This window comes from Spirochaetota bacterium, assembly GCA_034190085.1.
Taxonomy (GTDB): Bacteria; Spirochaetota; UBA4802; order UBA4802; family JAFGDQ01; genus JAXHTS01.
Genome location: JAXHTS010000063.1, coordinates 1 through 53,847, shown reverse-complemented (window position 1 = coordinate 53,847; position 53,847 = coordinate 1). Strand labels below are relative to the sequence as shown.

The 53,847-nt window shown below is 38.6% G+C and carries 22 protein-coding genes; 16 read left to right on the top strand and 6 right to left on the bottom strand.

Annotation, left to right across the window (positions count from 1 at the left end; genetic code table 11):
* From SVZ03_12315 to SVZ03_12260, 12 genes are all read left to right on the top strand, one after another.
* Positions 1-3,182 (top strand): amino acid adenylation domain-containing protein (locus SVZ03_12315; protein MDY6934989.1); only part of this gene is annotated, 3,182 nt, incomplete at its 5' end.
* An 88-nt stretch (positions 3,183-3,270) separates the two neighbouring features.
* The gene (locus SVZ03_12310) at positions 3,271-24,714 is read left to right on the top strand and encodes a non-ribosomal peptide synthase/polyketide synthase (protein MDY6934988.1); all 21,444 of its coding nucleotides are present in this window, start codon (positions 3,271-3,273) and stop codon (positions 24,712-24,714) included.
* A 621-nt stretch (positions 24,715-25,335) separates the two neighbouring features.
* A complete protein-coding gene (locus SVZ03_12305; protein ID MDY6934987.1) occupies positions 25,336-25,485 on the top strand; it encodes a hypothetical protein in 150 nt (49 codons plus the stop codon).
* A gap of 225 nt (positions 25,486-25,710) precedes the next feature.
* Positions 25,711-26,460 carry an SDR family NAD(P)-dependent oxidoreductase gene (locus SVZ03_12300; GenBank protein MDY6934986.1) on the top strand — a complete coding sequence of 250 codons (750 nt, stop codon included), beginning with the start codon at positions 25,711-25,713 and terminating at the stop codon, positions 26,458-26,460.
* Positions 26,461-26,473: 13 nt separating this feature from the next.
* Positions 26,474-27,223: a thioesterase domain-containing protein gene (locus tag SVZ03_12295; protein MDY6934985.1), complete on the top strand. Its 750-nt coding sequence runs from the start codon at positions 26,474-26,476 to the stop codon at positions 27,221-27,223.
* A gap of 368 nt (positions 27,224-27,591) precedes the next feature.
* The gene (locus SVZ03_12290) at positions 27,592-27,858 is read left to right on the top strand and encodes a hypothetical protein (GenBank protein ID MDY6934984.1); all 267 of its coding nucleotides are present in this window, start codon (positions 27,592-27,594) and stop codon (positions 27,856-27,858) included.
* A 79-nt stretch (positions 27,859-27,937) separates the two neighbouring features.
* Entirely contained in the window at positions 27,938-28,120 is a 183-nt protein-coding gene (locus SVZ03_12285; GenBank protein ID MDY6934983.1) for a hypothetical protein, read from the top strand.
* Between the two features lie 1,038 nt (positions 28,121-29,158).
* On the top strand, positions 29,159-30,433 hold the full coding sequence (locus SVZ03_12280) for a glycosyltransferase family 4 protein (GenBank protein MDY6934982.1): 1,275 nt from the start codon (positions 29,159-29,161) through the stop codon (positions 30,431-30,433).
* Between the two features lie 142 nt (positions 30,434-30,575).
* Positions 30,576-31,844: a glycoside hydrolase family 57 protein gene (locus tag SVZ03_12275; GenBank protein MDY6934981.1), complete on the top strand. Its 1,269-nt coding sequence runs from the start codon at positions 30,576-30,578 to the stop codon at positions 31,842-31,844.
* Positions 31,845-31,946: 102 nt separating this feature from the next.
* A complete protein-coding gene (glgP, locus tag SVZ03_12270; GenBank protein MDY6934980.1) occupies positions 31,947-36,224 on the top strand; it encodes an alpha-glucan family phosphorylase in 4,278 nt (1,425 codons plus the stop codon).
* Between the two features lie 96 nt (positions 36,225-36,320).
* Positions 36,321-36,581: a Smr/MutS family protein gene (locus tag SVZ03_12265; protein MDY6934979.1), complete on the top strand. Its 261-nt coding sequence runs from the start codon at positions 36,321-36,323 to the stop codon at positions 36,579-36,581.
* 46 nt (positions 36,582-36,627) lie between these two features.
* Positions 36,628-39,045, top strand: coding sequence for a Smr/MutS family protein (locus tag SVZ03_12260; GenBank protein ID MDY6934978.1), 2,418 nt, complete (start codon positions 36,628-36,630; stop codon positions 39,043-39,045).
* A gap of 14 nt (positions 39,046-39,059) precedes the next feature.
* On the opposite strand, the gene SVZ03_12255 is transcribed toward SVZ03_12260, so the two are convergent.
* Entirely contained in the window at positions 39,060-40,298 is a 1,239-nt protein-coding gene (locus tag SVZ03_12255) for a response regulator (GenBank protein MDY6934977.1), read from the bottom strand.
* A gap of 74 nt (positions 40,299-40,372) precedes the next feature.
* Positions 40,373-42,271: a PAS domain S-box protein gene (locus tag SVZ03_12250; GenBank protein ID MDY6934976.1), complete on the bottom strand. Its 1,899-nt coding sequence runs from the start codon at positions 42,269-42,271 to the stop codon at positions 40,373-40,375.
* Between the two features lie 425 nt (positions 42,272-42,696).
* Here SVZ03_12250 and SVZ03_12245 point away from each other — a divergent pair, with 425 nt between their 5' ends.
* Entirely contained in the window at positions 42,697-44,196 is a 1,500-nt protein-coding gene (locus SVZ03_12245; GenBank protein MDY6934975.1) for a hypothetical protein, read from the top strand.
* A 264-nt stretch (positions 44,197-44,460) separates the two neighbouring features.
* Entirely contained in the window at positions 44,461-44,673 is a 213-nt protein-coding gene (locus SVZ03_12240; protein MDY6934974.1) for an acetyl-CoA carboxylase biotin carboxyl carrier protein subunit, read from the top strand.
* A 162-nt stretch (positions 44,674-44,835) separates the two neighbouring features.
* Here SVZ03_12240 and SVZ03_12235 read toward each other — a convergent pair whose 3' ends face one another.
* On the bottom strand, positions 44,836-47,379 hold the full coding sequence (locus SVZ03_12235; protein MDY6934973.1) for a PBP1A family penicillin-binding protein: 2,544 nt from the start codon (positions 47,377-47,379) through the stop codon (positions 44,836-44,838).
* Between the two features lie 396 nt (positions 47,380-47,775).
* Here SVZ03_12235 and SVZ03_12230 point away from each other — a divergent pair, with 396 nt between their 5' ends.
* Both SVZ03_12230 and SVZ03_12225 read left to right on the top strand, forming a co-directional pair.
* Positions 47,776-48,624: a flagellin gene (locus tag SVZ03_12230; GenBank protein MDY6934972.1), complete on the top strand. Its 849-nt coding sequence runs from the start codon at positions 47,776-47,778 to the stop codon at positions 48,622-48,624.
* Positions 48,625-48,865: 241 nt separating this feature from the next.
* A complete protein-coding gene (locus SVZ03_12225; GenBank protein ID MDY6934971.1) occupies positions 48,866-49,855 on the top strand; it encodes a potassium channel protein in 990 nt (329 codons plus the stop codon).
* 122 nt (positions 49,856-49,977) lie between these two features.
* Here the strand turns inward: SVZ03_12225 and SVZ03_12220 are convergent, their stop codons facing one another.
* From SVZ03_12220 to SVZ03_12210, 3 genes are read right to left on the bottom strand one after another with little or no spacing between them, the layout of a single operon-like run.
* Positions 49,978-51,819 carry a PAS domain-containing protein gene (locus SVZ03_12220; protein ID MDY6934970.1) on the bottom strand — a complete coding sequence of 614 codons (1,842 nt, stop codon included), beginning with the start codon at positions 51,817-51,819 and terminating at the stop codon, positions 49,978-49,980.
* Positions 51,820-51,829: 10 nt separating this feature from the next.
* Positions 51,830-53,230 (bottom strand): hypothetical protein, encoded by a 1,401-nt coding sequence (locus SVZ03_12215; GenBank protein ID MDY6934969.1) that lies wholly within the window; start codon positions 53,228-53,230, stop codon positions 51,830-51,832.
* Between the two features lie 24 nt (positions 53,231-53,254).
* A complete protein-coding gene (locus tag SVZ03_12210; GenBank protein ID MDY6934968.1) occupies positions 53,255-53,821 on the bottom strand; it encodes a hypothetical protein in 567 nt (188 codons plus the stop codon).
* Positions 53,822-53,847: the final 26 nt, after the last annotated feature.

Here is a 53,847-nt window from a genome sequence, read left to right as displayed (position 1 = left end):
CCCCTGGCTCTCGCATGAGCATAAGCCTTCACTATTACAGGTCGCTTTTTGATTCAGCTATGATAAGCCGGGTACTTTTTCACCTTGAGCAGATATTGCGGGTGTTAGTTTCTGATCCTGGTTTAAGTGTTAGCGATGTTGATATGCTGACTTCTGATGAGCGGGAGAGGATACTGGTTTCTTTCAATAATACTGCTAAGCCATATCCTTTGGAAAGATGCGTATTTCAAATGATTGAAGATCAGGCAACCAGAGCTCCTGATTCAATAGCAGTGACATTTGAAGATAAGTCTCTTACGTATAATGAATTAAATGGGAAGGCGAATCAACTGGCTCGTTATCTGAGGAAACTGGGCGTTGGCAGAGAGACAATGGTAGGCATGATGCTTGATCGTTCTCTTGAAATGATGATAGCCCTTTTGGGTATTATGAAATCAGGCGGGGCCTATGTGCCAATTGGCACAGAATATCCTGATTCGAGGGTAGATTATATACTTGAGGATACCCTATCCCCAATAGTGCTTACACAGGAGAGGCATGTCCACAGGTTATCCGATAGAAATGTGATGTCCCTTTGCTTGGATAGTCAATGGGAAGATATTGCAAAAGAGGAAGCTTCTAATTTATCCTATCTAAGCGGCCCTGAAGACGTTGTCTATGTCCTCTACACATCAGGCTCCACTGGAATACCGAAGGGAGTTGCATGCATACACCAGGGATTATGTAACCGTCTATTTTGGATGCAGGAGGAGTATCCCCTTTTAGGGGATGATTGTATACTGCAGAAGACTCCATATACATTTGATGTATCGGGATGGGAGTTTTTTTGGGCATTGATGTTTGGAGCAAGGGTTCACTTCTTGAATCCTGGAATGGAGAAGGATCCGCTTAATATCATTAATGTTATAAGCGATAGGGAGATAACCACCATCCATTTTGTTCCATCTATGTTGAGTGGATTCTTAAGGATAATGGATGATGAGAATAGATCATGTTTGAAATCATTGAGGAGGGTATTCTGTTCAGGTGAGGCGCTTTTAGCAGAGCATAGGGATGTATTCTTTAAATACATTGATTGCGAGTTGCATAACCTCTATGGTCCTACCGAGGCATCCATTGACGTGACCTATTATGAATGTAGTCCCAGAGATAAATCCAGCGCTATTCCTATTGGCAGACCCATTGCAAATATGGAGGTATATATACTGGATAGAAATATGAATCCAGTGCCTATTGGCATAGCAGGTGAGATATATCTTGCTGGTCTAGGTCTTGCAGAGGGGTATATAAATAAGCCTGAGAAGACGGATGAGGTCTTTATACCCAGCGCTCAATCGAGATATGGCAGGCTATATAGAACTGGCGATCTTGGCAGGTGGCTCTATGATGGAAGTATCGAATATTTGGGTAGGATTGATAACCAGGTTAAGATCAGGGGTAACCGCGTAGAGTTGGGAGAGATCGAGGCGTGCTTACTCTCTTATGATGGCATAGTGGATGTGGTTGTGGTAGCCAGGGATGATCCGGAAGGGAATAAGTACTTGGCAACCTTTTATGTTTCGGATGTTGAGTTTTCCACGAGCTCACTTCGTTCACATATAGGCGAGAATTTGCCTGATTATATGATTCCATCCCGCTTTATGCTTATGGAGAGTCTGCCGTTGACGCCTAATGGCAAGATTGACCGTAAGGCTCTCCCAGATATAAATGGTTTACGGCCTGTGATGGAGAGGGTGTATGCTGCGCCCAGAGATGATTTAGAGCGGGTATTGGCTTTAGCTTGGCAGGAGGTCTTGGGTATTGATAAGGTAGGCATATATGATAATTTTTTTGATTTGGGTGGGCACTCATTGTTAATCCTGAAGGCGATTGCGAAATTAAAGTTGTCCTATCCCATTACGATCCAGGATTTTTTCGATTATCAGACAATAGCGGATCTTGCACAGAAAGCCCGTGAACGAATGGAAACTGAGGGAAAGGAGTCTGATATTTCTATGACTGAGGATGATACTACTATAGAAATTGAAAAAAACAGGATCATACCAATCTCAGGGCAAAAGGAAAATCTTAAGGCAGTACTCCTTACCGGAGTGACCGGTTATCTTGGTGCCCATCTCCTCTATGAACTCTTGAATAAAACCAATGCGCATGTCTATTGTCTCATCCGTGGAGAGAGTAAAGAACATATTATACAACGTGTTTTATCTACCATGGATTTTTATTTTAATCTGATTGAGGTGGATTGTTCAAGAATAACACCAATCCTAGGCGATCTGGAGATTGATGGGATATGTTTAGATGTTGATGATATGTGGATGCTGCTTGAGAAAGTGGACACAATCGTGCATTCTGCTGCTGATGTCAGGCACTATGGCGAGTATTCTCATTTTGAAAAAATAAATGTAATGGGCACAAAGAGATTGCTTGATCTAGCAAGGATAGGAAATTGTAAGAGATTCCATCATATATCAACATTAAGCATTTCAGGGGATTATATCCCCAATATGTCTCAAATCGTATTCAGTGAATTGGACTATAATAGGGGACAGGTGCTCAATAATGTTTATGGAAGGAGCAAATTCGAGGCTGAGTCTTTAGTGAGGGATGCGACGGGCAATGGATTTAACGCTACTATTTATAGGATTGGTGCATTGGTGGGAGACTCCACAACCGGGAAGTTCCAACGCTCCATAGATACCAATGCATTCTATGGACTAATTAAGGCAATAATTCAGATGGGTGTTGTGCCAGGTGATAGCGACGGACAATTGGATATGACCCCCGTTGATTCTTGCAGAGATGCAATAGTTAATCTTATGTTGCTTCCAGAGACATCAGGTCATACCTTTCACCTGTACAATCCCAACCTGATTACCATAAACAATCTAAGAGAACAATTATCATCCTTTGGATATAATATTCAGTCCCTAAGTGTAGAAGATTATGCTACTGCTATACAAAATGCCTTAGAGAACAAGGAGTTGGAGGAGGTTGTTCAAAAGCTTATCCCCTATATTACAGCTTCCTTTACACCTAAGACTAGGGTGAAATACGATAATCGTATTTCAAGCCATTTCTTAGATTCAGTAGGATTTAGATGGCCCTCTCTGGACAGAGAATTACTAAAAAGGCTGATTAAATATTGTGTGACAACAGGATTTGTAAAATCATCAGAAATATAAGAATATAGATGATGAGATGTGATTTCATGGTGATCTGTGAATTCCGTCATTTGAATGTTATGGAATTTTTGGGAAGATTATGCACTATTTGTCAAAGAAGAATATAGCTGACATTTACCCCCTGTCCCCTATGCAACAGGGGATGCTCTTTCATACCCTGTATGAGCCGCAGCAATCGGTTTATTTTGAACAGTTCTGTTGCATAATAGAAGGGACTCTATACCTGAAACACCTTGAAGACGCATGGAATTATCTCATAGATCAGTATCCGGTATTTAGAACCGTCTTCAATTGGAAGGATGCAGGCCAGCCAGTTCAACTCGTATTGAAGAAACGACCCATAAGCATCAAGGTGCATCATCTTAATGATCTGGATAATAAGGGGCAGAAAGAGAGAATAGAAGAGATTTTACGTTTAGATAGGCAAGACCCCTTTGATATGGCAAAGGGTCCGCTAATGCGTTTGCAGGTAATTGAACTGGAGTCGAATAGGAATTATTTTATATGGAGCTATCATCATATCCTCTTGGATGGATGGTGCCTCTCTCATATTATTACAGATCTCTTTGCTGCATACACCTCTTTAAGAAATGATCAGCCCCTGCCAGTACTTTTACGACCACCCTACAAGAATTATATATCTTGGCTTGCCAAGCAGGATATGGAGAGGGCTAAACAATTTTGGAGTGAATATCTCCATGGATTTGACACACCAACAGAATTACTGTGGGATTATAAGTCACTAAAGTGCGAGCGTAGGATTGAGAAGAGGGAGATAAGGCTATCTGAAGATATCACAGATTCGCTCGAGTCATTCGCCCGTAATCAGAGGATTACCTCTAGTACATTGATTCAGGCCGCCTGGGGAATCCTGCTTGGTCGCTACAGTAATAGTGATGATGTTGTTTTCGGCATTACGGTTTCCGGCAGACCAGCCTCGCTCACCGGTTCAGAGGAGATGATAGGGCTATTTATCAATACACTTCCTATGAGGGTTGGTCTCACCTCCACAGTTGCTGAGATGCTCGAAAATATTCAAGAGGGATTTTCAGAGATGCAGGGATTTGAGTATTCATTCCTCCCTGAAATCAAGGCATGCAGTCAGGTTCCTGCTGGGGAGGACCTCTTTAATAGCATTGTTGTATTCGAGAACTATCCCCTTGATCCCAATTCCCTCTCTATTGATGAGGATCTGATTTTATCTGACATGAAGATGTTGGAGGAGACAAATTTTGATTTGTGCCTGGTCGTTATGCCTGGAAATCAGATGGAGATCTCTCTCTCCTATGCAGGGGATCGATTTAAGGAAAAAACCATAGAATGTATGCTGGAGCATTTGCGCAATATACTTGTTCACATGATTCAGAATCCTTTATGTAACGCAAATTGCATTGAGATCATGGGAACTGGAGAGAAAAGGATGCTTCAGGAATTCAATATCACAGATACCCTTTACCCTGATCACAGTTGCATTCACGAACTTATTGAGGAGCGGGTGGATGAGAATTCTGATGGGATAGCCATTGTGGATGGTGATGAATGCTTAACCTATGTAGATATGGATGAGAGGGTTAATAGGTTGGCGCATTATCTCAGAACAAGAGGGATTCGGCCTGATATGTGTGTGGGCGTATTTTTGGATCGCTCTACAGATCTGGTTGTTGGGTTGCTTGGAATAATAAAAGCTGGTGGCGCTTATGTGCCATTGGACCCGGAATATCCCAAGGCAAGGCTTGAATACATGATTGATGATTGTGATGCCGGGATGATCTTAACCCATTCATCAATGTTGAAGGAATTGCCACCCTATCAAGGCGAGATAATCTGTTTGGATAGGGACTGGAGGGATATCAGCAGGATGCCAAGTTTTAGGCCGGAGGTGATAAATACTAATGTGGATCTAGTCTATGTAATTTATACATCCGGATCAACTGGTAGTCCCAAGGGTATTGAGGTTGAACATAGGGGATTGGTAAATTACATCTCCTGGGCTCTCACCTACTATGATATTAAAGCACATGAAGGTTTTCCCTTATATACGTCCATCTCCTTTGACCTTACTGTAACCAGCATCTTTGCGCCCTTAGTTGCAGGGGGATGCATTGAGATCCAACCACAGGGTCTTGATCCAAATACGCTTATCGAGCAAATGCTCATAAGCGAAAGATGCGATATTGCTAAGCTTACCCCTGCTCATCTGGATATTGTCGATCGGCTTACAGATGAAGGTCTTGAGAAATCTGAGAAATTGAATAGGTTTATCATTGGAGGCGAGGCTCTATCAGCAAATGTCTCCAGGTCAATGTTGAATAAATACGCGGATTTGATCATCTATAATGAGTACGGGCCTGCGGAGACTGTTGTCGGATGTATAGTATATAGGTTTTCCAGGCTGAATCCCGAATGCTCTAATGTCCCCATAGGGAAGCCTATAGCTAACACTAGGATATATATACTGGATAAGAATTTAAACCTGATGCCAATAGGCGTTCCTGGTGAGATATATATTTCCAGCCCGGGTGTGGCGAGGGGGTACTTGAACAAGGCTGATCCCACTGCCCAAGCCTTTGTGTCAAATCCATTTATTGATGGGGAGAGGATGTATCGCACTGGCGACATAGGCAGGTGGCTCTCGGACGGTAACATCGAGTTCCTTGGTAGGGTTGACCATCAGGTTAAGATCAGGGGTTATCGCATAGAGCTTGGCGAGGTGGAGGCGGCATTATGCAAGTATGATGGCATTCAGGATTGTGTTGTGCTGGACATGGAGGAGGCCTCAGGCAGCAGACACCTTGTCGGATATTATGTGAGTGATGATGAGATATCTTCAAGCGAGATAAAGGCCTTTTTGAGGGAGAGGTTGCCTGAATATATGATTCCGTTGCGTTTTGTATCTCTGAATGAATTACCCTTGACACCCAATGGCAAGGTAGACAGGGATGCGTTGCTCGATATGAGGAGGGCTGGAGATGTAGTGAAAAGTGAATATATTGCGCCTCGAAGTGAAGTGGAGTGTGTCCTGGTCGAAATATGGACAGAGATATTTGGCCTAGAGAGGATCGGAATATATGATAATTTTTTTGATATGGGAGGCGATTCCATCACTAGCCTTCAGGTTGTTGGTAGACTGAAGAAGAGGGGTTATGTAATTCGTCCAAAGGACATATTTGAACGCCAAAACATAGTCGAGCTTGCCGCTGTAGCGGTGATAAGCGATGGCGTAAGGACTGAGCAAGGGCCTGTAATCGGTGAGGCATCTCTAACACCGATACAGAAGTGGTTTTTTGAACTGGGATTGGCAAACGAGAATCACTTCAATCAATTCTTAATATTTAAGTGTGGCGCGAGCATTGACGAGGATGCATTGAGGAGGAGCTTGCAGCTCTTAATAGAGCATCACGATGCACTGAGGATGCGTTTTTATGATGGCAAGCAGGTGAATCAGCCTCTTGGTGAGAAGGTTTCTCTAGTTGTAAGGGATATTGATAACCGCGTTGCACTAAAGGATGGAATTAACAGCCTCTTAACATCCCTTAACATAGCGGATGGGCCTCTCTTTCGGGCCGGTCTATTCCGAATCGATGGCGTTGATTACTTGGCATTAGTGTGTCACCATCTTGTTGTTGACGGCGTTTCATGGAGGATACTGCTGGAGGATATAGTCAGTGCATATGAATCTCTGTTAAGCGGAAAGGAGATCGAGCTTCCGGATAAGACAACATCCTTCAGGGAATGGGCGCAATGCATTTCAGAATATGCTTCAAGGTCCGATCTCATGAATGAACTCTCCTACTGGAGGGGAAGGACGTCAGATTCTGTACACCGGCTTGTGATAGATCATGATTATGGCGCTAATGATGTTGCGTCATCAGATGTTGTGCGTGTAGTGATCAGCGGGGGGTGTGCAAATAATCTGCTGCGAGATGCGAACAGGGCATACCATACTGAGGTGAATGAACTCCTGATCACCTCCCTGATGCGAGCGGTGCAGGGTTGGTCTTCCCTTGATGAGGTGATATTCGATCTTGAGGGGCATGGCCGGGAGGAGATAATAGATGGCATTGATGTATCACGAACCGTTGGGTGGTTCACAACCATCTGCCCTGTCACACTCGGGGTTAGCCCTGAGGAGGATATTGGATATCATATCAGATATGTTAAGGAAAACCTGCGCGCTATGCCGCATAAGGGTTTAAATTATGGTGTGCTCAAGTATATGAGAGATGCTGATCTCATCCCTTGCGGCGAATCGGAGATCCTGTTTAATTACCTTGGGCAGATAAACAATATTGGATTCGAAGGACTTTTAGAGCCCGTATATGAGATGAATTTTCTACGTGGTGATCCTATAAATAACCGAAGTCACCTCATAGATATCAATTGTATTGTTCAGGATTTAAAGCTATTTATAGATGTTGGTTACAGCAGAAACAAATACAGGGATGATACCTTACACGCTCTAGCACAAGGACTAGTTCGAGAGATCGAGAATGTGGTTCAACACTGCATGCTAGTTGAGTGTTCGCGTTATACGCCCTCGGATTTTTCGCTTGTAGATGTCTCTCAAGAGTTTTTGGATGAGTACAGGGATGAGATAGATGATATCTATCCCTTATCACCCGCTCAGGATGGGATGTTGTTCCATTCTATATTGGAGCATGAAGACCCAGTATACTTTGAGCAGCGTTCCTTAAAAATTAAGGGGCCTTTGGATATAGAGTCCTTTAGGTCTGCCTGGAACCATTTGATTTCCATTAACCCAATATTTAGAACCGTATTCAGATGGTCTGGTGTTAAGTATCCAGTCCAGATTGTCTTAAAAAATCTACATGTGAGCCTTGATGTGCATGATATTGCTGGGCTTGACAAAGAAGGCCAGGAGGAGAGGATTCATGCATTTCTGAAGAGCGATAGAGACAACCCCTTTGATATGGAAAAGGGCCCTCTCATAAGATTGAACCTATTCATACTAGGGGAGAAGCTGCATCGTTTTGTGTGGAGTTTCCATCACATCCTGCTGGATGGATGGTCTTTGCCTATTATCCTAAAGGACTTTTTTGATACCTACCTCTCTTCTGTTAGGGGCAATGCCCCACCCAGACCTCAGAGACGATCCTTTAGGGATTACATCTCATGGTATTTGGAACAGGACAGCAAGGCTGCCCTTGAGTTTTGGAAATCGCACTTGGGAGATCTCGAAGCCATTACTCCCCTGCCTATGGACAGACCTTTTAATGAAACCTATGTGACGGATATGGGAGAGGAGAGACTCCTCCTCACGGAGGAATTCTCAGCCCATTTGAGGGATTTATCCAAGAAGGAACGCATCACCCTGAGTACCCTGATTCAGGCGGTATGGGCTATCCTCCTATCTCGATACAGCGGACAAGAGGATGTGGTCTTTGGAAGCGTTGTATCCGGCAGGCCTGCTGAGCTTAGTGGTTCTGAGGATATGGTCGGACTCTTCATTAACACCCTGCCAGTGAGGATCACTCTTGCCGAGGATATGACCCTTACTGAGCTTTTCCAATCACTTCAGGACTTGTTGCTCCGTATAAGGGATTATGAATACTCGTTATTGCCGGATGTTAAGGATGTGAGCGCTATTCCCAGGTCTCAGAATCTCTTTGACAGTATAGTGGTATTTGAAAACTATCCATTAGAATCTCTTTCAGAAATAGAGAATCATAGCTTAGAAATTTCAGACATTTACGGCTTTGAGATGACCAATTTTCCATTGACCCTGGTTATTGTGCCTGGTGCGCGCATGAGTTTAAATATGCAATACTACAGATCACTATTTGATCAAGGGACAATCAGCCGCATGATGGGTCATATGCATCAGATTTTATGCGCTGTTATTGAGAATCCCTCTAGGAGGATATCAGAGCTGGATATCCTCACACCTATAGAGAGACAAAATGTTCTGGTTTCCTTTAATACTACATATGTTAATTATCCTAAGGATAAGTGTTTGCATCAGCTGTTTGAGGAGCAGGCGGATCTCACTCCGGAAAGGCCCGCTGTAGTCTTTTATGATGGATTCTATACTTATGGCGAGTTGAATGCAAGGTCCAATCAATTGGCAAGGCATCTCAGGGAACAGGGGGTAGACTCAGGCGCTATTATCAGCATGATGATTTCTGAGCCCTTGGATGCCATCGTAGCCATTCTCGGTATCCTGAAATCAGGGTGCGCCTATCTTTATATGGATGTTGATTATCCTAAAATTCGTATAGATCATATGATAGATGAGAGCGATGCGCCTGTGGTTCTTACAATGGAGGCTCATTTAGACAAGCTATCAGGCTATCAGGGGGGAATAGTATGCCTTGATAGGGATTGGGATTATATTTCGTATTATGATGTGTCAAATCTTCAGTGTGATATCTTGCCTGAAGATGCGGCCTATGCCCTCTACACCTCAGGGTCAACCGGAAAGCCAAAGGGGGCGCTCATCCCTCATCGCGGGGTAGTGAACCTTGTGTACGCCCTTCAGAAAGGCATCTACTCCAATTATTCTGATCCTCTTCACGTTGCCCAGCTTGCATCCTTTTCATTTGACGCATCGGTTCAGCAGATTTTTGCCAGTCTCATTTTGGGCCATACCCTTTATCCAATCCCTAATACCATAAAGAGGGATGTTTCTCTGCTGATAGACTATATTCTGGATAATAAAATAGAGATCATAGATGGCACGCCATCCTTATGGGAATTATTTATAGATGGTGGGATTTCTGATAGATCGGGTCTTGAGTTGAAACATATCATTGTTGGCGGTGAGGCCTTGCCAAAAAAGCTTATAGAGCGTTTTTATGATGGATCTTATGGTAAAGGGACAAAGTGGACAAATGTATACGGAGTTACTGAGAGTTCGGTTGATTCCACCGTTTGTCTGGTTGAACTTGATGCCATTGGCGGTAGCCTATATGTCCCAATCGGCAAGCCAATCGCAAACACGTGGATATATATATTTGATGAACACATGAGACTTGTGCCTGTGGGTGTGCCAGGGGAGATGTACATTGGAGGCGATGGCCTTGCATTGGGATATTTGAATAATCCTGAGGAGACGAGGCAAAGGTTTATAGACGATTCCATAAATAAAGGTAAAAGGCTCTACAGGACTGGCGACCTGGGCAAATGGCTTCCTGATGGCAATATATTATTTTTGGGGAGAATTGATCAACAGGTTAAGATCAGGGGCTTCCGTATTGAACCTGGTGAAATAGAGGCCGTTCTCTCAGCTTATCCGGATGTGAGCGAATGCGTGATTGTTGATAAACTTGACAATTCTGGCAACAGGTTTCTTGTGGCCTACTATGTTTCAAGGAGAGAACTCTCTGCGTCCAGTCTGAGAGATTTTCTTGGGAAATCCCTGCCAGACTATATGATCCCCCTAAGATTCGTAGGCTTAGATTCGTTTCCAATGAATCGAAGCGGCAAGCTGAACAGGAATGCTTTACCGGATATTGATGACATGCGTCCTGTCCTGGAGACAGAATATGTGGCTCCCAGAAATAATATTGAGCGGACATTGACTGAGATATGGCAGGATCTATTAGGGATTGAAGGGGTTGGTGTGAGGGATAACTTCTTTGACCTTGGCGGACACTCTCTAAAGGCAATGCGTGTCGTATCCAGGATAAAGAAGGAACTCAATGTTGAGATCCCATTGAGGGCGATATTTGAAGATCCCAGCATAGAGGGCATAAGCAGGGTCATATCAATGTGGAATCACAGAGTTCTTGGCAATATTGAGCCCTTGCCGAAGATGACTTCCTATCCCTTATCCCATGCTCAGAAGAGACTATGGTTTTTAGATCAACTGATTCCTAATTCAATAGCCTATAATATACCCACCGCTTTTATTGTCAACGGTGATCTTGATATCGTTGCCATGAACCAGGCTCTCCAGTTTGTCGTTGAAAGACATGATATATTAAGAACCACCTTTACAGATGAGGATGGAAGGCCTGTGCAGGTAGTGGCTGATGAAATGCCGATTGAGGTGAATATTATTGATAGTGGCAATGTTAAAGAGCTTGCGGCGAGTGAGGCCTCCAGACCCTTTGATCTTAGCAGTCTTCCTCTATTCAGGGTGAGTCTGTTTAGTATAGGTGATGAGAGGCATCTGGTTCTCTTTACTATGCACCACATCATCTCGGATGGGTGGTCAATGCAGATATTGATAAAGGAATTGTTATTGAGTTACTCCTCTATCAAGAGGTGTGAGAATCCCCGTCTTCCTGAGTTGCCTGTGCAATATAGGGATTATGCCGCTTGGCAGAATAGTATGCTATTGATGAGCGAATTAAAGGAGCAGGAGGAATATTGGTTAGGGAAGCTGGGAGGGGATTTGCCTGTGTTGGATCTGCCGACTGATCGTGCAAGACCTTCAATGCTGACACAAAATGGATCCACATACAGATTTATAATAGGGTCTGATCTGGCAATAGGGATAAGGAACCTAACTAAACAGAGAGATTTAACACTCTTCATGGTTTTGCTCGCTGTTTTCGATATCCTGTTGTTGAGATTGAGCAATCAGGATGATATCATCGTTGGTTCTCCAGTGGCGGCTAGGAATCATTCAGATGTTCACGATTTAATAGGCTTTTTTGTAAATACTTTGGCCTTGCGTGTCGATCTGGGAGGTAATCCCAAATTTGAGGAACTTATGCAGCGCGTAAGGGAGACATGCCTAGATGCATATTCGAATCAGGATTACCCCTTTGATCGTTTCATAGATATCCTGAATCCACCCCGGGATGCAAGCAGGAGCCCAATATTCAGCGTAATGTTTATACTTCAAAATGAGATGGATATCCTCACCTCCTTAAGCGTGGAGGGGCTCACCATAGAGGAGATCATAGATGAACAGACGAGTGCGAAGTTTGATCTTACATTGCTGATATTCGAGTTCAATGACAGATTCGAGGCCCAATTTGAATACAACACAGACCTCTTTGATGAAGCTACAATTGAGAGGTTTTCCCATTACTTCATAACGCTTTTATTCGATGTGACGAAATATCCCTCTAATAGGTTGTCTGAATATAAAATTTTGAATGATGTAGAAAGAAATAAACTCTTGATTGAGTTTAATGACACCCAGGCATTATATCCTGAGGCTTTGTGTTATCATCAGATCTTTGAGGATCAGATTGCTAATATGCCGGATAATGTAGCTTTGATATTTGGGGATACTCAGCTTACCTATAGCGAGTTAAATGAGAGGGCTAACAGGTTAGCCTGGTTGTTGAGGTCAAAGGGGGTTAGGCCGGACAGTATAGTTGGGATAATGGTTAATCGATCAACTGAGATGATAGTAGGGCTACTGGCAATATTGAAGGCTGGCGGTGCCTATCTTCCAATAGATCCTGAATATCCGGAAGAGAGGGTGCGATATATGCTTGAGGATAGCGATGTAGGGATTATGTTGACTCAGGGTGGATTGATATCCAAGGTTTTGGGGTGTGGTTTTAGTAGCGAAATCATTGATATATTTGATGAGGGATCCTATGGGGCAAATAGCACTAATTTGAGTAATATCGCTTGCCATGGTGATCTGGCATATGTGATCTACACCTCTGGCTCAACAGGAAAACCCAAGGGCGTGATGATAGAGCATAGGAATGTGGTTAATTTTATTGCGGGGATGGCGTCAACAATAGACTTCTCATCGAATAAGACAATATTGGCATTAACCACAGTTTCCTTCGATATATTTGTTTTGGAGACCCTCTTAGCATTGGCTAAGGGCTTGAGGATTGTAATAGCAAATGAGATGGAGCAGAGCGATCCTGAGTTGTTGAGGAATTTAATAAATGATAACCGTGTCAGCATGTTGCAGGTGACGCCATCAAGGTTGAAGTTGCTGAAGGGCTATGGAAATATGGCAGAGTGTATGAGCGGACTGAGTGAGTTGATTGTGGGCGGAGAACCCTTCCCTGATAATCTGCTTACAGAGTTAAAGGATGCATTTGATGGCAGAATATATAATGCATATGGGCCTACGGAGACGACTGTCTGGTCAACGCTTAAGGATTTAACGGAGACTGAAGAGATAAATATTGGGAGACCGATATCCAATACACGGGTATATATTATAGATGATTATAATAGGTCTCAACCAATAGGGGTAGCTGGGGAGTTATGTATTGGAGGAGAGGGCCTTGCAAGGGGGTATCTGAATAAGCCTGAGCTGACATCTGAGAGATTTATTGAAAATCCCTTTGTTCCTGACGAGAGGATCTATAGGACTGGAGATCTTGCATGTTGGCTGCCCAATGGTGAAATTGAGTTTTTTGGTAGATCGGACTATCAGGTTAAGATCAGGGGTTATCGCATTGAGCTTGGAGAGATAGAGACGCGTTTATGTGAACACTCTTCAATCAGTGATGCGGTGGTGGTTGATAGGCATGATGCTGGTGGCGATCAGTGTCTTGTCGCTTACTGCGTTTCTGAGGTTGAGCTTTCCACAAACGATCTCAGGGAATTTCTCAAAATGACGCTTCCGAATTACATGATACCATCGCGTTTTATTGTGCTGGATACGATACCCTTGACCCCCAATGGGAAGGTAGACAGGGATAGGTTGCCTGAGATTGATGGTATTGGCACTGTTGTGGATAGGGAGCCTATACCACCTCGCGATGAGAGGGAGGAGCATATATCATCCATATGGCAGGAAGTATTAGGGGTATCCGATATCGGGATATACGACAACTTTTTTGACCTTGGCGGCCACTCTCTTTTGGCGACCCAGGTCATCTCCCGGATAAGGAAGGGGTTTGGTGTTGATATCCCCCTGAGGATTATATTTGATGAGCCTAACATAGCTGGTTTAGCCATTGCGGTTAGTGATTATCGATCAGTGAAATATAGCTCAATAGAGCCCTTGGCCAGGCAGGAGTATTATGAGCCTTCCCATGCACAGAAGAGACTTTGGTTTTTGGATCAACTGACACCTGATTCCTCGGCCTACAACATTTCCTCAGTCTTCATAATAAAGGGTGATTTGGACATAGAGATTCTGAACCGCGCCATGCATCTTGTGGTTGATAGACATGAGACGCTGAGAACCACATTTACGAGCCTCAATGGTCATCCGGTGCAGGTGATCTCTGATGATGTTAGGTTTGAAGTGAATATATTGGGTGAGGGTGATTTGACTCATTTTGTATTGGAGGAGGCATTTAGACCCTTTGACCTTACGAAGCTGCCGCTCTTCAGGGTCAACCTATTGAGATTGGGAGATGGCCGTCATCTTTTTATCTTTACGATGCACCACATCATATCAGACGGCTGGTCCATGCAGTTATTGATAAGGGAGTTGGCGCTCTGCTATGGTTTTTTGAGTATGGGCGAGGAGCCTGTACTTCCTGAGTTGCCTGTACAATACAGGGATTATTCAGCCTGGCAGAATTCCTTATTGGATAGCGGTGAATTGGAGACACAAGAGGAGTATTGGTTGGATATGTTGGGTGGGGATTTGCCGGTGTTGGATTTTCCTTTAGACCGCCCTAGGCCCTCAATACAGGGTCAGAATGGTGCAATCTATAGGTTTACTATAGGCGATGATCTTCCCTCAGGGCTGAGGTCTATATCCAGGGATGGTGATTTTACGTTATTCATGGCCTTGCTTGGGGTATTTGATATTTTTTTAATGAGGTTGTGTCAACAGGATGACATAATTGTCGGCTCTCCGATAGCCGGCAGGAATCATCCTGATATACAGGATTTGATAGGCTTTTTTGTAAATACCCTTGCCCTGCGGGTGGATTTGAGCGGTGATCCGAGTTTTGAGGAGTTGTTGTTACGCGTAAGGGATGTCTGTTTAGGCGCGTATTCGAATCAGGATTATCCCTTTGATCGTTTGATAGATCTTCTTAATCCTGTTCGGGACATGAGCAGGAGTCCGATATTCAATGTGATGTTGGTAGTACAGAATGAGGCTGATAAATATTTATTTACGAATGTGGATGGTTTGAGTCTTGAAGAGTATGATGAGATAGATGAGGTATGGAGGACGTCCAAGTTTGATTTGAGTCTATTTATATTTGAGTATAATGATCGTTTTGAAGCTCAATTTGAATACAATACAGATCTTTTTGATATTGAGACCATAGAGAGGTTTTCAGGTTATTTCCGGAATATTCTATCAGAGGCAGTGTCAGATCCTGGGAAACCAATATCTGAATATGAGATTATAGGCGAGGAAGAGAGAAATCGCCTGCTAATCGAGTTTAATGATACATATACTGAGTTTCCAGAGGACCTGTGCATTCACGAACTGATAGAGAAGACATCAACCAGATATCCTGATAGAATTGCGCTTAGGGCAGGTGATGAGCATCTTACCTATAGGGATTTGGAGATGAATGCCAATAGACTGGCGCATTATCTGAGGTTGCGGGATATACGAAATGATAGCCGGGTAGGCATATTCATGGATCGTTCTATAGGGATGATTGTGGGCATACTTGGGATATTGAAGGCAGGCGGGGCCTACGTACCCTTGGATATCGAGTATCCTGAACAGAGGCTTGAGTATATGTTGAGCGATTCAGATGTGAAGTTGATATTAACCCATTCATCGGTATTTGAAGGGCTTCCACGTTATAATGGTGAGATTCTCTGCTTGGATAGGGGTTGGGATGAGATTAGCAGGATGCCAAGCTCAAGCCTTGAGATGATAAATACGAGCAGGGATCTCGTTTATGTGATCTATACATCTGGATCAACAGGTCAGCCAAAGGGTATTGAGATAGAGCATAGGGGACTGGTCAACTATATAATCTGGGCACTGCACTACTATGATATTGAAGACCATGGCAGCTTTCCCCTCTACACCTCCATGTCCTTTGACCTGACTGTGACGAGTATATTTGCACCCTTAGTAGCTGGAGAGTGCATTGAGATATATCCAGGAGATACAGATCCTGTCTCTCTTATTGAGGAAGTATTTAGGAGCGGGATGAGTGATATTGCGAAGCTTACGCCTGCCCATTTGGAGATCGCTGATCGCTTAACGGATGACGATCTCAGAAAATCAGGGAATTTGAATAGGTTAATCCTTGGTGGCGAGGCTCTTTCGGCAAAGGTCTCTAGGTCGATACTAAAAAAGTACCCAGGTCTCATCATTTATAATGAGTATGGCCCAGCAGAGACAGTAGTAGGATGCATAGCCTACAAGTTTGACAGTTTGGATTCTAGTTGCATTAATATTCCTATTGGGAAACCCATAGCAAACACCAAAATATACATACTGGATAAGGATATGAAGCTGGTGCCCATTGGTGTTCCTGGAGTGATCCATATCTTCAGTCCGGGTGTTGCGAGGGGTTACCTAAATAAGCATGATATTACATCCAAGAGCTTTTTGTCAAGTCCTTTTTCTGAGGGAGAGAGGTTATATAGCACAGGCGACCTTGGCAGATGGCTCCATGACGGGAATGTCGAGTATCTGGGTAGGGTAGATGATCAGATAAAGATTAGGGGTTATCGTATAGAACCTAGGGAGGTTGCTTCTGTAATCAGCCTTTATGATGGTATACATGATAGTGTTGTGATGGACAGGGAGGATGACAGGGGGGAGAGATACCTGATAGGGTATTATGTGAGTGTTGATGATATATCATCCGGAGAACTAAAGTCCTTTGTAAAAGAGAGCCTGCCTGATTACATGATTCCAGCACGTTTTGTGAGATTAGATTCGATACCCTTGACCCCTAATGGGAAGGTAGACAGGGATAGGTTGCCTGAGATTGATGGTATTGGCACTGCTGTGGATAGGGAGCCTATACCACCTCGCGATGAGAGGGAGGAGCATATATCATCCATATGGCAGGAAGTATTAGGGGTATCCGATATCGGGATATACGATAACTTCTTTGATCTTGGCGGCCACTCTCTTTTGGCGACCCAGGTCATCTCCCGGATAAGGAAGGGGTTTGGTGTTGATATCCCCCTGAGGATTATATTTGATGAGCCTAACATAGCTGGTTTAGCCATTGCGGTTAGTGATTATCGATCAGTGAAATATAGCTCAATAGAGCCCTTGGCCAGGCAGGAGTATTATGAGCCTTCCCATGCACAGAAGAGACTTTGGTTTTTGGATCAACTGACACCTGATTCCTCGGCCTACAACATTTCCTCAGTCTTCATAATAAAGGGTGATTTGGACATAGAGATTCTGAACCGCGCCATGCATCTTGTGGTTGATAGACATGAGACGCTGAGAACCACATTTACGAGCCTCAATGGTCATCCGGTGCAGGTGATCTCTGATGATGTTAGGTTTGAAGTGAATATATTGGGTGAGGGTGATTTGACTCATTTTGTATTGGAGGAGGCATTTAGACCCTTTGACCTTACGAAGCTGCCGCTCTTCAGGGTCAACCTATTGAGATTGGGAGATGGCCGTCATCTTTTTATCTTTACGATGCACCACATCATATCAGACGGCTGGTCCATGCAGTTATTGATAAGGGAGTTGGCGCTCTGCTATGGTTTTTTGAGTATGGGCGAGGAGCCTGTACTTCCTGAGTTGCCTGTACAATACAGGGATTATTCAGCCTGGCAGAATTCCTTATTGGATAGCGGTGAATTGGAGACACAAGAGGAGTATTGGTTGGATATGTTGGGTGGGGATTTGCCGGTGTTGGATTTTCCTTTAGACCGCCCTAGGCCCTCAATACAGGGTCAGAATGGTGCAATCTATAGGTTTACTATAGGCGATGATCTTCCCTCAGGGCTGAGGTCTATATCCAGGGATGGTGATTTTACGTTATTCATGGCCTTGCTTGGGGTATTTGATATTTTTTTAATGAGGTTGTGTCAACAGGATGACATAATTGTCGGCTCTCCGATAGCCGGCAGGAATCATCCTGATATACAGGATTTGATAGGCTTTTTTGTAAATACCCTTGCCCTGCGGGTGGATTTGAGCGGTGATCCGAGTTTTGAGGAGTTGTTGTTACGCGTAAGGGATGTCTGTTTAGGCGCGTATTCGAATCAGGATTATCCCTTTGATCGTTTGATAGATCTTCTTAATCCTGTTCGGGACATGAGCAGGAGTCCGATATTCAATGTGATGTTGGTAGTACAGAATGAGGCTGATAAATATTTATTTACGAATGTGGATGGTTTGAGTCTTGAAGAGTATGATGAGATAGATGAGGTATGGAGGACGTCCAAGTTTGATTTGAGTCTATTTATATTTGAGTATAATGATCGTTTTGAAGCTCAATTTGAATACAATACAGATCTTTTTGATATTGAGACCATAGGGAGGTTTTCAGGTTATTTTTGTAATATATTATCAGAGGCAGTGTCAGATCCTGGGAAACCAATATCCCAATATGAGATTATAGGCGAGGAAGAAAGAAATCGGTTATTAGTAGAATATAATAAGACTGGGATAGATTATCCAAGGAATACAACCATTCATGAATTATTTGAGAAGCAAGCTGAGAATTTTCCAGATAATATAGCAGTGGTTATAAAAGAGAATCGGATCACCTATGACCAATTGAATAGAAGGGCAAACAGCCTAGCGAGATTATTACGACAAAAGGGTGTGAAACCTGATTGTATTGTGGGGATGATGTTTGATCGATCCATTGAGATGATCATCGGAATGATGGCAATCCTTAAAGCCGGAGGGGTATATCTGCCGATAGATCCAGATTTTCCGGAAGAGAGAATCAGCTTCATGTTGCAGGACAGTGGAACAGAGATAGTACTGACAACGGAAGGTCTGGCAAGCAGGGCAGGTTTTGTAGAAGAAAAGATATATTTGGATAAAGCTGACGTATTTGTAGGAGATGATTCGAATCTTGAAAATATTAATAATTCCTCTGATTTAGCCTATATCATCTATACATCTGGCACTACTGGAAAACCTAAAGGTGTGATGATCGAACATAAAAATGTAGTAAGGCTTTTGTTTAACGATAAGAATCCGTTCGATTTTGATAGTAACGATGTGTGGACGATGTTTCATTCTTATTGTTTCGATTTTTCAGTATGGGAGATTTATGGGGCTCTGCTCTATGGCGGCAAGTTGATACTGGTGCCAAAAGGAGTCACTAAGGATCCAAAGGAATTATTACAAATATTGGGATCTGAGATGGTAACAGTACTGAATCAAACCCCCTCTTCTTTTTATAATTTAATCAATGCAGAATTGGGCCAACGAGAACATGAATTATCTATTAGATATGTTGTTCTTGGGGGTGAGTCCCTAAAACCTATTAAATTATTGGGATGGAAGGATATCTATCCTGAAACAAAGATAATCAATATGTATGGGATAACGGAGACAACGGTGCATGTCACCTATAAAGAGATGGAGGAGAGGGACATCGAATTAAATGTTAGTAATATCGGAATACCCATACCAACATTATTTACATATATATTAGATGAGAAGCAGGGGTTATTGCCAAAAGGCGTAATTGGAGAATTGTATGTAGGGGGGGAGGGCGTTGCGCGAGGATATTTGAACAGGAAGGAGCTTACAGAGGAAAGATTTGTCGAAGATCCATTCAAGCCTGGGGAGAGGCTTTATCGGTCTGGTGATCTTGTGAGGATTATTGCCGATGGTGAAATGGAATATTGTGGCAGGATTGATCATCAATTTCAAATACGTGGATTTAGGATTGAGTTAGGGGAAATAGAGAATCATATACAGAGACATATAGATATATCTGAAAATATAGTTATAGCTAAGATAGATAATAATGATGAAGTTTTTCTTTGTTCATATTTTGTTGCAGATAGAGAAATTCGATCCTCTGAAATAAGGAAATTTTTATCCAAGAGCCTGCCTGATTATATGATACCATCATATTTTGTACAGATAGATGAAATGCCATTAACACTCAATGGTAAGATTGATAGAAGTGTTTTACCAGAACCTGATATCAAAGCTGATGGAGAATATATCCCACCTCGTAGTGATATGGAGGAGAAGATAGCAGGGATTTGGTCAGAGGTATTGGGTGTTAAGGGGATCGGCATACATGATAATTTTTTTGATTTAGGTGGGCATTCATTGAAGGTGATCCAGGTAATGAGCAAGATAAAGGAGAGCTTTGCCATAGATTTGCCGGTGAGATCGCTTTTTGACGAGCCAACAATTTATGGCCTATCCAGGGTTATATCTGTCCATGATGGATCATTATATCTGCCTATTGAGCCTATAACTAAGAGGGAGTATTATGAACTTTCCCACGCGCAGAGGAGGTTGTGGTTTTTGGATCAGATGTCACCTGGCATATCCACATACAATATCCCAATGGTTTTAGCCATAGAGGGTGAGCTGGATATAGGTTTGATGAGGGAGGCATTACAGATTATTGTTGATCGACATGACTCATTGCGCACGGCCTTCAAAAATTTGGACGGCGAGCCAGTTCAGATTATACTGGATGATATGAAGGCTGAGGTTCATGTAATTTTGAGTAGAGATGATGATTCTATTAAACTAGCTATGGATGAGATTACAAAATCCTTTGATCTTTCTGTTGCCCCGCTTTTCAGGATGACACTATTTATGACTGATAAAGACAGGTATATGCTTGTCTTTATTATGCATCACATCATATCCGACGGGTGGTCTATGGGTATTATGGCAGGGGAGTTTGTTTCAAGTTATCTCGCGCTTAGGGATGGCAAATATCCATCACTATCGGAACTACATGTTCAGTATAAAGATTATGCTTATTGGCAGAAGTCATTATTGATAAATGATTTATTGAAGAATCAGGAGGATTATTGGCTAGGGAAGTTAGGTGGCGATTTGCCAGTGTTGGAGATTCCGACAGATAGACAAAGACCCTCCATTCAGACTCAGTACGGCGCGGCATATAGATTTACGATAGATTGTCATCTGAAGCATGGGATGGAAAGCCTTGCCAGGGTTGAGGATATGACACCCTTTATGATTTTATTCGCTGTCTTTAATCTTCTCATGTTGAGGTTGACGAATCAGGAAGACATAATAATCGGAACACCAATTGCTGGAAGGAATCATCCAGATATTCAGGAGTTGATAGGTTTTTTTGTAAATACACTGGCATTGCGCGTTGATTTGAGCGGCAATCCTAGCTTTGTTGAACTCATGAGAAGGGTGAGGGCGACATGCCTTGAGGCGTATTCAAATCAGGATTACCCCTTTGATCGTTTGATAGATATCCTTAATCCTGTGCGGGATATAAGCAGAAGTCCGGTCTTTGATGTGATGTTTGCATTTAATCAGGATGAGATTGTCCCATCATTGACATCCCAAAAAAATGAAGATATTTGCATAAAGCCGATTGAGGGAGAGCAGGTTGCCTCTAAATTCGACCTGACATTGATCATCTCTGCAAATGAGAAGGGACTTGAGGCACAGTTTGAATATAACATCGACCTTTTTGATGAAAAAACAATTCAGAGATTTGCAGGATATTTTGAGTCTCTCCTATCCGGTGTTGTAAATTGTCCCACTAAGCGGCTAAGTGAGTATGAGATATTGGGGGAGGAGGAGAGGAATAGAGTCCTCTATAATTTTAATGACACATATGTTAATTATCCTAAGACAAATCACATCTATCAGCTATTTGAGGAACAGATGAAGAGGACTCCGGATATGGCTGCTGTTGTCTTTGATGGTAAAACATTAACCTATAGTGAACTCAATGCAAAAGCAAATCAACTAGCCCACTCTTTAAGGAGAAAGGGTGTTCTGGAACAGGACCATGTGGGGATTTTTGCCAAGCGTTCTGATGAGATGATAATATCGCAGCTAGGAGTCTGGAAGGTAGGGGCTGCGTTTGTTCCCATAGATCCAGAGTATCCCCAAAATCGCGTTCGCTTTATGCTCAAGGATTCAAGTGCAAAGATATTGATCGTGCAGAGGGATTTGTTGAGCAGAACGCTGGAATTTGATACAGAGGCTCTCTGCCTTGATGATTGCTGGGGGGAATCCAAGAATTCCCTTGAGGTATCCTCAATGGCTGAGCATGCTGCTTACCTGATCTATACCTCAGGCTCAACAGGTCAACCCAAGGGATCTCAGATTACACATAGGAATTTTGCAAATCTAGTATACTGGCATATCAACACATTCAGCGTAGATGAGCATGACCGAGCCTCTCTTTTGGCAGGCGTTGCTTTCGATGCATCGGTGTGGGAGATATGGCCATATTTACTTAGCGGATCTAGCGTATATCCTCTTGAGATGAATCTTAGCCATATGCTACCCGATGAGCTTGTTATCTGGCTCAGGAAGAACAAAATAACCCGAGCCTTTATTCCCACAAAACTGGCTGAGCTGGTTCTCGGTTTGAATCTTGTGAATCTCTCGCTTAAGACACTCTTCACCGGCGGCGATAGGTTGAGCCTTGTCCCATCACGCCATGCATTTGAAGTGATTAATAATTATGGCCCAACTGAGACTACTGTAGTGGCAACGTCAGGTAATGTGAGCAATTGGGACAATTCAAAGGGAAATCCCCCTATTGGAAGGCCTATATCCAATGTTAAGGTATATATTTTAGATAAACATCTCAATCCTGTTCCTGTGGGTGTTGTTGGCGAGGTCTTCATCAGCGGCTCCTCTGTTGGCAATGGTTATATAAATGACCTAGATAAGACGCATGAGGCCTTTGTCCAAAATCCCTTTTCCGATATTGAAGAGATTATGTATAGGACCGGAGATAATGCTAAATGGATGCCTGACGGTAATATTGATTTTATTGGACGGGTTGACCATCAGTTTGAGATAAGGGGTTACCGGATTGAACCTGGAGAGATCGAGAAGGTATTCCTGAGTCACGAAGCTGTAACTGAATGCGTAGTAATTGATAAGACCAGCGATGATGGTAATGTTATTATTGTGATGTTCTATGTGTTATCCGATGCTTTGAGCGAGGAGGAGGGGCGTTCTTATCTCAATGAGTATCTGCCTAGTTACATGATACCTTCATTGTTTATTCCTCTGGATAGACTCCCCTTAACACCCAATGGTAAGCTGGACAGGAATTCTTTATTGAGAATGATAGAACTGGATGCTCTCTTTTCATCTGAATATGTGCCGCCTAGAAATGATATGGAGCAGGTCTTTGCTGAAGTATGGCAGGGGGTTTTGGGGGTAGAGAGGATAGGTATATATGATAATTTTTTTGATCTGGGAGGGAACTCACTATTGATCCTAAAAGTGCTTGCGCAGTTGAAGCTCAATTATCCTATTACAGTTCAGGATTTTTTTGATTATCAGAGGATTGTTGATTTAGCGCATGTGGCCTTAAAGCGGATGGAAAGTGTGGGCGAGACCCAGGGTGATACTTTTACAGACAAAGAAGTGGCACTGGAGGAATTTGTTGATATTCCTATCTCAGGGAAGAGAGAAAATCCGAAAAATATTTTTCTCACAGGAGTTACAGGCTATCTCGGCGCTCACCTTCTCTATGAGTTTCTAAAAAAGACAGATGCGCATATCTACTGTCTAATTCGTGGAGAAAATCAGGAGCATATTACTGAACGTTTGATTGCTACTCTAGAATTCTACTTCGATTGTAATGATTTGGGTATGTCCAGAATAACCCCAGTCCTTGGGAATCTGGACATCGATGGCCTGAACCTCAGTGTTGATATATCAGAGAGGATTCTCGAAGAAGTGGATACCATTGTGCACTCTGCGGCTGATGTGAGGCACTTTGGTGAATATTCTCATTTTAGGAACATAAACGTGCTGGGCACGAAGAGGCTGCTTGAGTTAGCAAACTCATCAGGCATCAAGAGATTTCACTATATATCCACCTTAAGCGTGTCAGGTAACTATTATCCCAATATGTCTCAGGTGGTGTTTAAGGAGACTGATTTCGATAGGGGACAGGCTCTTGATAACGTTTATGCCAGGAGTAAGTTTGAGGCTGAAGCCCTTGTGAGGGAAGCTATGGAAGGCGGTATTAATGCCACCATCTATAGGGTGGGAACCCTTGTGGGAACATCTTCTACAGGAAAGTTCCAACGCTCTATTGATACCAATGCATTCTATGGTCTCATTAAGGCAATTGCTCATATAGGTGTGATACCTGATGGATCTGATGGACATATCGAGATGACCCCAATTGACTCATGCAGAAAGGCCTTGGTTGAATTTATGCTGCTTCCAGAGACCTCAGGGCGCTGTCTTCATGTCTATAATCCAAACCTTACTACCCTAAAACAATTCACAGGAGTACTAAAAAGAGTTGGATACGATATCAGGTCTTTACCGTTGAAAGAGTGTATAGAAACGATAAAGGATCTTTCTAAGGATGAAGAATTGGGGGATGGGATTGAAATGCTTATTTCACAATTTTCTGACAACCTATCCCCAAAGACCAAGGTGATCTATAATCATGGTATTGCGTCACATTTTCTTGATTCTGTTGGATTTGAATGGCCAGTTTTGGATAATGAACTCATAAATAGGCTCATTCAATATTGTATTTCCGCAGATTTCCTAAATCCCCCAGTGCCTAGTGAGGAATAGCAAAGGTTAAGGGGATAGATAAGGACTGTAGTGAACAGATTAACACTCAACCATATTTATAAAGCTTATCCAATTGATATATATGGGTTGGAAGGATGATATTATAAAGTTGAACCTGCAGGAATTCCATTTTTTAGCTATGCATAAGGTGAATCCTGCACAATCTCACCTAATTACTATACGTTTTCAAACAAGGCATAATGTAGAAGAGATGAATTTGTTGTCTCAGTTTCATCCAGACCAACAAATTTCTATGGGCTCCTAAATCTATACCATCATACACTATCCTATGATAGTGTTTTTTGAGATCAAAGGTAAAAGAGTTTGGATACAGTGTTACTGTGCTATTCGCAACTGCCTTTGCTATATCTATTAGTTGAAGAGTTGATAAAGATAGAGGGAATATAATAAAAATACCTGTTTAAATTAATTTAAGACCATATTTAAAAGGAAAAAAGGCTTATGTATTTGGCAATTATCTCTATGCCCCTGTGCTGAAAATCCATTTGAAGGATTGCTTTGATTCCAAAAAAGTGATGAATATAATGGAAAACCAGTTTTACAGAAAATTAATGCAAATATAGATATGGAGAATTATTATTCCCTTTATTAATGGATAAGATGAGTACCCTAATTGGTAGGAAAAATTATGCAAGATTAGTGCAGAAGTTAAAAGAGAAAGAAAGATCATCTATGGCCTTATTTCCAGTTTCAAATTTAGGCAATCTGGATAGATTGAATTATCCTGGGAATAGATTTCAGGTTATTTAGGTCATCTCGACTACACAATATCATGGAATGTTGCTATCATTCTCCAGTATTAATGACCAGATTGTGATCTTGGTTTCATATCAGCAAATGGAATTTATGCATGAAGAGATTGAGGATATTATCGCTCTGCTTGAACAAGTCTTAGGAGAGTTGCTCGATATGTAGATGTTCTAGCGGGAAATTATATATTTCGGATTTGATCAATTTAATGATAGGAAGGTGAATATGAAAATAGGAATTGTCACAGGGGCTTCATCAGGAATTGGTAGGGAATTCGTTTATCAGCTTGAATCTGCTTATGAGCTTGATGAGCTGTGGTTGATCGCAAGAAGGGAGGATCGGTTAATGGAGACTTCAGCTAGACTTCAGCAAGCTAAGGGTGTTGTAATTCCCATGGATCTAACCTCTGTAGAGGAAATGAATATGCTCAGGAGAAAGATTGAGGATGAATCTCCTGAGATTTGTGTATTGATAAACAACGCAGGGCATGGAATAATCGGGGCATTCGAAGATATTTCAATAAATGATCAATTGGGTATGATTGATCTGAATGTTAATGTGTTAGTGAGACTTACACATATTTGTCTTTCCTATATGAGCGAGGGTAGTATTATATATCAAATTGCATCCCTCAATGCCTTTATGCCAGTACCGGATGGGGCTGTTTATAGCGCAACTAAGGCCTTTGTGTTGAATTTTGCGTTTTCTCTTTATCAGGAATTGAAAAAAAAGGGAATCCATGTGATTGCTGTATCTCCCGGGGCGGTAGGTACAGAGTGGTTAGAGATTGCATCCAATGGAGTAATGAAAGCGCCGCCATTCGCTGCCAGTGCATCGGATGTTGTAAGATTGGCAATTCGGGATGCTAAGAAGAAGAAACTCAATTCAACATATGGTTTACGAAATAAGGGGAACCTGATTCTTTTGAGGGTTTTAAGCAAGAAATTTTTCTTTAGGTTGCTATCGAAAGTATAAATTGAGGTTACTAATGAGTCATCCATGGAAAAGGCTTTCTTTAAAAAGTAATGAAGAAAATATTGATATGTTCTGCTTCCCATATTCAGGTGGCACTGCACAGGTCTTTCTCCCATTTGCCCGTTCGCTACCGGTAAGCATGGGCTTATATGCCTTGGAAATGCCTGGCAGGGGGAGGCGTTTTCGAGAAAATCTACCGGATTCAATTTCTTCAGTAGTTGATGAGGCAATCCACGGGTTAATCCCTCTCCTGGATACAAAGGAGTATGTACTATTTGGCCACTCACTTGGGAGTCTTATAGCCTTTGAAACCGCAAGGGTATTGAAGGGTAAGGGATCACACATGCCCATGCATATTTTTGTTTCAGGGGCAAGATCTCCTCAAACACCAATGAGGGATGAACTAATTCACTATCTTCCTGATGATGACTTTGTTAATAAGCTTAAGAAGATTGGTGGTACACCCCAGGAAGTACTGCAAAATAAGGAGATGTTGGAGCTTTTGATACCAATGCTTCGTAATGATTTCCGAATGTACGAGGTATATAAATATGAGGAAGATGAACCCTTGGGGTGCCCAATTACAGCAATTGGTGGATTACAGGATAAGAGAGTGACATCTGATGATGTTGAAGGATGGTCAGTGCATACCAGTGTATCCTTCACCAAACATATGCTAAATGGCGACCACTTCATAATCCATACGCATCTTAAGGATATAATTGATATTATTATTAATACACTGGCGCATAAATTTTTTTGATAATTTACATAAATAAGCTCAAATAAAGATTTCACAAGTAATTAGGTTTTGAGGGATTTAGTGAAATAATTTTGTCATTTATAGTACAAAAAAGTATCAGCTTCAGTATGAAACAACCGATCATTATGATAACACAGCTTGAATTATTATTATGAAATGTAATATTAATATAATATTTATAATAATTTATATAAATGTTGTTTACAAGAAAATGTTTTGTGAACAATATTACAATTAATTATCCATTTAACCACAAGCTGGCCCATGAAAAGATTAACATATTTAGATTTATGTTAAATATAAATTAAAATATTAATTCAAAGAGGTGGAATTCATGGTTGGATAAAATAATTAAAAGGGGGATTATCATGAATGATCAAAATAGGTTTATAGAACTCCTGGTTTTTCATATTGATCAACTCAAGAGAAGAATCATGATAATGGAAGAACTAGACGAGACTTACAGGGATTATGTTAGTGGTTTTAATAATAGGCATACAGAAATCGAGAGGCAGATTAAATTAACCATGGGTGAATTATCATTATTGAATGAAATACTAGATAATGAAGTTACCCAGCATCTCGATTATAATGACCAAAACATCAACGCTCAACAATCTATAGCAATAAGATGATAAATTTAAATTGAAATTGGATCATATGAAATGATAATTGTTTTCACAGTATTTGGATTATTATATTAAGGATATTAGAGTGAAAAAATTACTTGGTGAAATGCTAATAGAGAATAGAATACTAACTCACGATCAAATAGCGGTTGCTATAGAGATTCAAAATAATATTGAACAAAATCCTATTGGGGTTATTCTCAATAAACTTGGTTATGTAAATAAGGATACTCTTGCATTGTATTTAAGAAAGCAGGCTAAAAAATAGAAAATGACGGGGATTATCTTATCATTTCTAATATGCTAATAAACATCCAATCCCTAAGTGATTAGGTCAATTTAATAGAATACCTCTATATTTTCCTCATAAACATCAAGTGAACATATTTAAGCATTTATGCTGACAAAAATGTTTTTTTGATTATTTAATTCAATCACAATTACCACAAATTATTCAGAATAGATTAGGAGACATCAGTATTTCTAGTAATTTAAAAAAAATGATTTGACTCCCTGATAATGTTTAATTATTAGTATAATATATTCTACACAAATAAAATCCAAATTATAATCATTTTTTATTAATAGTCTATTTAACCTGTTATCGATTTAAAGCTTTATATTTTTGTCTTCCCATTTAGATAATATTACACACAAGTATTTACTATTATCAGAATACTATATTTGAATGTGAGAAAATCATTTCTTTGGCATTGAAGGCTAACAGGAGATTTAGCCATTAAATCATTAGCTGATACTGGATGATGCCATTTAGGATTCTGTGCTTGTTCTTTTTTATCAGTTTGCCATCCACTCCGATGGTGGTGTAATTAGAATCATTCCAATAAGTATTTCAGTAACTAATTAATACTATAATTAGTCCTACAATTCAATAAGAGTATACGTTTTATTATATTAATGTATTGGAGTTTTAATAAGCTGCAATGACGTTATTCCCTCAGTCTAAACCTAATGAGGGTATGCAAATCCATTCTTGTTAAATAGAGAAAATCAAGGATGGATTATAATAAAATAGTTTGATTATTATAATAAAATCTGTTATAAATAAACTTTCGGATTATTGCTTTTTGTAACTACTCAGGTGTTTTTATTTTCATATAAACGATGAGATAAAAAAATATTTAAGAAAATGGATTTCTTCATTATCAGCGATCGTGAAGTAATTTATATAAGCTATTTTAATAATTCAATTATTTTGTGTTTTCCAATATTTGAGTAACTATATTAATTAAAAAATTAATATTTTATTTATATGAAGGTAATACTGGTTGGTTAGGAGGGAAGTATGAAGGTCTTGATGTTTGGATGGGAGTTTCCGCCCTTTATAAGCGGTGGATTGGGTACAGCCTGTTTTGGTATTACAAAAGGGTTAATAGATAATGACGTTGATATTACCTTTGTGCTACCTACAAAAAAAGGCAAGGGGATTGCTAATCAAATTAAAGTAATTGGCGCGGATGAGGTGCCTTTAGTTGGAGATCTAAGAAGAATACGAGAACATTTGAAAGTAATCAATATAAAGTTATTGGATTCCTATTCCCCATATTATACAACTATTGCTAATGGACAACACCTGAAATACTTATCCTCCTGGGGGAAAATGAAAGAGGGGCAGGGAAGTGTTCTAGGATTTACGGGGAATTATGGGGAGAATTTATTGGCTGAGGTTATGGGGTATGCCTTAGTTGGGGAGTCCATATGCTATAATCATGAGTTTGATATTATTCATGCTCATGATTGGCTCACATATCTGGCTGGTGTACAGACTAAACAGGTTAGTGGAAAGCCTCTTGTTATTCATGTTCATGCGACTGAGTTCGATAGAAGTGGGGATAATATTAACAACGATGTATACAATATTGAAAAATATGGCATGGATAATGCGGATACAATTATTGCTGTGAGTTATTATACAAAAAATATAATAGTCAACCATTATGGAATTAATCCTGATAAGATCGAAGTTGTGCATAACGCCGTCAATAAGGAAAGGCAGCTTGAGAGATATGGGATTAGTAAGAATCTTGATGAAAAGATAGTGCTATTTCTAGGGCGCGTTACAATGCAGAAGGGACCTGATTATTTTTTGGAAGCTGCTAACCTTGTATTAAAAAGAGCTGAAAATGTAAGATTTGTCATGGCAGGCAGCGGTGATCTGCTTCCTCAAATGATACAAAGGATGGCTGAGCAGAGAATAGCGGATAGATTCCATTTTACAGGTTTCTTAAGAGGGACTGATGTGGAGAGAATGTATGCAATGAGCGATCTCTATGTAATGCCATCGGTATCAGAACCCTTTGGCCTTTCTCCATTTGAGGCATTGGTCTATGATGTTCCAATAATAATCTCTAAGCAATCAGGTGCTTCGGAAATACTTAAACATGCAATATGCGTGGATTTTTGGGATGTTAACAAGCTTGCTGAAAGCATCGTCTCCATCCTTAACTATGAAGAGCTATCTAGGGAAATTGTGAGGGAATGCAAAGAAGAGCTTAAGAGTGTTGAATGGAATACAGCTGGTAATCGGATAAAAAAAATATATGATAGATTTGCAGCTTAATAATAACCCATCCTTCTATGAATGAGTGTTATTATTAGTTTTAATTAAGGATTAAAGGGCTCAACTTATGAAAGATTATTTTTAAAATACGGGCAAATAGCAGTTATATGGTTTTTTTGATAAAATGACAGGAGGCATTGAAATGGTTTCAGTATGTTTTTATTTCCAGGTACATCAACCATTCCGACTCAAAAAAAATTATTCATTCTTTGATATTGGAGTAAATCATTTTTATGAGGATGATGATGCAAATAGAGAGATATGCAATAAGGTTAGCAGAAAATGCTATATTCCTGCTAATAAAATGATGCTTAGGCTGATTGATAAATTTAAGGGTAAGTTTAAGATATCATATTCAGTTAGTGGAATAGCGTTAGAACAATTTGAGAAGTATAATCCTGAAGTAATAGAATTATTTCAAAAGCTTGCTTCGACAGGATGTGTTGAATTTATTAGTGAGACCTACTATCATTCACTATCCTTCCTTTATTCGAAAAAGGAATTTAAGAGTGAGATAATAAAACATAGAAAGAGAATAAGGGAATTATTTAAGCAGACACCTACAACCTTTAGGAATACTGAGCTTATATATAATAATGAACTTGCAAAATTTATTGAAGAGATGGGTTTTAATACTATTCTCGCTGATGGCGCAGATCAGATAATGGGATGGAGGTCTCCAAATTTTGTTTATCAGCCTAAAGGATGCTGCTATTTAAATCTGCTAATAAAGAATTATAAACTCTCTGATGATATTGCATTTAGATTCTCAAACCGCAGTTGGTCTGAATATCCTTTGACTGCTGATAGATTTGCTCATTGGCTTCATCAGGCAAACGGCAATGGGCAGATAATAAATCTATTCATGGATTATGAAACCTTTGGAGAACACCAATGGGAAGATACTGGAATATTTCAGTTTTTTCAATCGCTTCCAAAAGAAGTGCTTAAACATCCGGATTTCCAATTCATAAATCCATTTGAAGCACAAGAATACTATTCACCAGTATCTGAATTGGATGTGCCCTATTATATTTCATGGGCTGACATGGAGAGAGACCTTTCAGCATGGATTGGCAATCCCCTGCAAAACTCCGCCATAGAGATGGCTTTTAAGCTTGAAGAGGAGGTATTATCGACAAATAATGCTGATCTGCTTGATGTATGGAGAAAGTTATTGACCTCGGATCATTTTTATTATATGTGCACAAAGTGGTTTTCTGATGGTGATGTTCATAAATATTTTAATCCATTCAACTCACCCTATGATGCATATATTGTTTATATGAATATACTTAATGATCTTAAGACAAGCATAAAAAATAGCAGGTTATATAATAACCAGAAAGAAATAGGTTTAAGAAATGAGAACTTCTCAATAAGAAAGGTTAGAGCAAGACCAGCACTTTAATTTAAGGGCATGTTGATAATACCAGCTTTCACAATGCCAGAAAGCGAGCTTACCCTTTCCCCTATTTACACACATATATAATAATTATAAGAGAGTTATTTAATGAATAAGAAAAAACGATTCCTGTTTGAGGTTTCATGGGAAGTATGTAATAAGGTTGGCGGTATATATACTGTTATAATAAGTAAGTTGGAAGAGGTAAAGAATAATCTTGGGGAGAACTATATATTGATAGGACCATTGTTTGAAAATAATCCCGAATTTTATGAGGATAACAGTGATGATTCCAAGAAGATTCAGGATATACTTATACGATCAGGTGTTTTCTCAAAGGTAGGAAGGTGGAATGTATATGAAAATCCCCGAGTTATACTTGTAAAATATAATGATACAATTGATCAGGAAAAAACTCTATATCAACTTTGGGAACAATATGGCGTTGATTCAATGACAGGCAAATGGGATTACATTGAACCTGTTCTCTTCTCAACAGTGGCGGCAAAAGCGATTGAGGCTATTCATTTTCTATTCGAAGATTTTGATATAATCGCACATTTTCATGAATGGATGACAGGGGCAGGTTTGCTTTACTTGAAAAGGAATATCCCAGAGATCGCAACTGTCTTTACCACCCATGCCACAATGCTTGGGAGATGCATGGCTGGAAATGGTGTTGATATATATAGTATCTTGCAAAACATAGATTCCAAGAAGGAAGCTAATAAGTTCAATGTGGTGGCTAAACACTCAATGGAGTCAGCTTCAGCAATGGAAGCAGATTGTTTTACAACTGTAAGTGAAATAACCGCAATGGAGGCAAGACACATTTTACATGTTGTGCCGGATATTGTGCTGACTAATGGCTTCAATGTGAACAAGGTTCCGGATTATTATTCTAATGAAGAATACTATAAAACCAATAGAGAGAAGATATTAAGGTTTGCGTCACGATTTTTATCAAAGCATTTTATAGATAAAGACACAGTCATTATGTCAACATCAGGACGTTATGAGTTCCATAATAAAGGAATCGATGTAATCATAGAGGCGCTTGGAGAATTATATAAATCGCAGGATGAATTAAGAAAGGAAATCATAATGTTCTTTTTTGCGATTGGCGGATATGTGGACATGTCACAGGAAAAGAGCGTTGATGTTATAGCTGCTAAAGATCAAATTACAAAATATTCAATGATATCGACTCATCCCTTGTGGGATTCTTATAATGATCCAATTGTAAATGAATGTCATAATAATAATCTACAGAACAAACCAAAGGATAGGATAAGTATCATCTACGTGCCAGTATATCTCAATGGTAGGGATGGTGTACTAAATATGGAATACTATGATGTTTTATCTGGATGTGATTTGACAATATATCCCTCGTATTATGAGCCATGGGGATATACTCCATTGGAGAGCGTTGCTTACTCAATACCAACTGTTAGTTCAGATGTCGCTGGATTTGGGAAATGGGTAATGTCAAATAAATTAAAGGGCAGCGGTGTTAAAATAATAAAAAGATTTGGCCTAAATTATAATGATTCTGTAAATGAGCTAAAGGACTATATTGAATCATTTATTAGTGAAGATGAAGTAACAATAAATTCAATTAGGAGGTCTGCAAGAGAAATAGCCCTAATGGCAGAATGGCAGATTTTTTTTAAAAATTACCTGAAGGCATATGATGTTGCTATTGAAAATAGGGACGAGAGGATTTCAGGTAAGGATAAAAAATGGCTCGCTAGGGCAATAGAGCTTTTCTTTATAAAATCTCATTCTACCCGACCAAGATTTAGACAATTTTCTATAAAATCCACTATCCCAGATGAACTAGATAAACTAAGGGAACTCGCCTATAATCTATGGTGGTCATGGAATACCGATGCACAGGAGCTGTTCTCTATGCTCAATCCAGAACTATTTGAAAGACTGAAAAACAATCCTGTTGCGCTTTGTGAGATAACTGATCCTGAAAGACTGAAGGATGTCATTTCAGATAAGCCATTTATGTCGTTGTATGAGAAGGTGATTCGTGAATTCAATAAATATCTTTCACATCCTAATTCCTTTTTTAATAATACTAAATACATCTCATATGATAGACCGGTTGCATATTTTTCAATGGAGTTTGGATTTCATGAATCTCTACCCTTATATTCCGGAGGTCTGGGCATATTGTCTGGAGATCATATAAAATCCGCTTCTGATATGAACCTGCCGTTAATTGGAGTAGGATTATTGTATAAGAAGGGTTATTTCAAACAGGAGATTACAAGGACCGGAGATCAGATAGCTGAATATGAAAATAATGATTTTTTTAGAATGCCCTTGAATGAGATTAACAAAAATAGTGGTGAAAAGCTTTTGATGTCTGTTGATTTGCCAGGAAGAATCCTATACGCCAGAGTGTGGGAGGCAAAAATCGGAAGGGTTTCTATATATTTTATGGATACAGATATTCCGATGAATTCTGTTTCTGATAGGGAAATAACCAGCAGCCTTTATGGCGGAGGAGTAAAGAGGAGAATTGAGCAGGAAATTCTGTTGGGTGTAGGGGGAGTAATATTACTTGAGAATGAGTTAAAGATATATCCTTCCGTTTACCATATAAATGAGGGCCATTCAGCATTCCTGATAATTGCGAGACTTATCAACCTATTAAAAAATAATAATATTAATATTGAAACTGCTAAAGAGATCATTAAATCCAGCACGGTATTTACTACTCACACGCCTGTAGCCGCTGGGAATGAGTCATTTGACATACCAATATTTGAAACCTATTTGAAAAAATATATACAGAATAATGGCATCAACTTTAAGGATATCTGTGATATGGGCGTCAGGCATAATTCGGAGACAGATCAATACGAGATGACTGTTCTCGCCTTAAGAAATTCATACAGGAGGAATGGCGTTAGCCGTCTCCATGGCCACATATCCAGAAAGATGTGGTCAGATATATGGAGTGGTTATCATCTGGATGAAGTGCCTATCATTCACATCACAAATGGAGTGCATGTGCCAACATGGCTCAGTAAAGAGATGAAAGAACTCATTTTGAAATATACCTCTCTAAATCTAAATGAAGACCTTTTAAAAAAAGAGAAATGGGAAGTAATTTCTAAAATACCTGATGATGTCTTATGGGAAACCCATTTGACTCTAAAGAAAAGGTTGTTTCAACTGATTAAGAAAAAAGTAACAGATAATTGGGAAAGGGTTGGTGAGAGCCCCCATCTTCTTAATAAGTTTCTCTCAAATCTTGATCCATCCCCTTTGACTATAGGATTTGGAAGGCGCTTTGCAACCTATAAGAGGGCTCTATTATTTCTACAAAATTTTGATAGAATTAAAAGGCTAATACTTGATGAAGATCATCCTATACAATTTATATTTGCTGGAAAGGCGCATCCGGAAGATAAGGAAGGGCAGGGATTGATAAGAGAAATTGTAAATATTTCAAAGAAGGAGGAATTCTTAGGAAAAATTATTTTTATTGAGAATTATGATATGAAGATTGCCCGCAGTATGATTTCCGGCGTTGATGTTTGGTTAAATAATCCAAGAAGACCTTTTGAGGCGAGCGGCACTAGTGGTCAGAAAGCTGCAATAAATGGTGTGCTTAATGCGAGCATACTGGATGGATGGTGGGACGAGTTATATGATGGCTCCAATGGATGGATAATTGGAGATAGAAAGGAGTATAATAATGTTGACACACAGGATATTATTGATAGTGATTCCTTGTATGATATTATAGAGAATAAAATTATTATGGACTACTATACAGTCAATAACAAAAGTTTACCTGAGAATTGGGTAAGGATGATGAAAAACTCAATTACCTCAATAATGACTGAGTGTAATACCCATAGAATGGTTAGAGATTATGTTGAAAAAATGTATATTCCAGCAGCTAAGAGGTATTTTGAATTCATTGATAATGACTTTGCAGTACCAAGAGAAATAACTATATGGAAAAAATCTATAAAGGCCAGGTTCTCAACAATTCAAATTGAAGATGTTATTATTGATGGCATCTATAGCGATAATCTTACAATAAATGATGAGATCACGGTGCATCTGGAAATAAATAGGGGCAAGGTAACAAAAGAGGAGATAAAGGCCGAGATGCTTGTGTTTCAGGATAAAATGATAAGACATTCTAATTACTCTGACTATGGAAGGGTTAATAGTGATGACATTAAATACATTACTATGGAATGTTTTGAAGAGAAGAATAATCATATTAAATATATTGGCAAATACCGAGGAGATAAATCTGGTAAATATAATTTTGGAATAAGGATCCTTCCCTATAATAAAGATATAGAGGATATTATTGATCTCAATCTCGTATATTGGGGTTAACGCAGTATCAAAGATGGGAGGGATCATATCAACACATAGAGAAGACGGCATTTTTTTATCGATTATAAAGATTAATAATGACAAGAATTTAACAGTATGGAAGATGAGGTTATTAGAATAGAGCTTGATGATGAGCTTGATCTTCATCCCTTCCATCCCCAAGATGTTAAGGGGATACTCCTAGAGTTTATACAAATGGCTTTAGCAAAGGATATTAAAAGAATCAGAATAGCACATGGGAAGGGAAAATCTGCAATTAAGGGCGTTGTCATAAGAATTCTTCAGTCAAATGATAATGTGATTTCATTTCATGATGAACCAGGGAACTGGGGAGCGACTATTGCCTTTTTGAGGTAGCGTAAACAATACTTATGTTTTTTACCATAACCCTGCAACTGTATATATGGGAAGCAACATATCAGAAAGAGTTTTAAACATCCTTGAGTGGAATGAAATATTAAAGGAACTATTCCAAAGATGTCAAACCCCTATTGGCGTAAAAGTAGTAACATCACTCCAACCGCTTACCGCAGAGGCAGCTAGGAATCAGCTAAGGGATATCACCGGAATTAAGGAGATAGTAATCCAAGAGGGTGCCCCTGATTTTACAGGCATTACAGATATTCAATCAATTATCAATATCGCTAGCAAGGGTGGAATACTCTCTATTGAGGAATTGGCTTTAGTAAAAAATTTTATTATTTCCTCAAATAGAATAAGAAGGTTTATTAATAATCATATGGATGTTATTATACCAATTGTAGAAAGATTTAGCGTTATTAGTGATCTCAAAGGACTGGGTGAGGTATTGATACCATCAATTACTGATGATAATGAACTGAGTACTTCGAAGTACCCGGAGTTAAAGGATTTAAAAGAAAAAATATTCAATTCCAAAAAGGAAATTGAAAAGAGACTCCATAATCTCATCTACTCTTCTTCAATGGATAAAATTTTTCAGGAGAAGATACATACTACCATTAATAACCGATATGTGCTCCTCGTAAAAGCCAACATGAAGGGAAGAGTAAAGGGGAGGGTGCATGACCTATCATCTAGCGGGGCTACTTATTATATTGAACCTGATGCTGTGTCAGGTTTAAATAATCAACTCATTGTGTTGCAGATGGAACTCCAGGTTGAGATAAACAGGATATTGAGAATATTATCAAGAGAGGTTAGCAGATTTTCTAGTGAAATTATAGATAATCTTAATGAACTGGCACATTTTGACTTTTTGGTGGCGGCATCGAAATTCAGCATCTCCTTAAAGGGGAATGAGCCAGAGATTTCAGATGACTTTATAATTAGCCTTCATGATGCAAGGCATCCCTTGCTATACCTAATGAATCCAGACACTATTGTTGCCAATGATATTTCAATAGGAAAAGGGTATAATTGCCTTATTATCTCCGGCGCAAACACTGGAGGCAAGACGGTTTTACTCAAGACAGTGGGATTATGCGCGCTCCTCACGATATATGGCCTACATATCCCTGCAAGCGCTGATTCTGTTATAGGAATTTTTTCGAAGATTCTTGCGGACATTGGGGACGATCAGAGTATATCCCAATCCCTCTCTACATATTCTGGACAGATTGTAATTATTAATGAAATGATAGAGATGGCTGATAGGAGCACTCTAGCGCTAATTGACGAAATTATTGTTGGCACAAATCCGAGACAGGGCGCAGCTCTAGCGCAAGCTATTCTTGAGTCAATGATAGATACTGAGGCCAAGATGGTGATAACAACTCATTATTCTGAGTTGAAGGATTTGGCTTCACTGGATGGGAGGTTTTGCAATGCATCAGTCTCTTTTAATGCTGAAACCCTTAATCCCACCTTTAATCTAAGGATTGGCATACCTGGATCCAGCTTTGCCATTGAGATTGCCAGGAATTATGGCATGTCTGAAAAGATTATCTCTAGATCAAGAGAGCTAATCGATGATAGGGAGATAACAACCGAAGCTCTAATAGAATCAATACAGAAACATAAAGAGATGATGGATGAGGAACAGAAGAGGATAGAAGGGTTAAAGGAGCAATTACTTAGAGAAAAGAACAGATATATTGATTTTCAATCGAAGGTTAAAAATAGAATTGAAGAAATTAGAAGTGAGAGAGGAATTGAATTCCTTGAAGAATTAAGAAAGCACAGGGATGAGATTGCCAATAGGATAACCGATCTACAGAAGAGCGATATTAGGGCATTGGGAAAGCTTCAACAGGATATAATAAAAATTGATGATGATATATCAACCAAGCTTAAGAGGGATAGCAAAAAAAGATTTTCTAATAGTTATATCCCCTTTGATCCCAAAATCGTTGAAATAGGGGATTCGGTTTTTATTGTTCCCTTGGAGAGGGAGGGAAGGATAGAATCTATCGATATTTCAGAGATGAGTATCCAATTATTACTCGGGAATTCAATCAAGACAAGATACAAGTTTGATGATCTTTTGATTCCCAAAACAAGACAAGGGGATAAGGAAAGATTAAAGGCGGCTAAAAAAATTGAAAAAGAAGGCATAATAAAAATAAAGAGCAGAATCCCTCAGACAGTTCAAACAAGTTATAATACAATTGATCTCAGGGGATTGAAGGTGAATGACGCACTCTTTCGAATTGAACAAGATTTTGACAGAATGATTAGAAATGGAATCAGCGCTGCTATTGTGATTCATGGCCACGGCACAGGCGCCTTGAAGAAGGCTGTTCGAAGTAGTCTGAAATTCTCCCCATATGTTAGGGATTTCCGTCCTGGCGAATATGGCGAGGGTGGCGATGGTGTATCCATCGTGTTATTGAGGGATTAATAATGATAATTATATTAAGGATTACAGGGTATACTAATATTGAAAGTCACTTTATTTGTCGGTTTATTCGAAATGATCGAATGATCTACTATATTTGTTGCTGAGATTTTGCCATTATGTTTATTGATAATTTTATCCACTAGGGTTAGGCCTAAACCATAATCGAGAGTTGTGTATTCCTCCTGTACTGTTTTTGTCATTCGAAAAAATGGTTCAAATATTATATTTTCATAACCCAAAGGAATGCCAACCCTGCCTTCATCATCTGGTATTGGATCATTAACAACAGAGATATTTAATTCTTTATTGATACAATCAAATATAATAGTAACAGCTGAATTAGGTCTTGAATACTTAAGAGCGTTAATTATGATCTCGTTTATAGCTTTCCGAAAATATTCCATGTTTATTTCTACATATTTTTCTGAAAAGAATATTTTTCTATCGCTTAATAGAAACCATTGATTTTTACTTGTAGTATAAACGTTTAATCCGTTTTTTATTTCAACAATTTCATTATATATCCCATCACATGAAATTCTATGAAAATCTAATTCATTTTTTTCAATGTGTTCAATATCCGAAAAGGCTTTTAATGCCTTTTCGGTCATTTTGGCATTTTCTTTTACTATATTAAACAAATCAGATTCGATTATATAGTGTCCGTTCTCTTCCTTTGAGTTTGTTGAAATAAGATTAATTAGCGTTACTAACGATCCAAAACCCGCTCCTTGATTCATGCTTGTTAGAAGATTCTTAAACAGCGATTTGTTTTTATCATATGTTGATCGATCCTTTACAGAGTCTTGCCATTTATACCATTCCAGTTGACTGTCACATCTTATCATTCTTTCCTTCTCCAAGGTCTTTTTCATCATTTTCAGCTCAGCTACTTCAAATGCTCTTTCTATTTTTAGTAGTAGATCCTCTATATCAAAAGGTTTGACAAGGTAGTCATACACTCCCTTTCGCATTGTTTCAATAATCATAGAGATTTCCTTATGCACTGTTTCTACAATAATAGAAGTGGATTCATCAATGCATTTGAGATGATCAATGAATTCATTGCCATCCATTATGGGCATCTCTATGTCGGTTATTACTACAGGGAAAGGTTCTGTTGCAAAGTGATTCAAAGCGTCTCTCCCATTGGTCGCTAAAGTAACTTGATATCCATTTGCCATTAACACATCACAAATTAATTTACCAACACTTGGGCTATCTTCGGCAATTAAAATTCTTTTGTAAGTCATCCCTTCCTCCAAGAGATATTTCAGTCAGTATTATTGAGCGATTATAAGTTGTTGAATTATAAACAAGATCATCTCTAAATATGAATATTCCTTTTTTTAGGTAAAATTATAGAGAATCGACTCCCCGATCCAACTATGCTCTCAACATCCAGTCTGCCTTCATGAAGCTCAACAAGTTCCTTTACTATTGATAAACCTAAACCTGTTCCTCCAGTCTTCCCTTCTTCTTTTGTGTATATTTGCACAAAGGGATCAAATATTATATTGAGGTTATCCTTGGATATCCCTTTCCCCTCATCCCATACAGTTATTTTTATGCCATCTTCTATTTTATGGACTCCAATACCAATATTTTTCCCAGAATCAGTAAACTTAATTGCATTGGATAATAGATTCAATAGAATCTGTTTTAATCGTGTTTCATCAACTTCCACTTTTCCAATATTTGGTTCTATATTTAACATCAGTTTTACCCCCTTTTCATTCAATAAAGACTCCATTGATGTTACAGATTTTAATACAATGTATTTAATATCACAAGGAGTAATACACAATTGTATTTTTTGGGATTCAATTATTGAAATATCTAGAATGTCATTCATAATCTCCAGAAGATGCTTTCCATTATTATGAATAGTGTTTACATAATCTAGTTGTGTTTCATTTAGCTTACCTATCTGCTGCATCCTCAGGAATTGGCTGAATCCAATTATTGAATTTAAAGGGGTTTTGAGCTCATGGCTTATATTAGCTAAGAATTTCGTCTTTGCCATATTAGCGCTTTCAGCCGCATCTTTAGCACTTTTTATCGCCTCTATCTGTCTTCTTTCCGTAATATCTCTAAAATTGGCAACAATACCAGATACAGCAGGATCATCTAATAGGTTTTTACAGATAAGTTCAATTATTCGCCATGATCCATCTTTGTGCTTAGATCTAAATTCAATCTTAATAGGTTTCTTAGGATTCAATAATATTTCTTCATAGGCCTTTATAGCATCCCTTTTATCATCCGGATGAATTCGATTCAGAAAATGAGTGTTTATTAGATCTTCTGGATTGTACCCCATAACCTGCTTAGCTGTAGGGCTTTCATAAGTAATATATCCATCTTTATTTACAATGGCAATAACATCTGTTCCGTCCTCGATCAACGATCGAAATCGTTTTTCACTATTTTTCAGTGATTCCTCTATGCGTTTTCGTTCAGTTATATCCCTTACGATACCTATAGCATTCCATCTGTCGTTCAAAAGGACTGCTGATACGGACAACTCAATTGGGAATTCTGTTTGATCTTTTCTAATCGCTGATAACTCAAGTATCTTTGCTATTGCATAGCCCTTCCCTGTATTTTTAAATACATTAAATCCTTTGATGTAATCGTTATGAAACCTATTATGAGCAAGTAGGATATGCAGATCTTCTCCGATTACCTCTTCCTTTGTATAACCAAAGATTTTAGTAGCTGCTGGATTCCAATATGTAATATTCCCTTCATCATTGATAATGATAATTCCGTCCTGTATCGAATCGGATAGTTTAAGGAAGCGATCATCGCTTTCCTCAAGTTCCTTTTTTATCTTAGAAATCTTAATATTATATCTTATTGAATGTATTGCTAGTCTGCTATGAATATCATCTATAGTTAAATTATCTGAAATCATATTATGTGTGGATTTTATTTTAGAGTAAACATCATCATTTCCAAATGTTATTATTGGTAAAAGCGGTAATCGAGCATTTATTTTTTTTATTATATCCCCTTGTATATTGATAATTGAGAGGTCAAGTAGTACTACATCAATATTATTTAATAGTATTATTTCAGTCTCCGAAATGAAACTGCTATAGTATTCAATATTGAAATGAATATCTTGCTGCTTAATAAGCATATCCTTTATTATTTCGGACGCTTTACCGTTTCCCTTTATGAGTAGGACATTAATGGTTTTTAAGTTATTATTACACATGTTAATATCTTCTATTAGTATTTATCTTGAGTTTAGATAATACACTCTTTGAATAAAAATAGCAATTTTTTTATTTTAAAGAACATTAATATACATTTTGTTAATTTTTATAATTATTTAAAATAAAAAATGATTACATGTTTATATTGTTTTACAAATTATATAATTATTATAATTGCATTCATGTAAAATACATAAGGATATATGAGAATTGGCGCAAAATATGTAATAAAACATGAGGGAATGATTACACCTTGTTTATGATAGACGAAACTCTCTTTTATCTGTTGTAGACTAATTACCTTAAATGCTCAAAAATTCATTAAATTTTTATCTTGACAGCGGAATTTTTTCCTTAATTAATAATTGATCAGAGATTAGATCTATTAATTCATTAAGTCTAATATAATAAAAAATAGGGGAACATGGATAAAAACAGGATACCCGTGCTTGTAGGTATTGGGCAACTGGTCCATCGGGAGAAGACACAGATTCAACTAGATCCAATAAAGATGATGGAGGAAGTGTGCCGAAAAGCTGCTGAGGATGCTAGGCTAGACAATCTAAGAAAGGTCGATACTCTATATATAGTTAATTGTATATCCAAGGTAATGAGTAAACCGGCGCAAGAATTATCAGAGCTTTTAGGAATACAACCAAGTGACACCGGATATAGTTGGATAGGAGCCTGTGCGCCTCAATGGTTTGTTAATAGAGCAGCGGAAAGGATTTTTTCAGGAAAGTCTGAATTGGTGTTGATCTGTGGAGCAGAGGCATTCTATTCTCATGAAAAAATACAGACGGGGGATAGCGCTTCATCTTTTTTTGTAGAGGATGACAAAGCTGCAGGATCACTATATATTGGTGATGTCAGAAAACCTGTTTCTGATTTGGAGATATTTTACGGATTGATGTCTCCTTTACTATCATATTCTATATTCGAAAATGCCCTGCGAGCACATAATGGAAAATCCATTTTTGATCACTCAAGAGAAATTGCATCATTTTGCTCACAATTTTCGCAGATAGCCTCCCGCAATCCCTATGCTTGGTTTCAAGAATCTAAAACAGAAGATGAAATAGCTACTGTAACGGATAAAAACAGGATGGTTGTCTTCCCATACACCAAGTCAATGTGTTCTAATATGACGGTGAATCAGGCCGCTGCATTGATAATGACTAATCTTGCGAGAGCAGAGGCAATGGGCATCCCCAAAGGTAAAGTGATATTCCTTCGGGGATGTGGAAATGCGGAAGACGTTTGGTTGGTCTCAGAGAGGCCAGCATTATGGGCTAGCCCTTCAGTAGCCGATGCTGTGAACATGGCCCTGAATCAACTCTCTATTTCATTGGATGAAATAGAGTATCTAGATCTATATAGTTGTTTCCCATGCGCTCCACGTATAGCTAGGAAGATGCTGAATATCTCATATAATGATCCCCGATCCCTTACTGTTACAGGAGGGATGTCCTTTTTCGGGGGGCCGGGTAACAATTATTCTTTGCATGCTATTTGTCATATTGTGAGCTTATTGCGCGCTAATCCTGCTTCCTATGGTATGGTTCAGGCCTTGAGTTGGTTCATCAGTAAACATTCAGTTGGCATCTATAGCGCAAGTCCAGGAAAGACTCCATGGAAGCCGCTGGAAATCCCTCACAAAGTCAAAGAATATCCCAGGGTTAATGTTGTGACAAGCGCAACAGGGAAAGGCACAATAGAGTCCTACACTATAGTATATAATAGATATAGCCAGATCGATTACTCAATTGTTGTGTGCAGGGATAAGGAGGATAACAGATTTCTGGCAAGGGTAAAACCAGAAGAAGGAATGATTGAACAGATGACTCGTGAGGAACCCATCGGCAGGGATGGAAGGGTGGAGCATGACGCTTCTAATTCGACTAATTGGTTCTACATTGAATAATGTAGTAATCGAATCTTTCTAATTTTATTTAGATTTAGCTCCAGTAATAGGCTACAGAATTGAAGACGAGTAATTAAATTAGTCATCTAGGAGAATTTGTTATCTAATTTAAGTTGTTTTTTCTTGACATTCATGATATATCAATATAATTTGCCATTTGATTTTAAAAGTCGTATTTTTTAATTCTTTAGAAGAAGTACGGCAAAAGATATACAGAGTAGATTTTTATACTCTATTTAGATTTAGTATTAATGGAGGTTTATTGTGGCAGAGATAACTGCTCCTATGACAGGGAAAGTGATTGATATCCTAATCAATGTGGGAGATCAGGTTAAAACTGACGATGAGGTGTTGATACTTGAAGCAATGAAAATGGAGATGCCAATTGTAAGTGAGGATGATGGGGTAGTCAAGGAGATACGGTGCAAGAAGGATGATACAGTAGATAGCGGTGCTGTCTTAGTTGTAATAGAATAATGAGTTGAGTATCTTATTAGTTCTATGACATATTCATTTATCAATGTATTAAGTTGTGTAATAATACATGTACCTTTTACATGAATGATTGAATCTCCCCTGCAGAGTGCGGGGTGAGATTCTAATTCAGTAAAACTATAAACCTGCTCAATAAAATGTCAACTAATCAAGAAGATTGTTATCAATGTTATCAATGATAGTGTTATTGACCTTGCCAGAATTAATATTTTTAAAAATCGATTTTTTTTGAGCTTTAATGATATTTACCCTAGGACCCTTTTTGTGAAGCGCAATATCCTGATGAATGCCTTTGCAAATAGTGCATTCATCATTAGGTAAAGTGTCTTTATTGAAAACCTCTTTAATTACATTTCTGCAATTGGGAGAAGGGAGTTTTCCTGAATGAGCACAGACATCCTTTTCTATTAAAGTAGCATAGAACGGAAAGTATTTATAAGGTTCATTTCTCAGGATTTCCTTCATATATTTTGCCCATACAGGAGCTGCAACCACTCCCCCGGACTGACCAATCCCAAGGGATAGTCCCTGAGTATCATATCCCATCCATAAACATGTAGTTATCTGAGGAGAGAAACCTATAAACCATGCATCTCGCCAGTTGTTCGTAGTTCCAGTCTTTCCGCCTGCTGGCATCCCGATCGTTGCCTGATGTGCTGTTCCGGATGTTATTACTGACTTCAGCATGCTGATCATGATTTGGGAGGTGCTAGGGGTGATTATCTGGAAGCGTCCCTCTCCTTTCTTTTTCAAAAGTATCTTTTTAACCTCTTCTTCCTGGTTTTCAATTATTACTCCATTCCTATCTGTAATGTATCTAATGCTAAATGGAATTACATCCCTGCCTCCATTTGCAATTATTGCATAAGCTCTTGCTAATTCAAAAGAACTGATCTCAAAAGATCCAAGAGCGATTGATAGATTTCTCGGTATGCGCTTATTGATATTATTGCTCCTTATTTTTAAAAGCTTAGACAGAAATTCCATAACATAATCAATGCCTAATTGGTCTGCTACCCTTATCGATACCCCATTAATTGATTTGGCAAGCGCGCTTCTTAATCTTACTAATCCATAATACTCTCCCTCATAATTTTCAGGTATCCAGTCTCCCCCCTCATTGTCAAGATAGACTAACGGGGAATCGAGTATAGCTGTTGAAGAGGTAAACCTCCCGGATTCCAATGCAGCAGTGTAAAGCAGAGGTTTTATAGCAGAGCCAGGTTGACGTCTTGATTGCATCACTCTATTAAGCTGGTTAATACTTGAAAATTCGCTTCCGCCTATCATTGCCTCAATGTATCCATTTCTATGATTTATGGAGATGAGACAACCCTCAACTTTTTGAAGCTCTTTATCCCCATAATGTGCTGATTTAAAAATATCCAAAATTTTGCCAATTTCATCAAAGCCAACAAAGTAATTAATTATCTCTAATTCATCGGTTATTTCTTTTTGAGCATATTCAATTAGCTTCTTTAGTTCAATCGATCCCTTCTTGTTGAATGGATTGAGGTTGAAAAGAAGAGAGAATAGTTCAATTTTATTGGAGTAGTTTTCAACAATATAATCCTCATTCTTAAATAACAGGCTGTTTGATACAATAGTCTGCTTCCTCAAGGCCTCGGATAATATTCTCTGTCCAGCTATTTGTTTATCTATATCCAGGGTTGTATAAACCTTAAGTCCTTTTTCATATACTCTTCTCTCACCATACTTCTTGATCAGTCTTCTTCTTATATATTCTGTAAACCATGGCGCCTTGTCTACCCTCGAAGACCATGTATTTTGAGTTGGAGAAAGTTCATTTATGTGTTCCAAGTATAAAGGCCAAAACCTTAGAAAAACCTCTTCAGCTTCTATGATTGAAATAAATCCCATTTCTACCATTCCTGCAAGTACGGTTTTATGCCTCTCCATCGACCTCTTGGGGTGCCTAATAGGGGAGAGTTTATTCGGGGAGGATGGTAGGCTCGCCAGTAGAGCTGATTCAGCCAGATCTAACTCCCATACATGCTTGTCAAAGTAGAATCTTGATGCTGATTCAACACCATAAACACCATGTCCAAGAAATATCTGATTCAGATAAAGCTCTAGTATTTTCTGTTTGTTATAGAAGAACTCCATCATAATAGCAATAAAGGCCTCTTTTATTTTTCTATATATGCTTCTCTCTCTTGAGGTAAGCAATATTTTAGCTAGCTGTTGAGTAATTGTGCTTCCACCCTGTCTAATCTTTCCAGAAAAGATATTAATAAAAAAAGCCCTTACAATCCCCTTGATATTAATGCCCATGTGATCATAATACTCACGATCTTCTATTGCAATAAAGGAGTTAATAAGATCTGAGGGAATTTTACTTAAGGATATCAACTCTCTCTTTTGCCTAAAGAGTTCAGATATTAGGAATTCATTCTTATCATATATTTTTGTTGTGATATTGGGTTGGAATTCGCCAAGTGCCTTTACTTTATGGAAATCTGAAATCAAAATTATGAAAAAGGCAATAATAATGCCGGATATTGCTCCCAGAATAACAGCCTTTAAAATCCAAAACCTAATTTTAAATATTGGGAGTAATCTTGATATTTTGTCAGTAATATTGATTGAGCGCTTAGGTATAATTATTTCTTCAGGCATTTTCAGTTTTCTCAATCTTGAATGATATTCATTAAATTTTCTGAGCATATCTGCTTATATGTCCTCTTTCATGTGTATTAAGAGCTTAAGTACTTCATTATAATGTATATTTAATAAAAATATAATAATAAGCCAATATTCATTTCCTATGCATGAATAAAAACATATCTATATACCTACAATCTTTGAGAAGTTTTAAAGAATCAAACATTTTTTATAATCTGCTATTAGATACTTATAAGAATATCAAGAATAATCGAAAAAAATAATATTTTAATAGTATTGATAATTAATTGATTCATAATTTCAAATAAACCCAAATAAATGCTAATAATTGAGTATATTCTGCCTTAAATGAATAAAGTAATAAGACGAATAACACAATAGTAATTAGCTTGATTCTGCTATCATGGAAGATGGCAAGAGTGTTCAAGGAGGAATAAGATGATCATAAATCATAATGCCAGCGCAATTTTTGCGCATAGGACATTAAAGTTTCACGATTGGAGCATATCAAAAGACATAGAAAAGCTATCCTCCGGGATGAGAATAAATCGTGCTGGGGATGATGCTTCTGGACTGGCAGTGTCTGAAAAGATGAGGACACAGATAAATGGTCTGAGGCAAGCGGAGAGAAATACTGAAGATGGGATGTCATTCGTTCAGACCGCTGAAGGTTATCTCCAGGAACTACATGATATAATTCAGCGAATAAGGGTACTGGCTGTTCAAGCTGCAAATGGAATCTATTCGGCTGAAGATAGACAACTAATACAGGTAGAGGTCTCTGAGCTTATAGATGAAGTAGATAGGATTTCATCTCAGGCAGAATTCAACAAAATGAAGATGTTAACAGGGTCCTTTGCAAGACTTCATCCAACTGCTTCAATGTGGTTCCATATGGGGCCAAATATGCATCAGAGAGAGAGGGTTTTTATCGAAACAATGACTACAGCAGCTCTGGGTCTGCGTAATCCAGTAGTTCTAACATTTATATCCATTTCAACCCCTGGAAAGGCAAATGCCGTAATTGGTCTTGCAGATGAGGCATTAAGGCTTATCGCAAAGCAGCGAGCTGACCTTGGAGCCTATTATAACAGGCTTGAGCATGCTGCCAAGGGACTTATGAATGCCTATGAGAACATACAGGCCTCAGAGAGTAGAATTAGAGACACAGATATGGCAGAACAAATGTCATCCTTCATTAGGTACCAGATATTAACACAAGCAGCGACTGCAATGTTAGCACAGGCTAACACTAAATCTCAGACAGTATTGCAATTATTACGTTAATGAGCTAACATCGGAGCACCACTATAAACGCCGAGTCCTACCACTCGGCGTTTTGTTATGCCTTTATTAAGCTTGATTTATCTAATAATCATTTATTCCTGAATTTCATATTGAATTTTTCGAGTATTATATCAATCATATATTGCAATCATATAACGTTTATCGTTATGCTTCACTGATATAGATGTATACTTAAGATAAGAAAGAATTATCCAATTTTGAATATTAGGCATAAGCCTTTATGAACCTACGCAAATTAATTATAATATTATCTTTTTTTTTAGCGACTATTGTGTTTGGCACTTTCAGTTATCATATTGTGGAGGAGATTCCCCTCTTTAATTCTTTGTATATGACCATAATTACTATTAGTACTGTAGGATTTTCTGAGGTTAAACCTCTTTCAATTTATGGTAGGATAATCACAATTGTTATAATCAGTACCGGTATAACTATTGGTGCATATGCTATTGGGTCGCTGTTTGGTATGCTCATTGAAGGAGAGTTGGCGAAAACCTTTGGGAGGAGAAAATTGGAAAAGGATATTAGAAAAATAAGGGATCACTATATAGTTTGCGGATTTGGCAGAATTGGGCATCTCATTTGTAAAGAGCTACACCAGCATAGTATTAAGTTTGTTGTAATAGAGAACAACCCATCTGCCATTGATCAATTGGAGGTTGAAAAATATCTATATATATCGATGGATGCCACTACTGAAGAGGCGCTTCTCAAGGCAGAAATTATGAAAGCAAAGGGGATTGTCCCCGCTGTTATGTCTGATGCTGATAATGTATTCATAACCTTGACTGCCAAAAGCTTGAGGCCAGACATCTTTATTTTATCCAGAGCCTCAGATGAGAAGAGTGAAATGAAATTGAAATGGGCAGGAGCGACTAAGGTCGTTACACCCCATCTTATCGGGGGTAAGAGAATGGCTCAAGCATTAATAAGACCAACGGTCGTTGATTTTATTGATATTGCTATGATGAATAATCATCTAGGTCTTATCATGGAAGAGGTCGTTGTAAATGAGGGTTCCAGACTGATTGGAAAAAATCTTATTGAAAACAATTTAAGAAAGGATTATGGTGTTATTATTGTTGCTATTAAAAAATATAATGGAGATATGATTTATAATCCCTTACCAGATGAGATACTTGAGGTGGGTGATATTTTTGTGGCAATCGGAAAGAAGGAGGATTTGATTAGGATGAATGAAATTCTATAAATAACATAATGGCAGGGCTATTCTTTTAAGAATATTAAGTAAAGCACTATGGATCGCTTTTATTGATTCGTCTTTCGAAAGATATATTTATCCATGAAGACTATATTATAGGGATAATTATATTATGTTTTACGTGAATTTAGCGTCTTTGTGATCTCTTTGTTAAACCTGTTCTGTTCTAAAGGGGTTGGTATCAATATATCAATAACATTCCTGTAAGCTTTTAAATCATCAGGGTTATCATTATATAATAAAACCGAGAGAACATTTTCATCTAATTCCTTTATCCTTGTGAAAAGCTCCAATCCATTAACTCCTGATTGATGATAATCTGTAATCAACAGATCACAATGCTCTTTGTGATAATGTGATATTGCCTCATCCAAAGTGTTACAGAAAAAGGTATTCCCAATATTATTAATTATTTCTTTTGATGCTACTGCCCCCCCTTCTTTTAGTATAATAGCATTCATATCTTTTAGATTATTTAAATCAGCAGTTGATTCTCCTTCTTTGCTAATAATCAATGATGATGGAATGATGGCTTTAATTGAATAAGAATTAGTGGACTCCTCTTCAATAATCTTGATGTTCATCCCCTGTGCACTATACCTCACATCAATATCTGGAAATTGAGGAGATATTGTATCAGTATTGTCAATTTCCATTTCATTGGCTTTTTCGACACTCATCGATAAAGAGAGTGCACCATTATTCCTTAGAGAAATAATTATAACTCCCTTATTATCAATAATGGATGAAACCTTAAAAATCATAGAGATAATAATTTCATTTAATTTTCTGATATCTCCCTTCACTCTGCTATTGGAGTAATATCTCTTTTCATATTTAATTGATTTTCCCTTTCCATTATTCTCGGTCATGAATTTTATCTTTGCAAAACTGATAGCCTCATCAATAATCTTCTTAAAGCTTCTAATTCTATGATCTTCGGAAAGATTCCCCTCTATTATAAAATTTTGTATTTTTTTTATCTGCTTTTCGCCTTCAAAAGCCTTTCTTTCTATTTCATCAAGTACATTTAGAGATGTATCCTTGCGTATTTCCATTTTTAATATCTGTATTCTCTTTGTAATTGAATAAATAATATCATTAAAATAGTGTAATAGCCCTATTGAGATATCACCGATAATTCGGGTTCTTTTCATGACTCTCAGTTTATTTTCCAATATTTTGACTTGTGTAAAATCTTCAAGTATAATCTCTATAGCAGAAATATCGTTGTTATCATCTGTTATTGGATAAAGAATAGCATTTACCCATTTTTCATCACCATTGGCAGTAGTTATTTTTAATTCTCCAATTCTGCTAAAAGAGATAACTCCATTAAGAATGTTTGTTATTGCCTTTCCCATTCTTTTGTTATCATAGGGCGATAAGGAGAGGAACAGTAAGTTTTCTTTTTTGTTTTTATCATTAAGATTTTTGCCCATTAGGGTTTCAAAAGTGGCACTCCCTTTGATTATTTCTCCAGAGGGATTGAACCTTACAATTGGGAATGGCGAGAATTCATACAATTTGGTATCAGATGAAGAATCCTTGAGTAAAGACGATGTAGTCTTATCAAATGAGAGTAGTCTGTCATCTACTATTTTCATGAAGGCCAGAATGGATGAGACATTTTCATTTTCGATCAATGGGTATAAGTGCATCTCAACAGGGAGCCTATATCCATTAGAAGAAATCATTATTGCGAAACATCGTCCATCCAAGCCTTTATTAACTCTAGAATAGGTAAGGGCTATTTTTTTTCTGTATTCAGGGTAGAATGGGTGGGATATATCCAGTCTGATATCGCTTTCGTCAGTTTCAAATAGTTGTTTGAAACTATTGTTTCGGTAAGACAATTCTCCATTGTTATCAATAATGCAGATAGGATGTTTTAATAAATCAAAAATATTATTATTAACTGAAGATGAAGTATTTGTATTCCTTTTCTTCATTATTATAATGTTAATATAATGTTCTGTAGTTTAAGAAGCTCTTTTTCCCTTTTTTTATCTCGATCATAGTGTTCTTTGTTTTCTCAACCCGACCTGAGTGATCAATATACTTGATAGTAAGTTCGTACATGCCAGCAGGAAGAAATATTCTTGAGAGTTGTAAATTGGATGGCAGTGTATGCCAACAGCGTAGATCAGGTTCTATTTGTGAAACAAGGGTTGCCCCTGCGCCGATGCCTGCTAAAGCGCCAATCAATCCAGCAAATCCACTTAACTTCTTGGACTGTTCAGCAAGCTTCTTTGCGGCAATGCCTGCTGCTACTGAGGTTGCAGCCTTTACGGCAATGCCTGCTGCTACCTTCATATACATTCGTTGATAGTCATCCTCCATATTTTTGATCGCAGTATTCTCGATATTCTCCAATTCATATGTCCTGCCAATATCTTTTTCATTAACGCTAATAACAAGATGATTGATTTTGTTTGATCTTTTCTTAAATATAGGTATGGGATGTTTCGCTATTTTCAGCGCTGCTAAAACACCTACAATAGTAACTCCAGCCTTTAAGGGCATTCCATTTAAAGATACAGTGATGCCATTTTTCATCGACCTATCTTTAAGCAGCGAACCTCTTGATACCTTTACTGCTCCTCTTCCAGCCTGAAAGAACATAATAAGCTCGCCCGCATCCTTGGGTAAATTATCCCTCTTCCCAAACTTCGTAACCCATTTTGTATAATCTTCCTTATCACCGAGTTGCTTGGAAAGTCTCTGCAAATCACGATACACTAATGAAAGTTTTGGGTATAGTGAATGGATTTGCTTATATTCTATATATGCATATTCTTTATCACCCTCATCGTTGTCAATATCAGCAGTAATCTCGAAGGTGATGGCAGTTAGATATTTCGCCATAATGTTCTGCTTATATTTTTTGCCAACTGAAACATTTATATCTCTTAGAAGATCGTTTACCTTCTTGAACTCAACCCGCGCCTCATCAACCTTTTGAAGCATGATAAAGTTTATCCCAAGATACATATGAATGAGAACCCTCTCAAAGTCCTCGCCTTTGTAGTTGGTTTTAGTCTCATTGAGCAATAAGGCTGCTGCCTGCTTTCGAATGCTTGTTGTAATTGTCTCGGATAGTTTTGCAGCCTCCAATAACACTTTATTACTGTTTTCATAATCCCCAGATGCATGAAGCATCATTCCACATTCCATCATAAGTATAAGCTGATCTCTGCTTTTTTTATTAACAAGTGGTAGTAGCTTTTTAGCAGCTTTTTTATAATTGCCTCGATAGAAGGTCCTCTCCGAATCTTTAATTATCTGGTTGTAGTTTGTTGTGCAAGCTACTTGGTTAAAGATAATAAAGGCGGAGGACAGAATCAGGATAAGTCTTTTCATTATCGATTCCTCAAAATTGATTAGTTAGAAAGAAATTCTATTTTTTTTGGAGGCTTTAAGGAATTGCTGTTGATCCTGCCATTCGACAATATTTGTCTTCAGATTTACTAATTTAAGGGTTACAACAAGATACTGTAACCTTTTGCCCCCAACTGTTCTAACATTATCTCGTATATCACCAGTAAGGTAGAGGTTAGGAGACTTCAACATTCCTGCTGGAATGGCGCTATCTGGATCTATCAGTCCTGTCATACCCATTTCCATCTGCTTTATCGATTCCTGAGTCAATGACTGATCTATAAATTTAATCCTTTTTTTAATAAGATTAGTTGATATCTCGTCGGATACCATTTTAGTGTCAATATGTTCAGAAGTCTTATTCCTGAACCTCTTCACCTCAATAAAGGCAGCCTTTCCCCATTCGTTTTTGAGGAAATCATGCATTGAACCCACCATCTTGCTGACAGTTATTTTAATCTCTTTGGGACCCCATTCCATTGAACCCTTATCCTTGCTTGCATCCCTGTATTGAACACCACTACAACCTGAAATGACTAATAATACTAAACTTATCACTGAAGCCTTTCTCATACAATCTCCTCCATATTATTACAATT

Excerpts from the sequence above, each read along its gene's own strand:
- SVZ03_12245 (MDY6934975.1), top strand. The coding sequence starts at position 42,697 with ATGGATAAAAACAGGATACCCGTGCTTGTAGGTATTGGGCAACTGGTC.
- SVZ03_12295 (MDY6934985.1), top strand. The coding sequence starts at position 26,474 with ATGAGTCATCCATGGAAAAGGCTTTCTTTAAAAAGTAATGAAGAAAAT.
- SVZ03_12280 (MDY6934982.1), top strand. The coding sequence starts at position 29,159 with ATGAAGGTCTTGATGTTTGGATGGGAGTTTCCGCCCTTTATAAGCGGT.
- SVZ03_12300 (MDY6934986.1), top strand. The coding sequence starts at position 25,711 with ATGAAAATAGGAATTGTCACAGGGGCTTCATCAGGAATTGGTAGGGAA.
- SVZ03_12235 (MDY6934973.1), bottom strand. The coding sequence starts at position 47,379 with ATGCTCAGAAAATTTAATGAATATCATTCAAGATTGAGAAAACTGAAA.
- SVZ03_12260 (MDY6934978.1), top strand. The coding sequence starts at position 36,628 with ATGGGAAGCAACATATCAGAAAGAGTTTTAAACATCCTTGAGTGGAAT.
- glgP (MDY6934980.1), top strand. The coding sequence starts at position 31,947 with ATGAATAAGAAAAAACGATTCCTGTTTGAGGTTTCATGGGAAGTATGT.
- SVZ03_12215 (MDY6934969.1), bottom strand. The coding sequence starts at position 53,230 with ATGAAAAGACTTATCCTGATTCTGTCCTCCGCCTTTATTATCTTTAAC.
- SVZ03_12230 (MDY6934972.1), top strand. The coding sequence starts at position 47,776 with ATGATCATAAATCATAATGCCAGCGCAATTTTTGCGCATAGGACATTA.
- SVZ03_12225 (MDY6934971.1), top strand. The coding sequence starts at position 48,866 with ATGAACCTACGCAAATTAATTATAATATTATCTTTTTTTTTAGCGACT.
- SVZ03_12290 (MDY6934984.1), top strand. The coding sequence starts at position 27,592 with ATGAATGATCAAAATAGGTTTATAGAACTCCTGGTTTTTCATATTGAT.
- SVZ03_12220 (MDY6934970.1), bottom strand. The coding sequence starts at position 51,819 with ATGAAGAAAAGGAATACAAATACTTCATCTTCAGTTAATAATAATATT.
- SVZ03_12255 (MDY6934977.1), bottom strand. The coding sequence starts at position 40,298 with ATGACTTACAAAAGAATTTTAATTGCCGAAGATAGCCCAAGTGTTGGT.
- SVZ03_12275 (MDY6934981.1), top strand. The coding sequence starts at position 30,576 with ATGGTTTCAGTATGTTTTTATTTCCAGGTACATCAACCATTCCGACTC.
- SVZ03_12305 (MDY6934987.1), top strand. The coding sequence starts at position 25,336 with ATGAGTACCCTAATTGGTAGGAAAAATTATGCAAGATTAGTGCAGAAG.
- SVZ03_12250 (MDY6934976.1), bottom strand. The coding sequence starts at position 42,271 with ATGTGTAATAATAACTTAAAAACCATTAATGTCCTACTCATAAAGGGA.
- SVZ03_12265 (MDY6934979.1), top strand. The coding sequence starts at position 36,321 with ATGGAAGATGAGGTTATTAGAATAGAGCTTGATGATGAGCTTGATCTT.
- SVZ03_12210 (MDY6934968.1), bottom strand. The coding sequence starts at position 53,821 with ATGAGAAAGGCTTCAGTGATAAGTTTAGTATTATTAGTCATTTCAGGT.